The 57,671-nt window shown below is 42.1% G+C and carries 56 protein-coding genes and 2 pseudogenes (1 of these 58 running past the window's edge); 8 read left to right on the top strand and 50 right to left on the bottom strand.

Annotated features, from left to right (window positions below; genetic code table 11):
• From OCV54_RS13315 to OCV54_RS13300, 4 genes are all read right to left on the bottom strand, one after another.
• Nucleotides 1–147 carry the start of an alpha-galactosidase gene (locus OCV54_RS13315; RefSeq protein WP_055224502.1) on the bottom strand. 2,055 nt of this gene lie to the left of the window's left edge, so 147 of the gene's 2,202 nt are visible here — the first part of the coding sequence; the start codon lies at nucleotides 145–147; the stop codon falls past the left edge of the window.
• Between the two features lie 35 nt (nucleotides 148–182).
• Complete coding sequence (locus OCV54_RS13310) at nucleotides 183–986, bottom strand: hypothetical protein (RefSeq protein WP_055224499.1); 804 nt, start codon at nucleotides 984–986, stop codon at nucleotides 183–185.
• 258 nt (nucleotides 987–1,244) lie between these two features.
• Nucleotides 1,245–3,008 carry a phospho-sugar mutase gene (locus OCV54_RS13305; protein ID WP_055224498.1) on the bottom strand — a complete coding sequence of 588 codons (1,764 nt, stop codon included), beginning with the start codon at nucleotides 3,006–3,008 and terminating at the stop codon, nucleotides 1,245–1,247.
• A gap of 110 nt (nucleotides 3,009–3,118) precedes the next feature.
• Nucleotides 3,119–4,843 (bottom strand): phospho-sugar mutase, encoded by a 1,725-nt coding sequence (locus OCV54_RS13300; RefSeq protein WP_055224495.1) that lies wholly within the window; start codon nucleotides 4,841–4,843, stop codon nucleotides 3,119–3,121.
• Nucleotides 4,844–5,083: 240 nt separating this feature from the next.
• Here OCV54_RS13300 and OCV54_RS13295 point away from each other — a divergent pair, with 240 nt between their 5' ends.
• On the top strand, nucleotides 5,084–5,584 hold the full coding sequence (locus tag OCV54_RS13295; protein ID WP_055224493.1) for a sensor histidine kinase: 501 nt from the start codon (nucleotides 5,084–5,086) through the stop codon (nucleotides 5,582–5,584).
• A 71-nt stretch (nucleotides 5,585–5,655) separates the two neighbouring features.
• Here OCV54_RS13295 and OCV54_RS13290 read toward each other — a convergent pair whose 3' ends face one another.
• From OCV54_RS13290 to OCV54_RS13240, 11 genes are all read right to left on the bottom strand, one after another.
• The gene (locus OCV54_RS13290; protein ID WP_022216152.1) at nucleotides 5,656–7,392 is read right to left on the bottom strand and encodes a phospho-sugar mutase; all 1,737 of its coding nucleotides are present in this window, start codon (nucleotides 7,390–7,392) and stop codon (nucleotides 5,656–5,658) included.
• Between the two features lie 84 nt (nucleotides 7,393–7,476).
• Entirely contained in the window at nucleotides 7,477–8,088 is a 612-nt protein-coding gene (locus tag OCV54_RS13285) for an NUDIX hydrolase (protein ID WP_055145352.1), read from the bottom strand.
• 448 nt (nucleotides 8,089–8,536) lie between these two features.
• Entirely contained in the window at nucleotides 8,537–9,280 is a 744-nt protein-coding gene (locus OCV54_RS13280) for a hypothetical protein (protein WP_156327935.1), read from the bottom strand.
• Nucleotides 9,281–9,290: 10 nt separating this feature from the next.
• Entirely contained in the window at nucleotides 9,291–10,103 is an 813-nt protein-coding gene (locus OCV54_RS13275; RefSeq protein ID WP_055224537.1) for a metal ABC transporter permease, read from the bottom strand.
• Nucleotides 10,104–10,119: 16 nt separating this feature from the next.
• Nucleotides 10,120–10,845, bottom strand: a complete 726-nt coding sequence (locus tag OCV54_RS13270) for a metal ABC transporter ATP-binding protein (RefSeq protein ID WP_055224489.1) — start codon at nucleotides 10,843–10,845, stop codon at nucleotides 10,120–10,122.
• 43 nt (nucleotides 10,846–10,888) lie between these two features.
• A complete protein-coding gene (locus OCV54_RS13265; RefSeq protein ID WP_055224487.1) occupies nucleotides 10,889–11,905 on the bottom strand; it encodes a metal ABC transporter substrate-binding protein in 1,017 nt (338 codons plus the stop codon).
• 174 nt (nucleotides 11,906–12,079) lie between these two features.
• The gene (locus OCV54_RS13260) at nucleotides 12,080–12,373 is read right to left on the bottom strand and encodes a hypothetical protein (protein ID WP_015534692.1); all 294 of its coding nucleotides are present in this window, start codon (nucleotides 12,371–12,373) and stop codon (nucleotides 12,080–12,082) included.
• 96 nt (nucleotides 12,374–12,469) lie between these two features.
• Nucleotides 12,470–12,895 (bottom strand): Fur family transcriptional regulator, encoded by a 426-nt coding sequence (locus OCV54_RS13255; RefSeq protein ID WP_015534691.1) that lies wholly within the window; start codon nucleotides 12,893–12,895, stop codon nucleotides 12,470–12,472.
• Nucleotides 12,896–12,979: 84 nt separating this feature from the next.
• Complete coding sequence (locus tag OCV54_RS13250; protein WP_055224485.1) at nucleotides 12,980–13,801, bottom strand: class I SAM-dependent methyltransferase; 822 nt, start codon at nucleotides 13,799–13,801, stop codon at nucleotides 12,980–12,982.
• Nucleotides 13,802–14,157: 356 nt separating this feature from the next.
• Complete coding sequence (locus tag OCV54_RS13245) at nucleotides 14,158–14,757, bottom strand: TetR/AcrR family transcriptional regulator (protein WP_055224484.1); 600 nt, start codon at nucleotides 14,755–14,757, stop codon at nucleotides 14,158–14,160.
• A 121-nt stretch (nucleotides 14,758–14,878) separates the two neighbouring features.
• Entirely contained in the window at nucleotides 14,879–15,436 is a 558-nt protein-coding gene (locus OCV54_RS13240; protein WP_015534688.1) for an NUDIX hydrolase, read from the bottom strand.
• Between the two features lie 445 nt (nucleotides 15,437–15,881).
• Between OCV54_RS13240 and OCV54_RS13235 the strand changes: the two genes are divergently transcribed.
• On the top strand, nucleotides 15,882–16,427 hold the full coding sequence (locus tag OCV54_RS13235) for a type III toxin-antitoxin system ToxN/AbiQ family toxin (protein WP_055224482.1): 546 nt from the start codon (nucleotides 15,882–15,884) through the stop codon (nucleotides 16,425–16,427).
• 5 nt (nucleotides 16,428–16,432) lie between these two features.
• Here the strand turns inward: OCV54_RS13235 and OCV54_RS13230 are convergent, their stop codons facing one another.
• Both OCV54_RS13230 and OCV54_RS13225 read right to left on the bottom strand, forming a co-directional pair.
• A complete protein-coding gene (locus OCV54_RS13230) occupies nucleotides 16,433–19,204 on the bottom strand; it encodes an AAA family ATPase (protein WP_055224480.1) in 2,772 nt (923 codons plus the stop codon).
• Between the two features lie 87 nt (nucleotides 19,205–19,291).
• Entirely contained in the window at nucleotides 19,292–20,464 is a 1,173-nt protein-coding gene (locus tag OCV54_RS13225; protein ID WP_022216820.1) for an exonuclease SbcCD subunit D, read from the bottom strand.
• Between the two features lie 171 nt (nucleotides 20,465–20,635).
• Between OCV54_RS13225 and OCV54_RS13220 the strand changes: the two genes are divergently transcribed.
• Nucleotides 20,636–21,154, top strand: coding sequence for a DUF6512 family protein (locus tag OCV54_RS13220; RefSeq protein ID WP_022216821.1), 519 nt, complete (start codon nucleotides 20,636–20,638; stop codon nucleotides 21,152–21,154).
• On the opposite strand, the gene OCV54_RS13215 is transcribed toward OCV54_RS13220, so the two are convergent.
• The 18 genes from OCV54_RS13215 to OCV54_RS13130 all read right to left on the bottom strand — a co-directional run bounded on the left by OCV54_RS13215 (nucleotide 21,141) and on the right by OCV54_RS13130 (nucleotide 38,991).
• Nucleotides 21,141–21,719 carry a DUF1294 domain-containing protein gene (locus tag OCV54_RS13215; protein WP_022216822.1) on the bottom strand — a complete coding sequence of 193 codons (579 nt, stop codon included), beginning with the start codon at nucleotides 21,717–21,719 and terminating at the stop codon, nucleotides 21,141–21,143. The genes OCV54_RS13220 and OCV54_RS13215 overlap by 14 nt on opposite strands.
• Nucleotides 21,720–21,778: 59 nt before the next feature.
• Nucleotides 21,779–24,235, bottom strand: a complete 2,457-nt coding sequence (locus OCV54_RS13210) for an ABC transporter permease (RefSeq protein WP_022216823.1) — start codon at nucleotides 24,233–24,235, stop codon at nucleotides 21,779–21,781.
• 11 nt (nucleotides 24,236–24,246) lie between these two features.
• Entirely contained in the window at nucleotides 24,247–25,008 is a 762-nt protein-coding gene (locus tag OCV54_RS13205; RefSeq protein WP_015534679.1) for an ABC transporter ATP-binding protein, read from the bottom strand.
• 107 nt (nucleotides 25,009–25,115) lie between these two features.
• On the bottom strand, nucleotides 25,116–26,333 hold the full coding sequence (locus tag OCV54_RS13200; RefSeq protein WP_022216824.1) for a sensor histidine kinase: 1,218 nt from the start codon (nucleotides 26,331–26,333) through the stop codon (nucleotides 25,116–25,118).
• 67 nt (nucleotides 26,334–26,400) lie between these two features.
• Nucleotides 26,401–27,120: a response regulator transcription factor gene (locus OCV54_RS13195; RefSeq protein ID WP_015534677.1), complete on the bottom strand. Its 720-nt coding sequence runs from the start codon at nucleotides 27,118–27,120 to the stop codon at nucleotides 26,401–26,403.
• Nucleotides 27,121–27,223: 103 nt separating this feature from the next.
• Nucleotides 27,224–28,990 (bottom strand): MutS-related protein, encoded by a 1,767-nt coding sequence (locus OCV54_RS13190; RefSeq protein WP_015534676.1) that lies wholly within the window; start codon nucleotides 28,988–28,990, stop codon nucleotides 27,224–27,226.
• Nucleotides 28,991–29,063: 73 nt separating this feature from the next.
• Nucleotides 29,064–29,633 (bottom strand): cytidylate kinase-like family protein, encoded by a 570-nt coding sequence (locus tag OCV54_RS13185; protein WP_022216825.1) that lies wholly within the window; start codon nucleotides 29,631–29,633, stop codon nucleotides 29,064–29,066.
• A gap of 129 nt (nucleotides 29,634–29,762) precedes the next feature.
• The gene (locus OCV54_RS13180) at nucleotides 29,763–30,242 is read right to left on the bottom strand and encodes a GNAT family N-acetyltransferase (protein WP_004851846.1); all 480 of its coding nucleotides are present in this window, start codon (nucleotides 30,240–30,242) and stop codon (nucleotides 29,763–29,765) included.
• Nucleotides 30,243–30,268: 26 nt separating this feature from the next.
• Nucleotides 30,269–30,703, bottom strand: coding sequence for a hypothetical protein (locus OCV54_RS13175; RefSeq protein ID WP_133300880.1), 435 nt, complete (start codon nucleotides 30,701–30,703; stop codon nucleotides 30,269–30,271).
• A 98-nt stretch (nucleotides 30,704–30,801) separates the two neighbouring features.
• Nucleotides 30,802–32,838, bottom strand: a complete 2,037-nt coding sequence (locus OCV54_RS13170) for a RecQ family ATP-dependent DNA helicase (RefSeq protein ID WP_022216826.1) — start codon at nucleotides 32,836–32,838, stop codon at nucleotides 30,802–30,804.
• Nucleotides 32,839–32,980: 142 nt separating this feature from the next.
• Complete coding sequence (locus tag OCV54_RS13165) at nucleotides 32,981–33,844, bottom strand: helix-turn-helix domain-containing protein (RefSeq protein ID WP_022216827.1); 864 nt, start codon at nucleotides 33,842–33,844, stop codon at nucleotides 32,981–32,983.
• A 177-nt stretch (nucleotides 33,845–34,021) separates the two neighbouring features.
• Nucleotides 34,022–34,717 carry a metallophosphoesterase gene (locus OCV54_RS13160; protein WP_022216828.1) on the bottom strand — a complete coding sequence of 232 codons (696 nt, stop codon included), beginning with the start codon at nucleotides 34,715–34,717 and terminating at the stop codon, nucleotides 34,022–34,024.
• A 27-nt stretch (nucleotides 34,718–34,744) separates the two neighbouring features.
• Entirely contained in the window at nucleotides 34,745–35,455 is a 711-nt protein-coding gene (locus tag OCV54_RS13155; protein ID WP_022216829.1) for a metallophosphoesterase family protein, read from the bottom strand.
• A gap of 28 nt (nucleotides 35,456–35,483) precedes the next feature.
• Nucleotides 35,484–35,948 (bottom strand): DUF4253 domain-containing protein, encoded by a 465-nt coding sequence (locus tag OCV54_RS13150; RefSeq protein WP_022216830.1) that lies wholly within the window; start codon nucleotides 35,946–35,948, stop codon nucleotides 35,484–35,486.
• Nucleotides 35,949–35,989: 41 nt separating this feature from the next.
• Nucleotides 35,990–36,703, bottom strand: coding sequence for a metallophosphoesterase (locus tag OCV54_RS13145; RefSeq protein WP_022216831.1), 714 nt, complete (start codon nucleotides 36,701–36,703; stop codon nucleotides 35,990–35,992).
• A gap of 68 nt (nucleotides 36,704–36,771) precedes the next feature.
• On the bottom strand, nucleotides 36,772–37,779 hold the full coding sequence (locus OCV54_RS13140) for a hypothetical protein (protein ID WP_242849676.1): 1,008 nt from the start codon (nucleotides 37,777–37,779) through the stop codon (nucleotides 36,772–36,774).
• Between the two features lie 63 nt (nucleotides 37,780–37,842).
• Entirely contained in the window at nucleotides 37,843–38,340 is a 498-nt protein-coding gene (locus OCV54_RS13135) for a hypothetical protein (protein ID WP_022216833.1), read from the bottom strand.
• Nucleotides 38,341–38,421: 81 nt separating this feature from the next.
• Nucleotides 38,422–38,991 (bottom strand): hypothetical protein, encoded by a 570-nt coding sequence (locus OCV54_RS13130; protein ID WP_055224472.1) that lies wholly within the window; start codon nucleotides 38,989–38,991, stop codon nucleotides 38,422–38,424.
• A 220-nt stretch (nucleotides 38,992–39,211) separates the two neighbouring features.
• On the opposite strand from OCV54_RS13130, the gene OCV54_RS13125 reads away from it, so the two are divergent.
• The gene (locus tag OCV54_RS13125; protein ID WP_004851876.1) at nucleotides 39,212–40,036 is read left to right on the top strand and encodes a helix-turn-helix domain-containing protein; all 825 of its coding nucleotides are present in this window, start codon (nucleotides 39,212–39,214) and stop codon (nucleotides 40,034–40,036) included.
• 20 nt (nucleotides 40,037–40,056) lie between these two features.
• On the opposite strand, the gene OCV54_RS13120 is transcribed toward OCV54_RS13125, so the two are convergent.
• Nucleotides 40,057–40,527: an HAD domain-containing protein gene (locus tag OCV54_RS13120; protein WP_022216835.1), complete on the bottom strand. Its 471-nt coding sequence runs from the start codon at nucleotides 40,525–40,527 to the stop codon at nucleotides 40,057–40,059.
• Nucleotides 40,528–40,712: 185 nt separating this feature from the next.
• Here OCV54_RS13120 and OCV54_RS13115 point away from each other — a divergent pair.
• Nucleotides 40,713–40,814, top strand: a pseudogene (locus tag OCV54_RS13115) (IS481 family transposase); the annotation flags it as partial.
• Here OCV54_RS13115 and OCV54_RS13110 read toward each other — a convergent pair.
• The 3 genes from OCV54_RS13110 to OCV54_RS13100 form a co-directional block, all read right to left on the bottom strand.
• Nucleotides 40,814–41,098 (bottom strand): hypothetical protein, encoded by a 285-nt coding sequence (locus OCV54_RS13110; protein ID WP_022216836.1) that lies wholly within the window; start codon nucleotides 41,096–41,098, stop codon nucleotides 40,814–40,816. The pseudogene OCV54_RS13115 and the gene OCV54_RS13110 sit on opposite strands and share 1 nt — an antisense overlap.
• Before the next feature lie 97 nt (nucleotides 41,099–41,195).
• A complete protein-coding gene (locus OCV54_RS13105; protein ID WP_022216837.1) occupies nucleotides 41,196–41,624 on the bottom strand; it encodes a hypothetical protein in 429 nt (142 codons plus the stop codon).
• Between the two features lie 199 nt (nucleotides 41,625–41,823).
• A complete protein-coding gene (locus tag OCV54_RS13100; RefSeq protein WP_022216838.1) occupies nucleotides 41,824–42,210 on the bottom strand; it encodes a hypothetical protein in 387 nt (128 codons plus the stop codon).
• A gap of 263 nt (nucleotides 42,211–42,473) precedes the next feature.
• Between OCV54_RS13100 and OCV54_RS13095 the strand changes: the two genes are divergently transcribed.
• Nucleotides 42,474–42,893, top strand: a complete 420-nt coding sequence (locus OCV54_RS13095; RefSeq protein WP_022216839.1) for an Rrf2 family transcriptional regulator — start codon at nucleotides 42,474–42,476, stop codon at nucleotides 42,891–42,893.
• 139 nt (nucleotides 42,894–43,032) lie between these two features.
• Nucleotides 43,033–43,983, top strand: coding sequence for a hypothetical protein (locus OCV54_RS13090; RefSeq protein WP_022216840.1), 951 nt, complete (start codon nucleotides 43,033–43,035; stop codon nucleotides 43,981–43,983).
• A gap of 91 nt (nucleotides 43,984–44,074) precedes the next feature.
• On the opposite strand, the gene OCV54_RS13085 is transcribed toward OCV54_RS13090, so the two are convergent.
• The 7 genes from OCV54_RS13085 to OCV54_RS13055 all read right to left on the bottom strand — a co-directional run bounded on the left by OCV54_RS13085 (nucleotide 44,075) and on the right by OCV54_RS13055 (nucleotide 53,412).
• A complete protein-coding gene (locus tag OCV54_RS13085) occupies nucleotides 44,075–46,552 on the bottom strand; it encodes a beta-mannosidase (protein WP_055224470.1) in 2,478 nt (825 codons plus the stop codon).
• Nucleotides 46,553–46,576: 24 nt separating this feature from the next.
• Nucleotides 46,577–46,927: an arsenate reductase family protein gene (locus OCV54_RS13080; RefSeq protein WP_055224468.1), complete on the bottom strand. Its 351-nt coding sequence runs from the start codon at nucleotides 46,925–46,927 to the stop codon at nucleotides 46,577–46,579.
• Between the two features lie 368 nt (nucleotides 46,928–47,295).
• On the bottom strand, nucleotides 47,296–47,550 hold the full coding sequence (locus tag OCV54_RS13075; RefSeq protein WP_055224466.1) for a hypothetical protein: 255 nt from the start codon (nucleotides 47,548–47,550) through the stop codon (nucleotides 47,296–47,298).
• Between the two features lie 11 nt (nucleotides 47,551–47,561).
• Complete coding sequence (locus OCV54_RS13070; protein ID WP_055224464.1) at nucleotides 47,562–48,212, bottom strand: hypothetical protein; 651 nt, start codon at nucleotides 48,210–48,212, stop codon at nucleotides 47,562–47,564.
• A gap of 219 nt (nucleotides 48,213–48,431) precedes the next feature.
• A complete protein-coding gene (locus tag OCV54_RS13065) occupies nucleotides 48,432–49,478 on the bottom strand; it encodes a virulence RhuM family protein (protein ID WP_055224462.1) in 1,047 nt (348 codons plus the stop codon).
• Between the two features lie 1,131 nt (nucleotides 49,479–50,609).
• Nucleotides 50,610–52,754: an ATP-binding protein gene (locus OCV54_RS13060; RefSeq protein ID WP_055224535.1), complete on the bottom strand. Its 2,145-nt coding sequence runs from the start codon at nucleotides 52,752–52,754 to the stop codon at nucleotides 50,610–50,612.
• Nucleotides 52,755–52,899: 145 nt separating this feature from the next.
• A complete protein-coding gene (locus OCV54_RS13055) occupies nucleotides 52,900–53,412 on the bottom strand; it encodes a hypothetical protein (protein ID WP_055224460.1) in 513 nt (170 codons plus the stop codon).
• Between the two features lie 303 nt (nucleotides 53,413–53,715).
• Here OCV54_RS13055 and OCV54_RS13050 point away from each other — a divergent pair, with 303 nt between their 5' ends.
• Nucleotides 53,716–53,895, top strand: coding sequence for a hypothetical protein (locus tag OCV54_RS13050; protein ID WP_262563512.1), 180 nt, complete (start codon nucleotides 53,716–53,718; stop codon nucleotides 53,893–53,895).
• An 81-nt stretch (nucleotides 53,896–53,976) separates the two neighbouring features.
• On the opposite strand, the gene OCV54_RS13045 is transcribed toward OCV54_RS13050, so the two are convergent.
• The 4 genes and pseudogenes from OCV54_RS13045 to OCV54_RS13030 form a co-directional block, all read right to left on the bottom strand.
• Nucleotides 53,977–55,026 (bottom strand): FUSC family protein, encoded by a 1,050-nt coding sequence (locus OCV54_RS13045; RefSeq protein WP_055224456.1) that lies wholly within the window; start codon nucleotides 55,024–55,026, stop codon nucleotides 53,977–53,979.
• Nucleotides 55,027–55,059: 33 nt separating this feature from the next.
• Nucleotides 55,060–56,103: a HAMP domain-containing sensor histidine kinase gene (locus OCV54_RS13040; protein WP_005347239.1), complete on the bottom strand. Its 1,044-nt coding sequence runs from the start codon at nucleotides 56,101–56,103 to the stop codon at nucleotides 55,060–55,062.
• Nucleotides 56,103–56,774 carry a response regulator transcription factor gene (locus tag OCV54_RS13035; protein ID WP_004851516.1) on the bottom strand — a complete coding sequence of 224 codons (672 nt, stop codon included), beginning with the start codon at nucleotides 56,772–56,774 and terminating at the stop codon, nucleotides 56,103–56,105. Before OCV54_RS13035 ends, OCV54_RS13040 begins: the two co-directional genes overlap by 1 nt.
• Before the next feature lie 24 nt (nucleotides 56,775–56,798).
• Nucleotides 56,799–57,110, bottom strand: a pseudogene (locus OCV54_RS13030) (phospholipase D-like domain-containing protein); the annotation flags it as partial.
• Nucleotides 57,111–57,671: the final 561 nt, after the last annotated feature.

The following is a 57,671-nucleotide window of genomic DNA, read 5'->3' as shown; positions in this document are numbered from 1 at the left end:
AAACTGATCACATTTCTGCGGACGGATCTTCTGTCCATAATATATATGTCCGACAAACCCCTCTTCATCGGCGATTCCGATACGATAACTCGTGTTTCTCGTATCAAGTTCAAATATTCTGTTTGCCTCATCATATCTTATGCTCATATGTATCTATAGTCTCCTCGTTTTATTTATGGGTATCACTCTCTGCTTATGTATTCAAGAAATTCAAGTGCAAGATCCATATTCTTGGCATTCTCGCCAAATCCCACTGCAGCATCCATTTCATACCAGCCGGTATCCTTCACCCAGGAATTATCACCGATCTTTATTCCGACAGGTATCTTCTCACCCGTTTCAATAACCGTTGCATACACAAACGAATCTTTATACTTTTCTTTCAGTTCATCAGTCAGTACCTTATCAAGATCCTGCATATATCCGAACTCTCCAAAACTCATGACAAGGTCTGTGTCGGCAAAGAACACGTCCACCGCATTCGCCATAAATTTGTTCTGTATAAGCTGTAGACTATCCTGACTCATGGCATCATTCGGATCAGTTGACACGCCGATCCCTGTACTTATACTGACATATTCCTTCTCCGCATCAAGACCATTTTCACTTAGGAATTCCTCATAATACGCCTTGTCGTTCGCCGCGGATTCCTGTTGTGTAGTGTTGACCGCAAGGATGTTGAGTGCCGCAGATTCCGCCGTAAAATGTTTTACGACAAGGAATACAACTATGCCCACAACAACAAGTGCAAATAGAGCCTTCGGAGCATAATACTCCAGTATGTATTCCTTTTTCTGCTGTTTGTTCATAAGGCTGAGTTTCTGTTTCTCAGACATATGCTCATCCACATCCAAGACGCTCTCCGGCTCTCGTTTCTCTTTTTCATCGGTTTTCTCATCGATGATATGTCCAGCGATACTTTTTATATTTTTCTTTTCTATTTCTCTCTCTTTTTTTATTTCTTTTTCTATTTCTTTTTCTGGCATATAATCTCCTATACTACTCCTATCCGCGTTTGCCACACACTGCAGTTACTTTATACATTGTAGCATTTTTTAGTTAATTTTTAAACAGATTTTTAGCATTTTTAACTATATTTTACTTTTACAAAAGGGACCTCAGCCTCAAAGCCGAGATCCCTCTTGTTCAGCGCATTGGCTGGAAAGTGCATTTACATGTTAAATTTTGTAGTATATGGAAGGAATGTTTTTTTAGCAGTAAATTCTGCCATATTTTGTGATTGTTTATTTAACAAGCTCCTGCACACATGCTTTCATCTCGTCTATCTTTGACATGGCATTTTTTAGGCTGTTTTCATTCACGCCAAAGTAGAATTTGATCTTTGGTTCATTTCCAGAAGGCCTAACCGCGAACCAGGCATTATTTTCCAGCTCATAGTACAGCACGTTCGACTTTGGAAGGCCCATATTCTCCTCCTCGCCATCAAGCGGCTTGCGGATTCCGCTCACATAGTCCCTCATGCCGATAACCTTGATACCTGCAAAGGTCGTAAGTGGATGGTTTCTGAAGTTCTCCATCATCTCCTTAATCTGTGCTGCACCATCTACACCCTTTAGAGTTATCCCAAACGCACCTTCAAAGTAATAGCCATATTTGCGGTAAACCTCTTCCATGGCATTACAGATGGTTTCTCCCTGCAGCTTATAAAATGCTGCTATTTCACATAAAATGACAACGGCTGCGCAAGCGTCCTTGTCACGAGTGTAGTCTCCTACTAAACATCCAAAGCTCTCCTCCATTCCGAAGATGAACTTGTATGTGTTGTTCTTCTCAAAGAGAAGTATCTGCTCACCTATGTACTTAAATCCGGTGAGTGTCTCTATATATTTCAGGTTGTAATTCTCTGCTATAGCCTTTGTAAGATTGGTGCTGACAACCGTGTTACAGATAGCTCCGTTTGCCGGCAGCTTACCGACTGCCTTCTGCTCACGACATACATACTCTGCTATCAGGGCACCTGTCATATTGGCATTGAAGCGGACATATGGATATGCCGGATCATCTGCAAATTCCGTGTCCTTCCAGATTCCCGTGCTGTCCTTGACGTATATTCCAAGTCTGTCTGCATCAGGATCTGTGGCCATGATAACGTCCGCATCCACCTTCTTCGCCAGGTCTATTCCCATGGCAAATGCTGATGGTTCCTCTGGATTTGGTGACTTGACTGTGCTGAAGTCTCCGTCAGGAACAGTCTGCTCCTCTACAACATATACGTGCTTGAAGCCAAGTCTCTTTAGCACTTCCCTTACAGGTACATTTCCTGTTCCATGAAGTGGTGTGTATACTATCTTGATATCGTCTGCAACCTTCGGAATTATGTCGCCGTGGATGGTCTGCTTTATGAGCGCCTGATAATAGTTCTCATCAACACTTGCAGGAACCATACAGAACAGACCGTCTGCAACCGCCTTGTCCTTGTCCATGGTCTTGACATCCTCATATCTCTCAACATCCGCCACATGCTTCAGGATATCCTGATCCTGAGGGGATACGATCTGGCTGCCGTCCTCCCAGTACACCTTGTAGCCGTTGTACTCAGGTGGATTGTGGCTTGCTGTTACCACGATTCCGGCTATACATCCAAGCTCTCTCACTGCAAATGAAAGCTCCGGTGTAGGGCGGAGTGCATCAAACACATAAGTCTTTATGCCATTTGCATTGAGGCACAGAGCTGATGCCTCTGTGAACTCTGCTGACATATTTCGGCAGTCATGTGCAATTACTACACCTCTCTTAGCAGCCTCAGGGCCAACCTCAAGTATGTATTCTGCAAGGCCCTGTGTAGCCTTTGTAACTGTATATATATTCATTCTGTTGGTTCCAGCACCCATGATTCCGCGCATTCCGCCGGTTCCAAATTTCAGATTCTTGTAGAATCTGTCCTGGATCTCTTTGTCATCATCTGCGATACTTCTAAGCTCTTCCTTGGTCTTCTCATCAAAGCAGTCTGACTCAAGCCAGAACTTGTATTCGTCCATGTAACCCATCTTTTTTACCTCCATCTTGTAATTATTTTTAGTCGCGACCGCGATCTTCGAACCTATTTTCTGCTGACATTTATTTGCCAGCCATTTCGTTTCTTACCAATCATCCCGTTTTACGAAAACATCGCCTTCACATTTACCGCAAGCTCGTCAAGCTGCTCTGCCGCATCCTCCTGAGAACTTCCCTTTACCCCGAGGTAGAACTTGATCTTCGGTTCTGTGCCTGAAGGTCTCACAAGGAACCATGCGCCATCCGCAAGCTGATAATATATCATGTTGGACTTTGGGAGAACTGCCGCTTCGGATTTGCCTGTTGCGGCGTCTGTCTCTGTTCCAAGCTTGTAGTCGTAGATCTTCTCCACGCTGTAAGCGCCGACCTTCTGCACCGGATTATCTCTCAGCGTCTGTATCATAGACTGTATCTTTGCAGCACCCTCGCGTCCGTCAAACTTCATGGTCTGAACCTTCTCTTTGTAGTAACCATATTCCTGCCACAATTCAACCATTCTGTCCCACAGAGTCATGCCACGGTTCTTGTAGTATGCCGCAGCCTCACAGAGAAGCATCAACGTTCCAACCGAGTCCTTGTCCCTTGCATATGTACCAGGCAGACATCCAAATGTATCTTCAAGCCCGAACACATAATTGTGTTCACCTGTCTGCTCATAAGCCCTCATTCTCGATGCTATATTCTTAAATCCGATCAGGTTGTTGCAGTCACAGAAAGTGTCGTACTTCTTACATATCTCCTTGACCATATTGGTGATAACAACCGTAGTTACAATCGCCGGATTCTCAGGCAGTCTTCCGCTCTGGGATCTCTGCATCAGCACGTAATCACAGAGGATCGCACCGAACATATTGCCCGTAAATTCTTTATACTCATTATTCTTGCTGTCATATCCATACATTCCAAGCCTATCCGCATCAGGATCTGTGACAAGAATCAGCTCTCCGCCGACCTTCTTCGCCAGCTCAAGACTCAGGGCATACGCCTCTGCGCCCTCAGGATTTGGGGACTTTACAGTTGGGAAATTACCATCTTGAACAGCCTGTTCCTCAACGACATGTACATCCTTGAAACCAAGTTCGCTGAGAACTCTTGTAACAGGCTTAAGGCCTGTTCCGTGAAGCGGAGAATATACGATCTTCAGATCTCCCGCCTTCTGAATCTCCTCCGGATTCATGACAAGCTTGTGAAGCTCTCCTATATATGCGTCATCGATCTCCTGACCGATCACATTCAACAGTCCTGCATCTATTGCAGCGTCCTTGTCCATAGTCTTAACCATGGAGAAATCTTCTATATTGTTGACCTCTGCAATGATCTCCTTATCCTGAGGAGATACGATCTGGGCTCCATCATCCCAGTAAACCTTATATCCGTTGTATTCCTTTGGATTGTGGCTTGCCGTTATATTCACGCCGATATTGCAGTGCAGATGTCTCACTGCAAATGAAAGCTCCGGTGTCGGGCGGAGCGCATCAAACAGATACACCTTCACGCCATTTGCACACAGGCAGAGAGCAGTTTCAAGCGCATACAGCGAAGCATTGTTTCTGTTGTCAAATGCTATAGCTGCCGACGGCTCTGATATTCCAATCTTCGCCAGGTAGTTAGCAATTCCCTGTGTTGCCATGCGAACCGTGTAAATGTTCATGCGGTTCGTTCCCGCTCCCATCACGCCTCGAAGTCCACCTGTTCCAAACTCAAGGTTTGTGTAAAATCTATCTTCAATCTCCGCTTCATTATCCTTTATGTTTACGAGCTCCTGCTTCGTAACATCATCTACCTGATCGCTGCCAAGCCACATCTCGTATCTCTGCTTTGCGTCCATCTTCTACCCCTTTCCTGACCTCACAGGCCACACAGATTTTTCCTTTTTATCTATCCACAATTTATCTTCCGTTCATTTTATTAGGCTATTTTTAGCTAATTTATTGTTATTTGTATAATATATTAAGCAGTTTTTAAATTCAATATTTAATCTTGCAATTTATATCACTTTGTTGCGCAGATGTATATTGCAGCCGTTTTATTATGGCGGTATTAACTAAAAGAATTATATTTTCTGCAATTGACTTGTAATATAACCGACCTTTTTTATTACTTTACAGAGGCCATTTGTGATCTGCTCAAGATCAACCTGAGCGTTGTAGCCGGATTTGTGTACAGCAAGATCACGGAGGCACAGAAGGATCAGAAGGAGCTCGTAGTCCAGGTGGCATCCAGGGATCTGAAGAGCCGAATGCCGGAGTATGAACTGATCAGGATCATCGGTATACTGATCGATAATGCGCTTGAATCGACCGCCCCATTTGGCACTGCATATTTGTACCTGGACAGCAGGCAGAACCAGATAGAAATAAAAACAAGAAACAAGGGTTCCGTCAAAACCAACGAATTCCGCCAGAATATGTTCTCACCGGGATATACCACCAAAACCGGAGACAGACATGGCCATGGTTACGGTCTCTACAACCTGAAAAAACTGACCGACAAATACAATGGTAAAATATATCTCGACACGGTAAATACCGACCAGGGAGACTACATACAGTTCGACGTAATCGTATAATGACAGCAAAGCGCCGTCCGGTCACCAGACCAGACGGCGCTTTTTTGTATTTGCTATATATTATACTTATGCTACTCTGCCAGCTTGTTGAGCTTCTCAACAAGTGCTGTCTGGAGAGCTTCAAGCTTTGCATCTGCATCATCAAGGCTTGTTCCCTTGATTCCGTAGTACAGCTTGATCTTTGGCTCTGTTCCTGATGGACGTACACATGCCCATGCGCCATCCTCAAGGTCGTAGTAGAGAACGTTGGACTGTGGAAGTCCTGACTCTGTGACCTCTCCGGTGGCAAGATCTGTGATCGTGTTCTTCTCGTAATCACGAACCTTGAGAACCTTGAGTGTATCGATCTGAGTAAGTGACTCAGCTCTGAGTGAGGACATGATCTTGCGGATCTTCTCTGCTCCTGTAACACCCTTGAGCGTTATTGTGTAGAGGCCTTCCTTGTAATATCCGTACTTCTCATAGAGATCAAGCATGTGATCCCACAGAGTGATTCCCTGGCTTTTGCAGTATGCTGCAGCCTCGCAGAGACACATAACTGCAACCGGAGCATCCTTGTCTCTTGCGTATGTTCCAACGAGACATCCGTAGCTCTCCTCCATACCCATTACGAAATTGTATGAATTATTCTGCTCGAAGAACTTGATCTGCTCACCGATGAACTTGAAGCCTGTTAGAACCTCGATGAGGTTGACATTGTAATCTGCAGCCAGTGGATCAGCCATATTTGTGGTTACAATAGTCTTGACCATGGCCGGATTCTTTGGCATGAGACCGCATTTTGTTCTCTCTCTGAACTGGTATTCAGCGATTATAAGTCCTGACATATTTCCTGTAAATGGCATATACTTGCCTGTCTTTGTATCGAGTGCGTATATTCCAAGACGGTCTGCATCAGGATCTGTAGCGAGAACTATGTCCGCATTCTTCTCCTTTGCCAGCTTGAGGGCAAGCTCAAATGCCTTTGGATCCTCTGGGTTTGGATACTCAAGCGTTGTGAACTCAGGGTCTGGAAGCTCCTGCTCAGGAACAATGTATACGTTTTTGAAACCAAGCTCGGACAGAACTCTCTTTACAGGTACAAGACCGGTTCCGTGGAACGGTGTGTATACGATCTTGATGTTCTCTGACTGCTCCTTGATGATCTCGGGATGAATGATCTGCTTCTTGAGTTCCTCCATATACGCGTCATCTATCTCGGCACCTATGATAGTGAGAAGGCCCTTGTCAAGTGCCTCCTGCTTATCCATGGTCTTTACTGTATGGAAATCTGTTACAGCCTTAACCTCTGCGATGATCTCTCTGTCCTTTGGAGCTGTGATCTGCGCGCCATCCTCCCAGTATACCTTGTAACCGTTGTACTCTGGTGGATTGTGGCTGGCTGTTATAACTATACCTGCTGTACATCCAAGCTTTCTGACTGCATATGAAAGCTCAGGTGTAGGTCTGAGTGACTCAAAGAGATATGACTTGATTCCATTTGCACACAGGCAGAGAGCTGCTTCTGCTGCAAACTCTGGAGAATACTTTCTTGAATCGTATGCTATTGCCACGCCCTTGTCCTGCGCATTCTGCTTCACAATGAAGTTTGCAAGACCCTGTGTAGCCTTTCGGACGGTGTAGAAGTTCATTCTGTTGGTTCCCGCGCCTATCACACCTCTGAGTCCACCAGTTCCAAATACAAGATCACGATAGAATCTGTCCTCGATCTCAGCCTCATCATCAGCTATGGCTGCAAGCTCCTTCTTGGTATCCTCATCGAAATAATCATCTGTCATCCAAAAATCATATGTGTCTCTGTAACTCATCTTTCTACTTCTCCTTCTTTTTTCTCATTTAGTATGCCCTTTTATGAACGTTCTGCTGTTTGAGCAATCACTGCTCAGCGCTTCCTATTTTCTCAGGAATTCTAGTGGATCTCCCTCAGCCAGAAAATGTGTCATGAGGTATGCTCCTCTGAGCGACACCTGTTCCTCTGACAGGATTCTTCTGACCTCACCTCGGTCTGCGAGTATGACCTGTATATCCTCTGTGCTCTCCTTGCTGTCGAGATTTGGTGTTCCTGTAACTGTTCCAAATACAGCACTGCTCATCTCATCCGTAAATCCCGGGCCCATATAGAATGGCCTTCTGTAGAGTTTTTCTCCGCCCTCATATACATCAAGGGTAAGCCCTGTCTCTTCCTTCATCTCCCTGACTGCTGCCTGCGCCGGAGTCTCATCTCCGTCCACCAGTCCTGCAGGAAGTTCATATATATACGCATCGAGTGGGTATCTGTACTGCCTTATGAGCACCAGCTTCGGCTCATCTTCCAGCTTAACTCCATATATAACTATTCCTTCCGGTTTTATATCGTGGGTCTTTATCTTGATGTCGTTCTCTTTATTCCTTGAAGCAAAGTAATAATTGAAGTCTTTTCCAGCCGTGTCAACCGCATCTATATGATAGAGGTTGAGGAACGGATTGTCTGTGAGTTTTTGTACGCCTTTGTATTTCTCTTTCACTTCATCACATCCCTTCTGTGTATTTTAATGTATTCAGCCGACCATACATTCGCAAAACCGCACGGTTCCCGTGTTCTTTCGCTGCTGCGCAGCTATTTTGCTCATTGTATGGGGCGGTGACTCTATTCGAGTCACCACAGGATAAGAACACCTGATTCTTACATGCAAGCATGTCGAATCCGCTGTTCTTATCCTGCACGGCTGAATATTTACCTTTATTCAAAATTAGCATAGTTTTTACAATATATCAAATTCTTTTTTAAGTAATTTTATCATTTTTTAGCTATTTTTAATGCTTTTTAGTATATTTGCGTCATTTTGCCATATTTTTCTATGTGATTCCTGGTTTTGATGCAACTATGTTCCTCCTGATTCTGAATATTTTTTACTCAAAAAATCCGGGCACTTTGATCTGCCCGGATTCCAAAAATGTTATGCAATTTATACTCTACTGATTCTCTGTCGATACCAGTTGATATTCTGCATCTCTCAACCTGCAGTAATAAAATGTCTGTCCAGCCTCCTCTGTGTAGGTTTCAAATACTCCCGTAACGATCACCTCACTCTGGTCCGCCGGGTAATCGCCTGGATATACTGCACCTCCACCAAGTTCAAATTCAAGCCCCTGACTGCAGCATGCCAGAGCGTCAGCTATGAGACAATAATTATAATATTTGTCGGTTATTGGATAATAGGATGCATAATACTTTCCTTCTATCCTTATCGTCTTGCCCTCATATTCCTCAGGTTTTGACATCATCTGATATACCGTCGCATATACAAGATCGCTTCCCATAAGTGTGAGATCCACATCCACACCCTCAGACTTGTATTGCGCTATAACTGAGCTGTCTCCATTCACGACCTGCCCATATGTTGGTTCTGATGTCGCCTCAGTTACAGATGCGGATTCTGTCTCTATCGTGGTTTGCATCTCTGTTGTGATCGTCGTCTCTGTTGTGGTCGTCGTCTCTGTTGTGGCTCCCACTGACGACTTACTTTCCACATCACCATCGCCTGTTTTCTGATTAAGCACCCTATCCACTGCATTCTGTGTGTTCAAGCGACTGCCCGCAGTCTGAGATGCTCCACCACAGCCTGTGACAGTCAGCAACATACTAAGCACCAATATTGACATAATCAATCGCTTAAATCTGTGTCTGCATCCATGCATTCTTCTATTTCTATTCATATACATATTCTTATCTCCTCATCACTTTCCCTGCTATACTGTTAAAAGCAAATATAACCATATCACACGCAACTATCGTAGAACCCACCGGTGTTGAAAATAGTATGGATACCAACATTCCAGCCAAAGTTCCCACAACCGAGAGAACAGCTGAATATAATACCACCGACCTGAAGCTATACATAACTCGCATTGCCGAAAGTGCAGGGAATACCAGAAGTGCCGTGATGAGCAGGGAGCCCACCAGGTTCATCGCAAGCACTATTATCACAGCGATTATCACAGCTAGAGCCAGATTATATGCCCCTGCATTTTTCCCGATTGCCCTGGTAAAACTCTCGTCAAATGTGACTGCAAATATCCTGTTGTAGAACAAACAGAAAAACGCTATTACACATATTGACATCACTATACACAGCCACACTTCTCCCATTGTCAATGTAAGTATTGAGGTTGAACCAAACAACGTAGAGCACACATCCCCCGATACATTTGCTGACGTGGAAAATACATTCATTATCAGATAACCTACGGCTAAAGCACCGACAGACATCATAGCTATCGCGGCATCTCCCTTAAGCTTCGCATTTTGTCCCGACATAAGTATGAGAATTGCAGCAGCCACAGTCACCGGCATCACTATGATCGTGTTGTTTGTCAGTTTCAGAACAGATCCTACCGCCATTGCTCCAAATGCAACATGCGAAAGTCCATCGCCGATAAATGAAAATCTTTTCAAAACCAATGTTGCACCGAAAAGTGACGAACACAATGCTATAAGAATACCAACCACAAGAGCATACTTAACAAATGGATACTGCATATAGTAAATTAACTTATCAACAAGCTGCACTCTGTCCACCACCTTTCTCGTATTCTACCGAAATGATGTTCCAATATCTGCTGTTCTTATATTCCTCTCTGCTGCCCCAGAACGAGCCCCCATGATTCATATGAAGCACATGTCTGGCGCAATCTATTGCCCTCAGATCATGTGATATCATGATCACTGCCACACCATTTTCATTTAACTGCTGTATCATCTGATAGAACTGGGCCGTTGCGACAGGATCAAGGCCAGTTACCGGTTCATCAAGCAGAAGAAGGTTCTCAGTTGCACACAGGGCTCTCGCCAGAAGGACGCGCTGCTGCTGTCCTCCCGACAAATGCCTGTAACATTTCCTGCGTATATCCCACATTCCAAGTCGTTCAAGTTGAGATTGTGCAAGCTGCTTTTCCTTTCTGCCATAAAAAGGACGTGCTCCGCACTTAGGCAGCGTTCCCGACAAAGCCACCTCCCATACAGTCGCAGGGAAATCCTTCTGCACAGGTGTCTGCTGCGGCAGATAGCCTATATCACGCGATGTCAAACCATCGCCAAACTTTATCTCTCCTGAAACCGGTTTCAACAGGCCAAGCAGAGTTTTTACCAAGGTACTCTTTCCCGCTCCGTTCTCTCCAACTATACAGAGATAGTCTCCCTTGTCTATACTGAAATTAAGGCCTGACGCAACTGCACGTCCATCATATCCCACTGCCAGGTCTTTGCACGTTATATATGACATTTGTTTTCTCCTATAAATCTAAATTTGTTTTATTGTTCAGCAATTAATTCAATGCCTGAGAAAGTACGTTCAAGTTATCTTCCATTACGTTCAGATACGTCTCACCATCAGCTACAGCCTTTGCAGTCACAGACTGCATCGAATTCATCGTCAGGATCTCCTGATTTTTCGAATCTGTTGTCTTCTTTATCGACTCTGCTATACTGTGATCTGCGCCCTCTATCGTCAGAATAACCGGAAGCTTTAACTCATCCACCTTCTGCGCAAGGAATGTTATCGTCTCAAAACCTGCCTCCGACTCAGCACTGCATCCCACAAATGCAGCATAGTAGGTAAGCCCATAATCATCCGCCATATATCGGAAAGGGAATCTGTCGCCAAACAGAATTGCCTGACGTTTTCCCTTAGAAACTGTTAGTTCGTACCTTCCATCAAGATCATTGAGTTCATCAACGTACTTGCCTGCATTCTCCATGTAATCAGATTTATTATCTGGATCAAGTGCCTGGATATTATCCGCCAACACATTCGTCAACGCCACTGCGTTCTTGAGTGAAAGCCATACATGTTCATCATACTCCGGGCCTTCCTCTCCTCCCTCTTCTTCCTCTGCCTGCATGCCTGGAACTACCTCTTCCTCTTTGACTGCAGTTCCCAAAGCGTCAAGCATATTTACAACCTTCATATCCTTATTAGTCGCTTCTTTCAGGGCACTATCCACCCAGCCATCAGACTCACCGCCAACATACACAAACATATCTGCGTCAGCTATCTTTGCTATATCCTCTGCAGTTGGCTGATAACTGTGAAGATCCATCCCCTGATCGAGCAGCATAGTAAGCTGAAACTTGTCGGAATCACCGCCTATAATATTGCGGATCCAGTCATACTGAGGAAAAGTCGTACATACAATGCTGTACGCCGCAGCATTTGCCGCATTTTCAGGCACACTGCCCCCTTTCTGATCAGAATCTGCTGCCGTCATTGATGCTCCGCAGCCACAAAATGCTGAAACAGTAAGTACCGATGCCATAACAAGGCCAAATATTCTATTTTTCATAATGATCAATAAACCTCCGAATTGATTGATAAAATTGACAGGCATATTTTGATGCCTATAATTGGGTAAATTTAATAAACTGCCTCTAGATCAAAAAACACCAATAATAAGTATTCGCCCTTATCTTTAGATGTATTTCCAGACGCAATTCTCAGTCAATATCCGTACTTTAAATCAATTCAGCAATTCCACCTTCAGGGAAACGAGCGTATCGGTACAATACTCGTGGGTATACACCAATACAACTCCAAGTGTGAACACACTTAAGAACGCCAGGAACACTGGCGTAGTTGACATTGTCTTTATATTTGAAAGGAACTGTGCAGCCTGCTGCAAATGCATACATATAGGACATTCCTGCCCCGTACAGTCATGCTCCACATTGCGCGCAATATAGCCGTAAGAGAAAAGTACTCCCGATACAAAGAACACTATAAGAATCCATGACATTATTCTCTTTTTACTCATTCTGCACACCTCCTTTTCATGTTTAGAAATTGGGGGATATATAGTTTTCGTTGTGACCGTAACGATACAATCCCATCTGTAACAATCACGTTTAGTTTAGACTACAGCGACTCCACAACGCCTCTGACAATCTTTGCAAATACCACATATCGACGATCTGTCACAGTCAATCATAAATCCATACCTCTCCTGAACTCCTTTAGCTATGTGATTCATGGTATCGCGGTCAATATGTATAACTCTTCCGCACTTAACACACTGCATATGAAGGTGTTCGTGACAACTATGATCAGCCTTTTCCATTCTATACATACTTGAACCACCATCAGCACTCTGATACTTTATCAATTTGTCCTGGGTAACCATGCGGTCAAGATTGCGATATACAGTTGTTGTATTCGCATCTATGCCATTCTCATCCAAATACACACTTACATCAGCCGCGCAAAACCCTCTGTCCTGCCTCTCTGCAGCAAATGCCTCTATAGCCTGACTTATTCTCGTTTTATACTCCCTCGCCATAGTATTCCTCTTTTTTGAATTTGCAAGTCATTTGCATTTTACTGCATCATAAACGGCTTTTAACTTTATGTCAACACTTTTTTATCACTTTTCCATCACTACTATCTTGTTTGATATATTGCTGACAAATGGTATTTTGCCAATGACTTTATATACCGGTATGAACTCAGCCATTCCTTCTACAAGACTGTGCTGTTCTATGTATCTGTATTTCGGTATGATCTCCGCCAGCTTCTTTCCATTTGACACACCCCAGGAAAACCTGGCATGGCTTCCATGGATGGATTTCTCCTTGATATGCTTTGCCATGAACGGAGCCATAGTCTCTACAAGCACCGTAGCATGAGTAAATTTCCTGTCTATTATGTCGAATATTTTCTTCACATCAGCTTCTGTGAGATACATCGTAAGCCCCTCTATGATGACCAGCACAGGTTCACCGGCATACTCTACCATGTCAGCCCATTTGCCGTCCATGGCGGATTCCGCTATCTGGTACACCGGTCCATCCTCCTGCAGGAACTTTGCCCTTACAGTCATGGTCTCCGGGAGATCAATGTTGTACCAACCTTTATATTTACCCTCATTTCTATAGCAACGGGTATCAAGACCACTGGCGATATTCACAACCACAGCACCCTTATGCTTTTTCAGGTATTCTGATACAAGCTTATCAAGAACTATAGTTCGCGCTATAACTCCGCTTCCCATTGCCAGATCCTTGTCCGCCAGTGAAAAGTCATAATCCAGGCTGTCAACTATCTCTATGGCCTTGCCATCGTATATGACATGATCCGGCTTTCTTGATTCTTTCGCCCTGGCATAGAGTGTCTGGAGCATCGTCTCCGGGACTCCCGTTATGTCTACCTTTGATCTGCTTACTGTATTGTTCTGTGTGCTAACCATTTTCTCATTTCCTCCTGCTTTTTAATTGTGCAAACGCATGAGAGGCGCTGCGCGCGGCGTTTACGTGCCTCACAACATGTCGTCAAGCGCAGCTTGATGACCTGCGCGCACATCAGTGCGCTTCCTCTGTCGGAATCCTCCCACTTACGTGGGCCCCTCCTTATAATGGAGCAAACGCATGAGAGGCGCTGCGCGCGGCGTTTGCGTGCTTCACAACATGTCGTCAAGCGCAGCTTGATGACCTGCGCGCACATCAGTGCGCTTCCTCTGCCGGAATCCTCCCACTTACGTGGGCCCCTCCTTATGAAATATAACATTTGTCATGTTTTGTTATGTTCGTAAAAATAAGAGGTTCATCATCGATGAACCTCTTTCTTTAAACTCTCTATCAACTTTTCTGTACCGCCTGTGGCATGAATGCCAATCTTTTCTGTCAGATACATTTTCTTCTCCACATCTACATCCTCGTTCAGTATCGCCATGGCTCCTTCAAGCCGCATCTTAGCCAGCACGCGAACCAAAGTCTCATCCGGCTCGCATCCAAGCTGTGACCTGTAATATGCCGCAAATGAATGTCTCATGAACTCCTCAACCCTCTGGTGATAATTCTCATAGCAACTGCCGTCAGCGCCATGCATGATGATCATTACCTCTTCCCTGTGTGCCAGAAGGAATTGCATCATGATCTTATCTGCATCTACGCCCGTGGCGGGGTTCTCAATCTCCCCCTTCATAAGTTCTCCAAGCATGGCTTCATATTGGTTCACAAGCGGTTCAAGTATCGCCTTGAACAATGTCTCCTTACTCTCAAATGAAAAGTAGAAGGCTCCGGTGGTAACTCCCGCACTATTGCATATCATTCTAAGACTTGCCCTCTGGTAACCATTTTTAAGGAATTCCTCTTTACCTGCTTTTTTCAGTTTTTCTATCGTTTCACTGCGCTTGTCGTTTTCCATAACATATGTTATGTTAGCACAAACTAACTAGTCTGGCAACATATTTTTTATATGTAATGCCTTTCTTTACGCCCTGGCATTTTTCCTACTATCCACTACACACAACATTCTTTCAGTAACTTTAACGTATTCTTTCTTTCAGGTATTTCCTTACCGTCTCAAGCCCTCCAATCGGCACGCAAAACTTCTGGTCATGATTCTTACATGCCTCATAAGTGTCCTCAAGATCAAACCAGCACACGCCGTCAAGCTCTTCCTTCTGTATTGTCAGATCTGCTATGTCCACCTGTTTCTGATACACGAACACAAATGCCACCTCGTTGTCCCTGAACATTTTGCCATGAAATTCCTTCTCATACTGTATTCTAAATGTTCCCGCAAAATCGAGGTCTTCATTTTGGGCATTTATGCCCAGCTCCTCACCCAGTTCTCTGAGTGCCGACTCCATCGGTTCATCGCCCGCCTGTATATGTCCGGCAGAGGAAGTGTCATACCTTCCAGGAAAAGAATCCTTATCCATCGACCTCTTCTGCAGAAGAACCTTATACCTTCCATTCTCTTGCTTCGCTATCCAGATATGGGCAGTCCTGTGACATATGCCTTTTGCATGTGCCTCGCTCCTCTCCACTGTGTCTCCGGTAGGGTTGCCCTGTTCGTCGCATATATCAAAAAGTTCCATTATAGTGTACCGTCCTTATTCATTCATACATGAACCATTATTGTTTATCAACTCCGATTTGTAAAGCAAACAGCTAACATTTTTCTACTATTCTACACTTTGTATACTTTTATAAACGTTTTATAAAATATCAGTAATTGCACTTGATATTGATCACTTTTTAGGATATTCTCAGATCACTATAAGTTACTAAATAAGTCAGCTCTAATTGACACTAACATTATTGAATGTTAGAATTCTTGTATGATATGATTATGGTAACCTTACCATGCGAAATGGGAACTTTAAGAGATGGGCGTTCTACCATATAAAACAAATGAACAATTTTAATATGGATGTTCTACCATACAAAATGGAACAATTTTATGGGAGCCCTACCATGCAAAAAGGTTTTTAAGAGCTGTGCATTTTAGCACAGCTCTTTTATATTCTCAGAAAGGCGATAATGGATATCCTAAATTTTTACTATATTGATTTAAACTACATAAGAAATCTGTCTCGTGCAGATGACAACGTAATGTCAGTCTCCCCTCAGGTAGGTAAGGAGAATCGACCATTTCTTGGAATAATCATTCTTATAGGTGGTCAGAAATATTGCATCCCCCTTACCTCACCAAAAAAGAAATTTGAAAATATGAAAAGCCAGATTGATTTCATCAAAATATTTGACCACAACAGCAGGCATCCTGAGTATTCTTCTAAAATCATAGGAATTCTCAATCTAAACAATATGATTCCAGTTAACAACTCAGTTATATCTAAGGTCAATCTGAAATTAAACCCTCACGATACCCCAGATAAAACAAAACGAAAGATTCTTATGCAGAAGCAATTATCCTGGTGTCGGAATCATTCCGATACCATAATCAACAGAGCCAATAAAGTCCACTCTCTCATAACTGATTTTCCCGACAAAAATCGTAACCTTACCAAAAGATGTGTAGACTTTAATAAACTTGAGCACATTTTAGCCCAATACTCGGATGACTAAAATTCCTACACCACCAGCCGGGCCTTCGCCCTGCCGGTTCTGTCCTTTTCCACCACGATCTGCTTGTCAATCTTCTCCTTGAGTTCAGTCACGTGCGATATTATTCCCACCAGCTTGCGTCCCTCGGTCACGCTGACCAGCGCTTTGTATGCCTGTGGCAGAGTCTTTTCTGTGTCCAGTGAGCCAAAGCCCTCATCCACAAACATCGTATCTATCTGTATGCCGCCAGCCGAAGCCTGCACCTCATCGGAGAGTCCAAGTGCAAGGGAGAGTGATGCCATGAATGACTCGCCCCCAGAAAGAGACTTAACGTCTCGTCTGCTGCCGTTGTAATGATCCACAACACAGAGGTCAAGGCCGATCTGGCTTCTCTTGTCACTGCTGTCCGTCACACGCCCCAGCTCATACTGACCATCTGACATCTTCAGGAATCTCAGATTTGCACGCTGAATTATCCTGTCAAAATACGACATCTGTATATACGCCTCAAGGTTTATCTTGTTCTTGCCGGATACATTTCCTGAGGCAGTGTCATAGAGCGACTTCACGCTTACATATTTCTTTTCTTTTGCCAAAAGCTCATCTGACTTTCTGCTTATATTCGCCATAGCCGTTTCATTTGCACGGATGCGGCTGTTTCCATCCTGCATGAGAAGTCTGATCCTTCCCAGCTCATCTCTCACTGCGGTTTTATCTTCCTCAAGCTTAGCAAGTTCGAGCTTCTCTGCTGATTCCAGCGTGTCTGTCAGAGCCTTTATCTGCCCCTCCAGTGTCTTAATATCCTGGATCACAGCATTATATCTCTTCTCAGCGGTGTCAAATGAATCCTGCAGTTTCTTTGCTCTGCCAAGAATCTCGTTCATCTTCGTTTCCGCCTCACTCCGATTCCTGAATCTGAGCCCCGCGGCCAGTTCTGTCGCCTGTTCTCTGTCTGAGACAACCTTTGCCGTGAGCGCCGATATATTTCTCTCAAGCTCCGCCAGCTTAACCTGCATCCCGGCAAATGTTTCTTCTTCCTGAGGAAGTTTTGCAGCAAGCTCATCCCTTCTGCTGACCCTTTTGCGTTCAGCCTCGATCTGTCTGTCAGCCTCCGCAATCTTCTCATTATAGTATCCAATATTCTTCTCAACCTTTTCCGGCAGAACATCTATATCCTCCGGATCGTCAAATTTCCTTCCAGCCTGCTCAATAATGCTGTTTCTGATCTCCATGACGCTGGCAAGCTTTACCTTTGCATCCGTAGCACTGGCATTTGCCCTGTCGCGGGCTTTGTCAGCATCCTTCTTCGCATCATCTAACTGTGCATCTGTCGGAGCCTCCTTTGGCAGCGATGCAAGGAGTTTGTGCTCCGTCGCACCGCACACAGGGCACGCCTGTCCCTCCTTCAGATCCTTTGCTAGGATTCCCGCCTGGGCATTCCTGTAGAGCGTGCTCATATGCTCATACATATCCTGCTTTCTGGTATACATATCATTATCAAACAGATACTGCTTCTGTGCTTTGTCCACCGCCTGTTTTCTTCTGCTGTATTCCATGAGCAGTCTACTTATGTCATTCAGATAGTCAACAGCGTCAGCCATCTTCTCCCTCGATGCCGTGATTGCAACTATTTTCTCCCCCGCATCCGCAAGCTGTGTCTGCTCCTGCCTCAGCTTTTCTATGCTCTTCTGTTTGTCTGTCACAAGCATTCTGCCCTTCTCTGCCTGTTCATTTTGCCTTTGCAGGAGCTGTTCCTCGTCTGCAATATTTTTTCGCTTCTCGTCCAGTTTCTCATAGTTTGGAAGCTCGTTATTTATAACTGCTGCCTGCCTTTGGAGCTCTTCCGTCTCTGGGAGCGCTTCCTTTGTCCTGTTTAACTCTGCCTCAGCAGTAGTTCTGTCATTCTGTACATTGGCAAGCTCCAAATGTGTCTTTTCAAGCTGCACTCTGGCTTTCTCTGTCTGCTGTGCCTTGCCTATCAGCGTGTCAAGTTCCCCGACCCGGGTCTCAAGTGTACCGATCTGCTTCTCATATAAATCCGTTCTTGCCTTCTCCGTTACAATAATCTTTCCGATGAGTGTGATCACCTCATCAATTGGCATCTGGCCGTCCTTTGCCTTCTGGACACTGAGTCCAAGAGGGTCATCCTCTCCGCAGACTATCCCGGATATATACTGCTCTATACTCTTCTTCATATCGTCCCGTTCACTCTGAAGCCTTCTCGTCTCATCCTGAAGACGCTTCTGCAGAACAAAATACCTTGATGTGTGAAAAAGCTTGCTGAATATCTTCTGTCTGTCCCCGGACTCTGCCACCAACAGTTCCTTGAACTCACCCTGAGCAAGCATGGATATCTGCGAAAACTGCTCTCTGTCCACGCCCAACAATTCCTGAAGATATGAATTTACCTTCGTTCTGTTGGCGATGACCGAGTCATCCGGCAGATACAGTTCTGCAGCCGCATCCTGCATGGTAGTTCCCTCACCTTTTTTCTTACGTCTCTCATAGGAAGGATTTCTTTTAACTCTGTAAGTCTTCCCCATATGATCAAATGTCAGCTCAACGTAGGTATCTGTGTTCACATCGGCATACGTTGATCTCATCATCCTCGCATCACGGCTCGCCCCGCTCGGCTCATCATACAGCGCATAACAGATGGCATCGAATATCGTGGTCTTTCCCGCACCTGTATCCCCAGTCACAAGATACAAGCCTTCAGCCCCAAGCTGGGCCATGTCAAGCATCTGGACTCCCGCATATGGTCCAAATGCCGACATCGTAAGATTTATGGGTCTCATCACCAGGCCTCCTTTCACAATGTATCGCCCCTCTCGCCTCCGCGAGCGGGGCAGGTCGTCGGAGCGCATTTGAGTTATTCGCTTCGCTCATAAGCGCTCCTCCTTCCATATAGAGTCTATAATATCCTGAACAAAACTCCTCTGTTCATCGCTCATTTCCTTGTTGTTCTGCTTCTCATACAACTCTCCAAACAAATCTATAGGCTTTTTCCCTTCAAGCACAGCGCCATCGTCTATCGTCTGTGTCACACGGGTTCTGGTGTTGTCGTATCCAAGCTTCATCACATTTGGATAGACCGTTCTGAGTTTTCCCAAAGCATCCGGCACGTCATCCTCGTCCGTGAGAACCACATACAGATAATCATCCACAGCCGTCCCCTCATAGTTTCGCCTGTCCATCAGCTCGTCAAATGTTCCCTTTACCTCGCGCAGCTCATGCATCGGAACAAGCGGAACAGTCCTTATCTCTATTTTCTTGTTCTCAGGGATGTCAACAACCGTCACCGATTTGGTGTGGTTAGCCTCCGAAAGTGAATACTTAAGCGGTGTTCCACAGTATCTGACAGTCTCCCTGCCCACCTTCTGCGGCCCATGTATATGCCCCAGCGCCACATAGTCAAATGAGTCAAATACCGACACATCCACATTGTCCAGACCGCCCACATTCTCCTCCGACTCCGAGCGCACAGCCCCGGTCACGAACTGGTGGGCCACAAGGATATTTGTAACCTTCTCATCAACATCCATGTGCTCCACCGCCACATGGCAGGCATCCGTGTAATCCTTTATATCATCCGCCTCATCAGGGAATACCGCTCTGACCATTGCCGGCTTCACAAATGGCAGCATGTATATGTTCGCCACCTGTCCTTTTCCATCCTCCAGCTTATATGGTCTGACCAGCCCATCTCCCATCGTGGCTATCTGTGCCGAATCATATACCGGCGATATATGGATTCCACTGAGATCAATCAGACTTGATGCAAATGCCAGCTTGGCCGCCGAATCATGGTTGCCGCTGATGATATATACTTGCAGCTTTCTCTTTGCAAGCGAAGTCAGGAAGCTGTCCAGCAGCTTCACCGCCTCCTCGCTCGGCACAGACTTATCATATACATCCCCGGCTATGATGACTCCATCCGGCTGCTCATCATCGATGATGCCCAGTATTTCTTTTAATATATACTCCTGATCCTCCAACATAGAAAATTCATTTACACGCTTTCCTATGTGAAGATCAGATAAATGGATGAAACGCATATACACTTCCCCTTTAAACAAAACATTCGTTGAAATAATTATAACATCACCGACAATATATCCCAATTATGTTTATCTTAATTTCGTTGATTTCGGTTTCTCCGCTACATGAAATACCATATTCGTCATATACTATGTAATATAGCACTAGTTTTCATCGGAGAACGCTCTATGGCAACTACTAACAAACTCAATTTTTTTCGTTTTTTCTTCATATCGATCCTCGGAGTGCTGCTGCATTTCACATACGAGTGGTCAAATGACAATCCCGCTGTCGGACTATTCTCGGCAGTGAACGAGTCAACCTGGGAACACCTGAAACTTATATTCTTTCCAATGCTCCTGCTGACAATGATTGAATTTCTCTGGGCTCATATAAAAGATAAGCCCCTGCCGGAACATTATCTTCCGGCAAGGACTGTCGGTATCCTGTCAGGTATGGCTTTCATTGTGGTCGGTTTCTACACTCTAAATGGTGTACTGGGCAGGAATTATGAGTTTCTGAATATCGCACTTTATTTCGCCGGTGTTATGTATGCATTGAGGGCTGAGAACAGATTAGAATCTAAGCAAATGTGCATAAATGACTACGTTGCCATGACCATCCTGGCTATTCTCGCGGTTGCATTCTTTGCATTTACCAACTATCCGCCTGAACTTGGGATATTTTCGGATCCTACAGCAGATTAACCACACACATCAAAAGCACCACCTGCATTACAAGTATAAGTGGCACTCCAACCGAGAAATAATTCTTTCTTATCTTATGCCTGAACACCACCATTCCAAGCAGAGCACCGATACTTCCACCGGCAAATGCCATTCCGAGCAAGACAGCTATAGGTATCCTGTATCCGCCCTTGATCGCTCTGTATTTGTCAATTCCGAACATGACAAATGTTACAACACTCACTGCCGCAACGAACCAAAGTGTCCATCTGTATTCCACAAACACATCCCAGAATGCAAAGTTCCATTTGCCCGCCGGTCTGAGCTTCCAAGTCATGAACACCGCAAGTTCTATCACACACACGCACACAGTGAACACTCTCAGCATCATATTCGTCTTGGAGGCCGTTCTGTCACACAGTGCAAACGCTATTATCATACCCGGGCCACCTCCGGCAATGGCTATGATCCCCAGCAGAACACTGAGCGCCTTATGGCTTGTTCTCCTGCGTCTCGCGGCCGTAACTCCGTCAAGGACGGCTCCCAGTATATTTATACATATCAGATATATGATCAACTTATCCATTATATATACCCACCTTGTCTACTGACATTGTATACATAGTTCCACTCTCCTATATACTTCTACTGATCTGCGATGAGCACCTGCGGCTGAACCTTTCTGATGTTCCCCGCTCTGATAAATGCTACCACAGAGAATAACACGCTCATAAATACCAATGGTATAACCAGTGATATCACGCTTGTACTTAAATTAAAACTGTATATTCCAAATGATTCAAATCCTGCCTTGAAGAATGGCTTGCTGACGATAAGTGCCAGAACTATACCAAGCAGCGAACCCACAACTGCCGTCACGATAAAGCGGACCGCAAGCTGGCATCTGAGTCTGAAGGATGTAAATCCAAGTGCCTTGTATATTCCGATATCCTTCTGCTCACGCATGAGAACCTTGCCACACACGATTATGACCGTGACTATCACGAATACAGCCCCCAACATATATGTGAGCAATGTGAGTCCCTGTATTGCAATGTTGACTGTACCCGCCACTTCTTCAAAATCATCCTTTGCTGAATGTATTGAATACGTGATGCCCTGATTATCGCCATATCTCTTATCTATCTCCTGGATTATCGCATCACATTCATCAGTATTGTCAAGATCATAACATATTCCTTTGCCGCTCCATTCCTCTTCATCTGAACTGCTTTTGGCAGCTCCACTGACACCAGACTCACTTACGGTCTCTTCGCTGGCAAACTTACTATATGCAGCCTTACTAATTGCAAAGTTCTTGCCCATATCATTTGCCGAATCGTATATGCCGGAGATCACCATCTTCCTTGCCACGCCGCCGCGCTTGACTGTGACTGTGTCACCTACGTTCATGTGAAATCCATCAGCCACATACTGGGTTATCAGCACTTCATTGTCATATGTGCAGGTTCTTCCCTTTCTTATCGTGTTGATCATATCAGGGTCCTCCACTATATAACAATACATCTGCACATCATCGAACAGAAGGTACTCGCTGGACATTTGATATTTTCTATACGCTGTGTGTTCTGATATAACATTCTCTATATCCTTCTGCGTATCCTCATCGACAAACGAAGCAGTCAGGTCATACTTCGTGACTGAAAACATATCCACCAGCATATTCTGTGAATTAAACCAGCGCATCATATCGTTCATAAGTATCATGAACATGGCAAGTATAGCAGTCACTATGATGGCTGCGGCATACTGTTTCTTCTCAGATATAAACTGTCTGTATGCAAGACTCACACCAAGTTTCTTGCCTGAGACCGGAAGTTTCAGAACGCTTGAGAAATGCACACTGTCCCGTCCACCTCTTATTGCCTTTATAGGTGTGGCCTCGGATATTCTCCTTGTCTTCAACATGATAAATGCTGCTACTAGAAGCAGTATCGCCAATATGACACACAGCACAAGTCCTACATTAATATCAGACGGAACTTCAAGTCCTGAAGAAGATCTTGTGGCACTATTTATAATTTTTAGTATCGGAATGGCCAGTGGTATTCCAGCAAACAGTCCAGCCGCCACAGTGCACATATACCCGGCAAGCAACGCCAGCTTCACCGATGCATTTGTCATTCCGACCGCTTTGAGTATTCCTATGTTAACAAAATCCATGTCTATGCTGCTGCCGATGTTGTGTCCTAGAACTATCATAGCCGCCACCAGAAGCAGCACAACAAATATAAGCAGCACCGCGGAGAATACCTTTGTCATAAGAAGCATGTAATTTCCCGCCTGCTCCTTTGATAAAGTTATCCAGCAATATGACGCGAAATCACTCACATTATTCAGTTCTCTCTCAAACTCCATCTCCGTGAGGTCCAGGCCCGGCTTTTTATCTATTATGATAAGCTTTGACAATTCAAAGGATCTCTTGTCATCTTCCAGTCCGCTTCTATTATCTTCCGCAGCCTTTGCCTTGAGATCCGCAAAATCCTCATCTGAGATCAATATCGTCTTTATTCCCATGACCGAAGATCCCATATATGGATCCTCGAAAAATGACGCAACTTTGAAGGTATAAGAACCGTTATCATTGCCCAGCTCGACTGTATCACCAATCTTGCAGTCATACATACCTATGAAACTGAACGGCACACTTACCTCACCTTTTTCAAGCCGGCGATCTGTCATTTTGTTATCCACATCATACTGATCATATGTGAGCACGCTGTCTGTATCATTCAAAACGAAGCTGCTGTTTCCGCCTTTTCCATTGCAGTCCTTAAGCAGCAGATATACAACATCAGTTGCTTTCACTTCCTGCACTGCATCACATTTGCCAATATTCTTTATTATCTTGTCTGCACTTGTTCCATAGGCATCCAGCCTGTTCTCCCCGTAAAGTGCGGCAAGCATACCTCCATAACCAACCTCTTCCATAGCTTCCGAATCATGCCTTATGGAATTCGTGTAGTAAGAAAGCACTGAACAGAATGCCAGAGAAATGATAAGCATGAGCACGAACACACTTATATGCACGCCCTTGTTTCTTCTCATATTTCCTCGAAGCACCATCATGATATATCTCATCCCGGCACCTCCTACCACTGCATGGAACCAAGCCATGCATCTATCTGGCTCTCACGGCTCTTGCGATCTTCTTCAATATATTGTGACAGCTTCAGCTCACCTATGATCCTTCCGTCCTCTATGTAGATGATCCTGTTCGCCCTGATAGCAGCCCTCACATCGTGGGTAACCATGAGTATGCTCTGTCCCTCCACGTTGAGCTCGGTGAGAAGGTCCAGCACATCCTGGGTATTCCTGCGGTTTAATGCGCCTGTCGGCTCATCCGCGAAAAGGATACCCGGACTGTTGATGACCGCTCTGGCAATAGCGCCCCTCTGTGCCTCTCCGCCGGACACCTGTGCCGGAAGTCGGTCAGCAGCACTTTCTATATTCATCTTTTTTATGAGTTCATCAGCCCTGTTTTCAGTCTCTTTTGTTCTCGTATCCTTATTCATATAACCCGGCACAAGTATGTTCTCTCTAATGCTGAGGTTACTAACAAGATGTATCTGCTGAAACACAAATCCAAACTCATACACCCTGAGTTCTGCCATGCGCTTCTCATTGTATTCTGTTATATCCTCGCCATCATATATGACCTTTCCCGAAGTCGGTCTGTCCATCCCGGACAGACTGTAAAGCAGTGTGGATTTTCCCGAGCCTGACGCTCCCATGATGACTGTAAAATCTCCCTTATAGATATCCAGATCCATGTTGTTGAGCACATGATTCTGCACGCCCTCACTGGAAAAGCTTTTGCAAAGATCTCTTGCCTGAAGTATTATATCTGCCATTTTTCTCTCCTTTTTATAGTTGTAGCACGGGGGCATTCAGACATCCTCTACAGATCTTCACCTCGCCACCGTGCTACAACCATATCACCCTATTTATTAACAAGTCCTTAACAAACCTTTCTTGCTGCAAAATATAACACTGCCTCCAGGCCATCAGCATGATTTACAAGTTCCACATCTCCGCCCATTCTGTCCATGAGATAATGGACAATAAATAGTCCAAGGCCCGCTCCAGGTTCATCACCGGAGTTTTCCCCTCGATAAAACTTCTCATATATGAACGGCATATCCTTATCCGGAATTCCTGTTCCATGATCCTTTATGGACAGCCTGTATACCATATCAGCGCCGCTCACATGGACATTCCTTGGAAGTTTTTCGGGCGATATACATTCCGTAACAATACTTATCTCTGTGTCTCTGGCATACTTAGCGGCATTTGACAGTATATTTTCTATCACCTGAACCACTCTTCCCGAATCTGAATGCTCAAGCACTGCCTCGGTTATATCTCCATTCACCACGATATCCATTCCGAGACCTATATCTGACAGGACCTGTTCCAGCAGAGGTTTTATCTCAACCTTATCACTCTTCACCACCAGTCTGTCCAGATCATGCAAGGAATGAATAAACATGTCATTCGTTATGGACGTAACCTCATCACATTTCTTCATGATGACCGACGCATACCTCTCCCTGCGCTCCTGGGTGGCATCCATATTCATGACCAATGCCTCCGCATATCCTCTTATAGATGCGATCGGAGTCTTTATATCATGTGACAGCGTGGCTATAACTGTCTTGTTGTTCTCTATCGCTTCCTGCTCTCTACGCCTTGCATGCACTATCTCCGTTCTCATATGGTCAAATGCCCACGTGAAGCTTCCGAACATATTTACCCGTCTGTACTTAAGTTCGGTGTCCATATCCCCTGTTGCCAGATGTGATGCATAATCCTCCAGCTCGTCAAATGGCCTGAGAACACACACGTATATGTACAGGAATAATACAATCACAACACACAAGACAACGATATACATGATCACTATATTCCTAAGTCCTGACTTGCCGGTATCTATCTTTTGTTCCCTGAGTTCATTCATTACAGCGTCAAGCTTTTCGTCAGCATCTGTGGATCCCGAATCATACAGTTGTTTCACTTCATTCAGTTCCACTATATACTGCCCATATTCATCATCTTTTATCCGCCGTGTCTCGTCCTGCTTCTCCCTGTAGAACAGCCAACCAAAAACTATGGTTATAGCGCACATGAACACGATCAGCATTTTTATTATATTGCTTCTTACTGAATGTCGCTTCATATAAACTCCCTATAGCTGCCAAGTGGACATCCACCTTACAAGCTCATATTATCCTCACCGTCTTTGTCTATTCACTATCTCCCAGCACATATCCCGTTCCCCATACCGTACGGATAAGCTGCGGATGTGAAGGATCTGTCTCAAGCTTTTCCCTGAGCCACCTTACATGCACCGCAACCGTGGATGGCTCCACATCGCTGTACAGCCCCCACACGGCACTCATGATCTGTTCCTTGGTCAATACCCTGCCTCTGTTCTCCGCCATGTATACAAGCAGGTCAAATTCCTTCGGCTTCATATCCACATTACTTTTGTTTCTGTTCACAGTCCGTGCGTGCCTGTTGATCTCTATCTCGTTCCCGTCTGTGTTCAGGGTCAACATCTCAGACTTATTGTCATCAACACCATAAGTTCTCCTGAGTATCGAACGGATACGAGACATAAGCTCTTTCAGTGAATACGGCTTTGCGATATAGTCATCTCCACCCATATCAAGGCCATTCACCTTGTCATCCTCACTCGTCCTTGCACTTGCAAATATGATTGGCACCTGCGAAGTATGCCTGAGTTCTTTACAGAACGAGAAACCTGTACCATCGGGAAGATTGATATCCAGAAGTATAAGATCACATTTGTTATCTGTCAGCACTTCATATGCATCGTCTATGCTGGCTGCGTACAGAAAAGCATAGCCGTTGTCCTCCAGCATATCCTGTATCAGCATAGACAGATCAGCGTCATCATCCACTATAAGTATTGTTCTCTTGTCTGTATGCTTTTCTGTCATCCTATACCCTCCAATATCTTCACTATAGACAATTCATATTATATGACTCTAAACTGCCCACATATCGTCTGTAATATCATCCACAAGCAGTGCATACAGCCAACTATTTTTCTTTATTCACCAGCATGTCATATGTAACACCATATTTCTCCGCTATGTCACTGGCATATGATTTACCAGCAGGTGGCGCTATCTCTATCTTGTATGATCTTTGTGAGCCCTCGTTGTGTACGATCAGCGAATATACCTTGCCCTCTGTACGCCCTTCATTCATCTCATCCACATCAAAGCCCAGCTTATGCATATGGGTGTTGTATATCGTTCTCGTTCCCTTTGTCAGAATCGCTCTCACGGAATCCCTGGCTATATAATAGCCCTCCTCAAATGACGTAGTTGAAAACGTCTCATTGAGAAGTATGAGACTGCGATCATTCGCACCGTCAAATATCTCCCTGAATCTCTTGCACTCCTCACCAAGTCTTCCAAGATCCAGGGTCTTGTCTTCGTCAGCAGGGAAATGTGTAAATACGCAGTCCACTGGAGCAAATTCAAATTCATCACCTGGGATATATATACCACCCTGAGCCAGTACAAAAAGCTGACCTATCGTCTGGGTTATGGTCGTCTTTCCACCCCTATTTGCTCCTGTCAGAATATACACTCTGTGCTCGCTGTCAAAGTCCAGATCATTGGTCACTATGTGCTCCGACTCCTCCGTGTCAAATGCCGCAAGCTTGATATTGTATATGCCACGAGCCTTCATATAATATCTGCTCTTTGAATCGTCCTCCTCGGAAATATCTGCGTTCGGCTGATATGCAGAGTTCACAACCTTTGCCTTGGAAAATGCTGCGCCGCGTTTCTGCAGTTTTTCTATGTACTCAGCCCATCTTATATAGTAAGTGAGCTCAGGTATGAGATCCGTCATATCAGTTATAGTAATCGACACATACTTATTTAACGTCTCCCTCATCCTCTTGACAATTCTTGTTATGAGCTTGGTGACTACCCTGTCTGTATACCGCGTAATATCTTTGGATTTGTCAGAATCAGGAATACCAACCATTCCTGCCGCCAAGTTATTTGCACCTCCAGTTACCACTCTTCCCTGAAGTTCCTGCTGAAATTTGGATAATGCTTCATTTACCGCATCTAACGGCTGAAATCTGAAGTCACTCTTAGCGTCGAGGTTGTCACTTATCTTATCTCTGGACATCAAATGACCGTAGAAATTGCTCAGCACACCGCCCCTCGTAAATTGCTTACTATTTACAGATATCAAGCCAACGCCATCAGCCTCATATCTGCTGTTCAGATTAATTCCTATAGTTATACTTCGAACCTCACCACTCACCTTTTTCAGCTCTGATATGTCCTTCTTCAACTCACTGAAACCGTTGTCCTCATATATATTCTGAACATACTCCTTAAGACCTGTAAATCCCTCGGAATGCAAGTTTTTATCCTTCAGGCAGGAATATAACGAATCTACGCATTCTATGTAATCGTCTATCTCATCAAGTCTGTGCATAAGATCCCATATACCTGAATTCTCATCATAATCGCGTTTAAAGCTGCCGTAATCCTTGAGAAAGCTTATCTTCCCAAGAATCTCCATCATGTCGTCTCTGAGTTTTTTATTTCCAATTATGTCGTCAAACACACCACCTCTGTACTTTGTAACAGATGGATCTGCATATATCCGTGACATAACTCCCATTATATAATTCTGTTCAGACTCATTTGCCGACAGTTGTCTGCATATCATATCAAGCCCAAGGTCATGCATGACCACAGGGCTCAGTACCCTAAATGAATACTCACCATCCGGTACCAGAAGACTGTATTTTCCTGTTGTATTTTTCCCCATATCTACACCTTTCAAGTAATGCCTAAAGCCTGTCAATCCAGCTCATACCATATATCTTCCGCCAAGCTCAATTCTAATTTCTGCCTATCACCTTCATATACGCTGAAACCATCTCCACGACACCGTCCACGCCGAGCTTCGCCTCATCAAGGCACAGGTCATAATGTCCTGAATATCCCCAGTTCTCTCCTGAGTAATAGTCATGATAGCTTCTTCGCTTGGCATCAGTCTCCTCCACAATACTCTTTGCCTTTGATTCTGATATGCCATGCTTGTCCATTATCCTCTTTATTCTGCTGTCTTTATCTCCGCACAGGAATATTCTCACTGCATCGTTCCTGTTCTTGAATGCAAAGTCCGAGGCTCTTCCCACTACAACGCCATCCTGTCCGTCAAGCAATCTCTCAAGTACCTCCTCCGGGGTCTTTCTTCTCTTCACGACAAAGTCATCTGACACCGACTGCATCATAGAATCTATAGCCTTCTCTCCAAAGAAAAACGGATATTTGTCATACACACCCTTCTCCTTTGCCAGCCTTATTATCTCTTTCTTTGTGTAACAGGCTATACCATATTTTGAGGCAAGTCTTGCCGCCACCTCATCGCCGTCACATCCACACTCTCTGCCTATTGTAATTATCATTCTGTGCGCCTCCACTCGTCATTCTTATATAATAGAAATGTCTCATCTCTATAACTCATCAAACAATACACCCCCATTATATTACAATATAGCTGCAGCTGCATCCTATAACTTGCAATATCTACCTCTTTAGAATCCCCGTTCCATACATACGAAATGCTTATCAAAAAGATCACACTCTCCAACCGTTTCAAAACCAATCTTGGCGTATGTCGAAAGCGCCACCACATGTCCTTCTCTGACAAGTATATGAACGCCCTTCATGCCTCTGCTTTTCAGGACATCACAGGCATAGTTCATCATAGTCTTCGCAATTCCCTGTCCCTGCATATCCTTCCTGACGCACAGCCTTGAAAGTTCTCCCGATGGAGCCAGATCTGCTCTCCAGCACGTAAGTGCCTCAACAGCATCGTCGTGATCTATGGATATTGTGGCTACAATCTCTTCTTTGTCATTCTTCATAACAAACAGATCCTCATTCTTCAGGTCAAATGCTATGGTATTCTCGTCAGGATAATTCTCGCTCCACTCACACGGTCCGCCTATCATGGCGTGATAGAGCGAGAGCAGTTCTTCTTTGTCTTTTGGTGTTGCATTTATTATCTTCATATGTCTGATCCTCTTTCTAAAAATGATTACAACAAATCAAGCAGTTCTTTATTGTATATACTATCATCCAGTTCTGGTTCATTCCAATCTGACGCACACATCTCTGAGAATCTTAGAACTGCATTAGCTATCTTAAAATCATCCTCATCTGTACTAAGCAATAGTTTTAACATCGTATATATTTTATTACAAACATCAATATTAATTGCTTTCATACAACTATCCGGTATACCTCTAAAATAGTCTTCCCCTTCGCATTCCCCCGCATGTACATCCTCTATCTTTCCATTTCTGTATACAGCCACACTTAATGCTTTTGCCAACCTTTTCAACACAATATCTCGTATAATTCCTTTTCTTTCAATAAATTTTATTTCTTCATCCGTTTTTAATTTCTTAATCTCGTTTACTACTTCTTTTTCATACAAACTGTATATAGTTTCAAATACCATTATCTTCATACCTCATTATTGTCAATCTATTGTTAATCATAAAGTAATCTATCACTTTCTTTTTAAACGTATCGATTTCGGTCCCTTTAAGATGAATAATATTTTTCTCACTCCACTATTCCCTCACCGTATCCTGTGAAAAAATACTCCTTAAGCAGAGTTATTATCACCTTCTGGCTCTCCCTGCTATGTGTGATTGCATAGTATCTTCTGCCAAACTTCGCTTTCCGCTCTTCCTCACGAATTCCAATCTCCGCCCCTTTTGAGGTAACCCGCTTCGTCTTGCTGCCATCATCCATGTCCAGTTCTTCAATGTAGCCATTTTGCTGTAGCAGACCATTGATAAATGCCGCTGTCAGCTTTTTCATGCCTGTGATTCCCTGTTTCTGATTCAGTTCATTTATACGATTCGCCAGCTCAGAAACAATACATTCATCGACGATCTCCACATCATCAAGCATGTTCGGATCAATATAGAACTCTTTCTTCCTGACTGTTTTCTCTTTTCTGCGCTGCTTTTCCGATTCCACACCTTGTGTCCCTAAGTCACCAGGATTGTCAGAATCCAAAGCTTCCGCTTTCATGCTCTCCACATATTCCGTATGTGCAAGGCAGAATTCGTCTATAATCTCTGCAAATGTCTCTCCATAACTCTCCGTCTTCTGCACTCCCATACCATATACGTTCTTCATATCCTCACTGTTTCTCGGCAACTTAATGCACATATCCTTGAGAGTCTTATCCGAACAAATGATAAATGGCGGCACATTCTGCTTCCTTGCGAGCTCCAGGCGTCCAGCCCGGAGAAGTTCAAACAGTTCCATTCCCTCATCTGTCAGATCAGCCATCACCGCCATCTTTTTCACAGCGCGTTTGTCTGTTATGTATGACTGCTCAGTCTCTTCCTCCGTCACAACACAATTACTGCATTTGTCACATGTGCAAGGGCTTTCATCTCCAAAATACCTCAGTATATACTGTCTCAGGCACTGATCCGTTTCACAATAACGTATCATTTGATTCAGCTTCCGCTGGTCATTTGCCCGCAGTTCATCATCGTCTATGCCTGCATTTGCAGAACTGACCTTATGTTCCAGCAAACGCTTGTTTATCATGATATCCTGCTTTGAGAAGAACAGTACGCACTCCGCTTCCTCACCATCACGTCCGGCTCTTCCAGCCTCCTGATAGTAATACTCAAGGCTCTGCGGCATATTATAATGAAGCACATACCTCACATTTGACTTATCAATACCCATGCCAAATGCATTTGTCGCCACCATCACACTGAGCCTGTCATATGTAAAATCCTCCTGACTCCTCTTGCGCTCCTCCATCGATAATCCGGCATGATACCGACCGGCAGATATTCCATGTGCCACCAGCAATTCGTGTACCTTCTCCACATTCTTCTTGGTAGCACAATATATGATCCCGCTCTCTCCCTCATGTCTCTTGACATAGTTCAATACACTGTTGTCCGTCTCACGTCCGCCTTTCCTGTTCACAACCTTGAAGAACAGATTCGGTCTGTCAAATCCTGTGACAATCGTGACAGGAGATTCAAGTCTAAGATTCTGGACGATATCCCGCCTTACTATATCTGTTGCTGTAGCGGTAAACGCACTCACAACAGGGCGCACTGGCAGCTTATCTATAAAATCCGCTATTTCCAGATAGCTTGGTCTGAAATCCTGTCCCCACTGGGATATGCAATGAGCCTCATCAACTGTCACCATTGCAAGACTTGCCTTGCCGGCAAAATCCAGAAACTGCGCAGTGCCAAGTCTCTCCGGGGTAACATACATGAGTGTATATCTGCCCTGTCCGGCATATTCCAAAGCTTTTCTGATCTGTCCTTCTGTCAATGTACTATTGATATACGCAGCGTGAACTCCCGCCTGGTTCAGTGCCTTAACCTGATCCACCATGAGTGATATGAGCGGTGAGATAACTATTGTCACTCCCCTACCGGCAGCTCCCATCAACAAAGCCGGCAACTGATAACAAAGCGACTTACCGGCTCCGGTTGGCATAATTCCAAGCACATCCCTTCCTGCAAGTATTCCATCTATAAGCTCCTGCTGTCCTGATCTCAGACTGTCATATCCAAAATAGTGTTTTAATGTCTCCTGTAAATTCAATCTATATCCTTTCCAGCCTCTTCAAGCTAAAATAAATAATATTTACAAATCCGAAACCTCCGCCTCAAATGTCTGTTGACTTTTTCTTTAGCATGATTTATTCTTTCCTTATTAAGAAATGGGTTTTCTACTGGGTAGGGTTTTACACCTGACAAGGCTTGCTCGTTTCTTTTTTTATTTCTAAAACATCGTACAGATACATTTTCCCAGAAGCGGCATGTCTGATCAATAATCTTGCACTAAACACATTGTATCGCTCAACCTCACCACTTTCATCGTAAACCGGTAACGCAAATCTGGTATCATATCTATACCATCCATTTTTAGCATTACGGCTATGTTTCTCTTTTTTATTTTCTTCCACTGTTTTGGATGTTGCTATTTCAATGATCTCCGGAATTGCCTGAGCCGCATTTGCCTTTGCTTTTGCCACTGTCCCTTTAATATGTTTTGTGTAATTAGATCCTGTATACTCATCTGGCAGATCCGTACCAATATAAACTATATCTCCAGTCTCTGCTATAGAATAAAACTCTCCCACATACCGGCGCAGATATTTCTCAACATCAGACCATGTTATGGATCGTTTTCCTTTAAAAATAATATCATTGATAACTACAATATTATTCCCATCCACATCCTGTATAACGGCAACATTCCTCTGTGGTGTCTTCATCTCATTTGGCTCAACATTGTCAATGAGCTCCATATATCTAAGCATATGTTTTCTCACCTGGTCATCCGACCTGCGATAACACTCGATCAGATATCTCTCCTCGGCACTATAATCAACACTGCTGTTCTCCGTCTCATCATCGCCAAGCAGCTCTGCCAGCGACATATCAAATGCCCTACAGATAGCAACCAGCTTATCCGCCTGTGGATTGATCTTCTTCTTTTTCCAGTCATTTATCGTGCTGGTGGAAATCCCCGTTCTTCTCGAAAGCTCTGATTGGCTCATATTCAGTTCGTCAAGCCTTGCAAATATCTTCTCATATACCTTCACAATGTACCCCCGTTTCACTTCCGACTTTTCGGATATTGTAGCACATATCCACCTTTACTGCAATATCTTAGATTCGATTTTCACTCCCGCCGTGCTATATTGTTCTCAGCAAATGAATGTACAAAGGCGCACAAGCTCCCAACGGAACTGTGCGCCTTTGTATTTTAAGGGAAAGGACTAAGTAGTAAATGGTTGTACAAGCCATTCACCAGACTCTGTGACTTTGTAATATTTGTCCTCATCAGTATCAACTAGAAGGACCGGAATAATGCCGCTGTCCAGCACCGTTCCATCAATGTAATAGTGCGATTCACCGTCGTAATAAACATCGTGAAATCTTGGATCCCCGGAGATCTCTGCTGTGCCAACGTGACCGGCTACAACCTTCATATCAAGTCCTTCTATCTTCCCGGTCTCCGCCGGATACTTGTTGACATAAGTGTCCTCGCTGGTCATCCATTCCCACATGTCACCGGCTTCCTCATCAATGCCAGCATGGACAAATATCGTGTTGCCCTCTGTAAAATACCTCGGAAGATTCTCGATCCATCTTATATATCTGTCATCATCACATTCCCGGACGTCATCTGCATCGTCATCAAAGACTCCGATCAGCCGGTTTATACTCGAGTCTCCCAGAAGAACAAATTCCTCATGGTTACCCATAAGAGCAACTACCTTATCAGGACCATATTTCTTCTGCAGATTCATTATCTTATCCAGGACTGCATAACCATCTGCACCTCCATGAATATAGTCCCCAAGCAGGCAAAGCATAGTATCAGGCTCATCCAGGTGATCCCACACCAAAGCTAAAGCATCCACGAATTCAGCTATGCAGCCATGAATATCACTCATACAATATATCCTCATAAGCACTCCTCCCTGTTCTCTTGAACATCAGTCTCCTGTGTAAAATTCTTTGCCGTCATCAAGCCTTATCGCCGCAAGCCGCCCGCTTCTTCTCACCGCACCGCAGTCGATGGCGATATGATTATTCTGTCTGTATATGTATCCAGGTCTGGGATTACCCGGTATGCCTTGTGTCGGGGTATGGCCTGTCACTACATAAGTGTCGTCAAAATACTGAATATCATACTCCGCGCTTGCCCAGATAAGTTCCTCAATCGTGTAACTCTCGATCGGTTTACCAGGATAAAAATCCCCTAGCCCGCCGTGCACAAGTAGATATTTCTGTCCAGCTACCGATATCTCCTCTATCTCTGGCATATCCTCTATGAAGTCAATGACCTCTTGCTGCTTCGCTCTGTCCAGTGCCCGAAACCCGTCTATGGTCGTCTTGCTGCCATTGTACTGCCATGTTACCAGGTTCTCCAGCATCTCTTCAGACACCTCAGACAACGACTGTTCCGTTATCTCAGTAGTCAAAAACTTCAGGCAATCAAGTGCCATGTCCTCATGATTGCCAAGCATGCAGATCACATTTGACATGCTCATTATCTTGAGCAATGTTTTGATCGGATCTGGTCCCCTGTCCAGAACATCGCCCAGAATGTAAAGGGTATCCGTCTCTTTCAATTTAATCTTGTTCAAAAGCTCAATGAATTTGTTATACATTCCGTGAATATCTGAAATAACATATGTAGCCACTTAAATCGTCCCCCCAATATTTATAATATTAATCCCACCATATATGAAGCTCGCCTTTTTCTCTTATTATTTTTCGCATTTCTTCATATCCGCCGCTACAAGCCACATCTGCATGAAGATCCTCACATTCTTTGATCAAATCCTCTATTTCTATATCAGATAGCTTTCGGTTCAATACAAAATCAACGCTGTTATATGATAATCCAACTATCTCCGTGCCAAATCGCTCTTCCCATTCCTTAGCTCTATTATACATCTCTGCTGCTGTCGGCGTAGAGTTCCATCCTCCCCAATAATTTCCAAGTACTGCAAATACTTCATAAGTGTGATCAATATTTTTAAAATCAACAACTACTCCCGGATTAGGGTTACTGATATCAACAACCCTGTTATCACAATAAAATTCGTTCTTGTCTGTCTGGTGTATATACTTTTTAAAGAACTGGAACATACAAGGTTCATCACTCGCTTCAATATTTATCTTTTTTCCCATATGTATTTCCTCATTTATTATTAACCTCTTGACTGCCCAATTCATGCATAGAATCTCTCACCTGTTTCCAAACATATGCAGGCCAGCCTCCCATTTGGCAAGCCACATCCGCAATCCAGCATGTACACATTTTCCAAATCATTCGTCCAAATTGAATGTTGTCCATCAAGATATCTACCATGTGAATTGTTATACTGATAGCTTGAATCTGTATGGCCTACAAGTGATACATACCCTTTCACGCCCTGGCGCCAATACTCTTCCATGTCATAAAGACCTTCCAGATACAACGTATCATCCTGTTCTACAAGTGCTGGATCAAATGTCATGGCATGCGCAAGAAGATATTTCTTTGATCCAATATTGATCTCTATCTGCAGGGGCAGCCCCATTATCAAATCAGCCAAATTCAATAGGTCAACCTGAGTAAGTCTATCCTTCATCATATCAAATGAATTATATATATATGGTTGTATACTACGCCTCTCTTTCTCACACGCCCCATGATATGAGTAGATATACTCTGCTAAAAACTGGTCGTGGTTTCCTCGAATCCACCTCAAGCTAGCCTGCATACCCAGCCTGCAAATTCTAAAGTAAACACCAACTGGATCAGGAGCGTCGCCTCCTCTATCAAAAGCATCCCCAAGCAGGACGATTTCATCCTGTCTTGAGGGGGCTATCTGGTCTATTATACTATTAAACTCTTTTATCGAATTATGTATATCGCCAATAATATAATGTCGACAATGCATATATATGTCCCCTTACCACTATAATAATCTTCCAGCAATTTTTCCTTCATATCATCATACCAGGCTCTCTATGTAGATTGGGAGCAGTATAGTTCGTCTCTGCCATTTTTACGTAGTTCTTCGTTGGTCATAGGTCTGTGATGTGATTGTACAAATGCCACTGCCCTCTTTATTTCTTTCACCATTTTGATTTCCTGTTCTGAATATTCATCATATTCCGTCACGATATCTACATGTTCCGGATCTTGCAAAACCATAGCTAACACGCTATCGAATCCATGGACGTGATCCATCTCGCCATTATACATCAAATGATATATTAACCCCATTCCAGAGAACTCCGTTGCAATATAATTTACATCTCCACTTTCAAAACCATATCCCATCTGCACACACCATTTACCAGTAGCCTCATCTTGAACCGGGATATAATTGCCAAGATATCTTTGCTCTAATAAATCATCAGAACCACCCGCATATTCAGGCTTACTATTATCGTTTTCACCCATAGCATCCTTTTTGCTATATAAATTCGTAAGATAATTGAGATATGCCCTTCTTTCATCTTTTTCATTTAAAGTTATACGCTCAATGTATATTGGATTAATGTGCTCGTGTTCAAACTCTCCCTGATAAGCTGCTCCGTCAAACTTAATATCTACACAAACCTGAACATCTGAATAATCCCCTTTAACATTTTTATAGAACTCATATTCTTTATCAGAATAATTGAGAATTATTCCTACTTTTTCACAAAACTCAGTTGTATTCCAGTCACCATAGAGGCATCTTACAATATCCCCATGTCGAAAGTCATGTGGAATAAATACAAAGTCAAAAAAAGATTCATTATAAGATAAATTCTCTAATGCCTTTGATATTCTATCTTTTAACGCGTCATCAGATATTTGGTGCATAAAATTATTTAGCCATTTTACTTTTTCTTCATATGAAATCATAATATGGTTTGCAACAATCGTTGCCTTCTCCAAATCCGTGAATTCATAATGAATGCTATGCAGGTAAGCTCTTGTATCTTTTGACGGTATAAATTCATCGATAAAATCTTTCCCCATTCTCTTATTCTCCTTTCGCACGTACAATATAAAAGTTCCTCCCTCTATTACTTGTGTGTCCAATTACAGCCAGCAGTATCCCATTATTTCTAGAAAAAGTCTCCCAGCCTTAATGTAATCTTCCTCGACTTCATGCTCCTTTTCTTCAGACCAATCATAATCCTCTAAATATTCTCTGATAGATGGATTTAACCTGCAAAGCATTTTCCCTTTAAACGGATGTCTGGTTACATAGTCAAAATGTGTATCCAAATAGTACTTATACCGCAAATATTCACCGGTCTTTTGTATGATCCAATCTATAGCTTCCCCGATAGAAAATTCATTTCCCTCAAATATAACAGTATGCAATTCTTCATCATGAATACTATTCTCTCTGTACATGCGCATATGTGAATAGAGCCACTCAGCAAAAGATGCATCTATGTTAAAAATATCTCGGTAATCAAATCCATATTTATATCGTTGATACATTCTATATCTTTTTTTCTCAGTAACAAAATTCCCAGCATATATCGCTCTTGAAATGCCTAATTCAGAAAGATATAAATTTTTTCTCATCTAACGCTTCCTTTCATCTTTTTCTCTCTTTAGTCTACAGAAAAAACCCTTTACTCGTATATCAACTATTAAATCTGTCAATCACTCCATACCGAATTTCTCCCGGACAAGCTGCATTGCGGTCTCAACGTCTATCTTGCCCAGCACCAAAAGAAATATAGGAGCACTAAGCTCATTCAATATCTGTGGCATTGACACCGTAACCGCATCCATAACCTCCAGCGGCGCCATATCGCATATATTATAATCGATCATCGTTGTCGCAGTTATATCATAGCTGTCATCCTCAGTAACATAAATACGTGGACATATCAGGCAATTTGCACTATATAATGTTCCATCTGCTCCATCGTGGCTCTGAGGCCAGACTCTGGCATTGATAAAGTTCATAAGTCTGTAGAGGGCATCCTTATTAGTTGATTCCTCCACCCAGGAAGCTGCGTTCTGAGTATAGAACACCCTTGCCTCAATGCATGAATCATAAAAAGACAGCTCCGCCTCTAGCCTTTTGTCCGGACAATCATAGCAATGTGGCAGTGCCACTACTATACCCGTACTGCCATTATCTGTATCTAAGCACTCATGAAATTCCAGTGTGTGCTGTTTAAGATAATCCACACACATCTTCTTCGCCTTTAATTTATTCATCATCAAATTATCAAATTCCTCCTTTTCAAATGTATCACTCAATGCTTATTCTAGCTTACAGCAATTTTATGTATTTGTATGTACGCATTTTTTAACACATTTTCATCATTTTTCTCATTATTAATGTATCATATTTGTGTCACTAGTGATATAATCTATAAAAAGCTAATTTAAATGCATCGATATTACGCCAATAATATGCAAAATCAACGGAGAAAATTATATGGGAAAGCACAGTCTGAGTGACACACATACCAACAATTTTATTGAGTTTAAGAATCGTTTAAGTAAAGCAAGAAAGGGTATAGGTATGACGCAAGCGAAGGTATGTGAATCCATAAACCTCAGCAATCGTTCCACCCTGTCCAATTTTGAAAGTAAAAAGATGGAAAGGCTCCCTTCACTTGATGAATTTGTGGATCTATGTGATCTATACAATGTGGATCCCAACTACCTGCTCGGATTTGATGAGGTAAGAAATTTTACAGTAAAGACCTGTTGCGACGAACTAAAGCTTGATGAGAATGCTGTTATAACTATCATGAAGAACAAGATGGCTCCCATCCTGGTAAACGAGCTTTTTTCTGGTGATTCCTATGCAGAGATAGAACAATATGTAACATGGCTGAATTATTACAACAAACTGAGGGATGTGATCACGACAGCTTTCACCAGCTCTTTTATATCCAGACTGGAGCTGCTTTTCAGCAGATATTACACCTCCACTTTTCCACTGGACTACTCAGAAAATACATTTATCCGTTTTTTGAAATCAGAGGAAATATTTAAGAAATACAAGGATATATACGAATTTATGGACAAATGTTTTCTCACAGAAGCAAGAAATAATCTCACCTTTTCCTATCCAGACTTTGATAATCTGAATGAATCCGAACAACACGATGCAGTACTTTCTATCATTGCATTGCACTCATATGCCTATCTCATGAGCAGGGTTCATTTCGAAGATGTAGAAAAAAGGCTTATGGAGCAACTGACAGGCGTGATCCGCAGAGTCTCGCACGAATACCCTTTCAGGACGGTCTAAGTTTTTTCTTATGTTGCTTTTCAATCCTTAACTGCTTCCAGAAAAAGCATCGCCTCAATCGCCGGTGTCTTTGAAGCATATTCGGCATTCTCTATGCCATTGGTAAGCAACAGCCGTTCCCAAAGCTTAGGATAATTGGAGAAATCAAATGTGTTGTCATCCAGTATCACGTATTCATCTATCCCAGGATGTTCCGCCAGATAGCTCTGGATGCCCTCACCTCTGCCAACCCAGACATCGGTTGTCTTTCCAGACAGGCTTAGTCCAAATTTGCCCAGCATAGATACAAGATATGAGAAGTCGTCCCCGTCTTCTCTCATAAGCTTCCAATCCGAAGTCAGAACGATCTCCGCCTTGCCAAACTGTTTTAACGCCTTTTTCAGCAGCCTCACTCTGGACTCGTCTATCCCTGTTCTCCCACTGGGCGCCCCCACAACTGTCGTCCGGGTATTCAATACACCATCTATGTCCAGAAACAATGCAAAGCTCATATGGCTTCTCCTTTCTTGTGAATGCCAGCACATATATAATGCGCTGGCATTTACCATTTATAAATCTCTCTTATCAAGATCAACTTATATCATATACACTTCTAAGTCTCAGTTTATCCGCACTTCCACTTATAACCTTTACAGTCTTTGAATCTGCATTCAGGTCAAAATAATTGATGAACAGTCATAAACTGATCCGTCCGCGTACACCTCGCCACAATAGCAAGGTAGAACGCAGACATAGAAAAGATCAGGAACGCTTTTATAATCAGGTAAAGCTTATAAGTTAAAAATCGTAGCTATTATCATACACCTCACCTTTATCCTCTTCGTCGTACCCTCCCAGCACCTCATTATAATAATACTCTAACTCCAGAGCCTCCTCTTCCAATTCTAATTCGTCAAGGGCCTCATTTTCGTCAATATACTCTTTATTCTCTTCGCTATACTTCGTTATGAACCCCCTCAACAACACCGCAGGGATTTTCCTCTCTGCTCTACATACCCGCTTGAAGTTCCAGTATTCCTTTTCGTTTACTTTAAAAGTAATTGTGATATTATTATTCTGCATCTTATCTCCTTTATATCATATCTCCGCTCTTGATATAGTTTGTTTTTACATTTTCTTTCGACAAACTTCTCGGTGTCTCTGATGACTGTTGCCTTATTCAACTAAGAATCCGATAGATAGCAGCTCGATTTCCACTAGTTCTTTTGGGCTTACCATTCTGCAGTAATACCTGCTCTACCTTTTGGAATCTTCCAGGTAGCCCAATCTCTCTGGCAAATTTTTTACCAATCCTTGCCTTTACTACTTTAGGCTTTCCTGCATATGTCATATCGATTTGAGTATAGGTTGCAGATGCTGCGTTGATATCAAATTCAGTTCCAGCATTTGCCGAATCAGAAACATATGCGGCAATCTCATTTAGTACATCTTTTTCGATCTGAGCTTCTGTTTTGGAATTAGGGCCAACCAAACCATAAAACTTGTTAAGAACATCAATGACAATAATACTCACATTGACTCCTTGACTTGCAGCCTCGACCTTTAACTTCTCTTCAAGCTCTGGTCCTGGAAAAAACTGGATCCTCATAGACTTCACTCCTTTCTTCTATTATTTGTATATGAGTGGTAGCTACTGCACTCATATCGTATTTTCACTATACCATAAGCTGTTTATGAGTTCAATACCCTACACTCATATTTTTATTCTTTTTTTACTAGTAGTATCTTTTTCTTTATTATTACGTATTTTGACTCACAATATCCGAAGAACTCATCAGTTCCCTCGTCTAAAAATCCCTCCATGACAAGAGCTGTACCATCTTAAAGTCTTTCCGGCTTTGTTGATACCACTCCTGTCTATTCTCATTGCAAGTGTGTGGTATATGTGCATTCACAACTCGGAAATATCCGTAATCAGTATCTATATCTACGTACTCATATAAGATAGAATCCTCTAAGCCATCAAGGATCCTAGTATTATGTTCGTGATAGCCCTCCGCATTGATAAGTAGCACATTTATAGCTGATCTAAAATCATTTCTATAAGCCTTCGGCAATACCATTACATAACCTTGGAACTCGCCTCTTAGTATGTCCAGATATTTATTGTCTTTTCCAGATATCACTTCCGAAAGCCCGAAAAGCCAGGCCTCTGGCGCCTCTTTTTTATGCACTTGCAAGCCCTCTTAAGGCGATCTCCCTAAGCTTTCTTTGGTTGCATTCTAGGTATAGCCTGCTAGATTCCAAGATATAATATACTTCTCTTTGTCCATATGTTTCCTTAATTCTCTTTTTTACTCTTGATTTAACACTCTTATTGTAATATGCTCAGTTTGTTGTGTACTCGCAACAAACTTTTAATCTGTTGTCATTTTGCGACAAATTCTTGGCCAGTTCAAGTATTTTTTCACAATTTTTCGAAAGGAGTTTTACACACATGAGATTTTCAACAAAATACACCTTAGCTTTACAGATCCTCATCATATGCTATTTACACAAAGATGAAAAAATAACAAGCAACTTTATCGCTGCTCACACAGGAGCTGATGCATCTATTATCAGATATACCATGCTGGACCTAAAGAAAAAGGACTTGATCGTTTCTAAGCCCGGTCCAGGTGGGACGAACTTAAACTGTGATCTGTCCAAGCTCACCCTTTATGATGTTTATGAACTGGTAGCAGAGCCTTCTGACAATTTACTGAAATTTTACGATTTTCCTGATACTGCAACTACCATCGATAAACAAATTAAAGAATCCGCAGATGTAATATTTGAAAACATCAAGCACCAAATATTTAATACAATGAAAGAAACCTATGTATCCGATATCTACAAAGATATAAATCTCGATTGATAACCATACCACAGAGATAATAATTAGGAATTCGAACATTATCTCATTTCTATTAAACTACCAGTTGATTGACCAATCCGGGCAAAAGGATAGATAATTAGTATACTATAAAATATAGAGAAGTGAGGTGGCCTCTGGTATGGATAGTTCAATGCTCGAGCAGGAGATAAATGTATATTCAGATAAATATGATATAAAGGGCGTCATAAAGGACTACGGCATGGTGATCAAGCTGGTATTTTCATATAACGGACGCAGGATAGTGATGGGAATGTCCAGACCATTTCCGGGAAGCAGCTATGAGCTTCTAGGACAGCAGATCATCGATTCCTATGTTGACAATTTGGTAAATGATAACGAAAAGCTCATGCTTCACTACTGGTATGTTGAGTCATTTGTATCAGATGGCGAACGATACCAGATGGGACACGGCGTCGTAACCGGACATCAAAGACTCACAGATGGCACATGGATCCATACTTCGGTTGTAAATGATATACATGTAGATACCGAGGCCGAGGAGCTCGTTGTCACAACTATGAACAGCGTGTATCACTGTCCTCTTGCGTACTGCGACTGGGAACATCAGAATGAGTACTCAGATGTTATTCCAGACTATGAAGTCCTGAAGATGAAATATAAAGGAATGGACACGCTGCTCAGACCTGTTATAGAACCGGGAAAAGTTCTTCTTGTACTTGCCAATTTCTGTGAGTATTACTTTCATTCACTGTATTATGTGCCAGAAGATTCTGAAGACAACACTCCCTGCGAATATTCGGCATACCCGCACGTCGGAACATTTCAGGACAGCTTTCTGATAAGTGCATACAATAAAGGGCTGGAATGCAATGAGCTTGTTGACGTGAGATATTTCCCGCATTATCAGAATATCGAGTTCTACTCCGAATATACAGACGAAAAGCCATTATATGTAGAAAATATCGGCTACAGCGTGATCTATGTACAGTCAAGTGCCGGAACGATCAAGCTTGCCCCTGGTGAACGCAAGGAAGTTATACCTGAGAATGCCGAAAAAGAGCCACCTGTTCTTCCGGATGGCGATCTGTATCCTGCGGGGGTATACTAATTTATCTCTCATCTTCGAAACTATGAAAATTGAGAATGCCAGCGCATTTTAAGCGCTGGCATTTACTATCTGTAACTCTATCCTATCAAGGTCAATTTATATCATATACACTTCTAAGCCTCAGCTTATCCACACTTCCACTTATAACCTTTACAGTCTTTGAATCTGCATTCAGGTCAAAATAATTATCCGACAGAATCAGATCCTCATTCTGGTTCAGGATCTCCACACTCTTCGCATACGCATCCGCACTGACTGTGATATAGTCGCCATCCACTGTCGCCTGCAAATGAGGCTCCTCGTAGCAGAAATACTTCGGATATGAGAATATGACAGTCCCCTCTGATATTACCTGTCCTTTCATGCTTGCCTGATAGCTCACATACTGATGGTAAATGTCGATACCAGGAAGTTCAACCTTGTCAAGCCATACGCTCGTCAGCGCTGGCGCAGTGATCTCCTCCTCGTGGGATTCAAGAACACGAGCTGACGCATCCCTCAACTGCCAGGACACAAGTATTTTCTCTGTGTTCATGGTTTCATTTGCCACACAGAGGCGTATGGACTTCGGGAATTCAAATGGGAGTCTCACCAGCTCCTGTCCGCTTCCAAGCATGCCCTCCTCTTCACAGGAGATCATGATCGGAGCAAAGAAACGTCTTGCATAGTAGTGCAGCGCCTTTAAGCGCTGGCAGTAATCCACACTGGACCAGGATGCAACCGGCCAGCAGTCGTTGAACTGCCAGTACACTGCTCCCATGCACCTGTCATCATTTCTGTTTCTTCGAAAATGCTCGACGCCATACCTGATAGCATCCGCCTGCAGAAGTTGCGATGCGTAGATAACCGTCTCGAAATCAGATGGATATCTATATGTCTGTTGCATATAATTCATTATCTTTCCATTTGCCGAGCCATTTCTCTGATGCCGCTCCATAATGTATGAAAAGATATTCATATCACGCTCATCATCCGTAAATGTCTCAACAGTCTTCTTTGAAGGAAATGACTGGAAACCGAATTCGGAAATATATCTGAAGTAAAACTTTCTGTACTCAGAAAATGGCTTATCACCATGCCACACAGCCCAATAATGCACATCACCACGGTTCTCGTCTCTCGGATCATCAAATGAACCACCTGAGGACGGGCTCGCTGGCCAGTAGAATACCTGTGGAGCATACTGCTTCATGATCTTAGGGAGAATTCGCTCGTACATAATAATATAGTCCCGCACCTCGCTGTCCTTGCTCACCCATTTTCTCTCCTTAACAAACTGCTCCATCTCATTATTGCCACACATAAGCCCAAGTGACGCATGATGGCGGATCCTCTTTAAGTTGTCAATAAATTCCGCGGTGATATTTGCCTCAAATTCTGGTGTGAGATCGTAGACAGCACACGCAAACATGAAATCCTGCCACACCACAAGTCCCATCTCATCGCACATATCATAGAACCAGTCGTCAGGATAATATCCACCGCCCCACACACGTATAGAATTGAAATTCGCAAATACCGCCTTCTCAAGCAGAGCTCTTGTGGTCTCAGGTGTCACACGTCCAAGAAGATGGTCCTCCGGAATGTAATCCGCACCCATGGCAAATATATTTACACCGTTTACGCAGGTGGCAAACCTCTCTCCCCATTTGTCCTTTGTACGGTCCATGGTTATTGTCCGCAGGCCGATCTTTCTCGTCCAGTTGTCAACCACCGTACCATCATCTTTCACAAGGTCAACGGAAACATTGTAAAGGTTCTGCTCACCATACCCACGCGGCCACCAGAGCTGTGGGTTGTCTATATGTATATTCTTCGTGTTATCTTCATTCAGTATCTTGTTTATAATTTCGTTTCCAGCCGGATCAATTACTCGCACCCTCACACCCAGCTGTCCCGTCTCTGATCCAGAACCGATATGCTTCCGGGCAAATTCTATCTCCGGCTTTATATCAAGTTCCACTGTGTCCTGACCATGATGCTGCAGGATTTCAACAGAATCTATCCGTGCAGTATCAATTCCAAGCAGGCTGACCGGTCTCCATATTCCTGCATCAGGAAGGTGAGCGCCCCAGTCCCAGCCAAACATGCAGTGAGCCTTTCTGATATGTACAAATCCATTCATGGCATCCTCGATTCCCCGTGTTGGAGCCTTCGCAAATGCATCTGCGATGAACTTTGTCGGCGAATAAAAATATACACTTAATATATTATCCGACTGCTTCAGGATATCCTTTACCGAATACTCCCATGTCCTGTGCATATTGTCGGCGTGTCCAAGCTTCACACCATTGAGCGTGATATCCGCAATGGTGTCCAGCCCTTCAAATCGAAGGATAACTTCATCCGATTCCAGCAGCTCATCATCACACGAAAAGCTGGTGCGGTACTCATAATCGTAATCCATCAGCTTCAGTGATTCTATCTCATTGTCCTTCCAGAATGGATCTTCCATCTTGCCCGCCTGCAGCAGATCCCCATACACCGATCCCGGCACTGTCGCCGTGATCCAATCGTCATCACCTACGCGATGCATTTCCCAACTGTTGTTTACATCAATTTTTTTCATTTTTTCTCCACGGGGACGTTCCTACTACAGCATCATCTCTGTCCACTCTTTCTCTTTAAATCCAGTCAGCACGAAACCTTCAGCAACGACAAGCGGTCTCTTCACCAACATGCCATTTGTCGCAAGAAGCTGCAACTGCTCATCCTCGCTCATGTCCGGAAGCTTGTCCTTCAGTTTCATCTCCTTATACAGCATGCCGCTCGTATTGAAGAATCTCTTGAGCGGAGGTCCACTCTTCTCATACCATTTCTTAAGCTCCTCATATGTAGGATTATCATCCACAATGTGACGCTCCGTGTATTCTATCCTATTCTCGTCAAGCCATTTCTTTGCCTTCTGGCAGGTTGAACACTTTGGGTAACATATAAATTCCATCGTCTTTTCTCCTTTTCTATTTGGCTTATTGCTACAAGCCTCAATTTCATCATATCAAGTTGCTTAATGATTTTCTCTCCAATATTTCTGACAAATGGCGCACATTCCCATGTCATTTACTCTCAGTGGAGAAAAATACTTCTTTATGTTTATTGAAAATACAGTGTTATATTCTCCATTGCCATCTCTCGAAGTAATCTTGTCCGGCATATCCGGGTTATAACCCATTGAGCCACAGCAAATGCAGGTATTCATCCATTTTGCCATCTTGGGGTATTGTTTCAGGTAGTTTAGGGCTTCGGTTTTTCTGTCCAGGGAGTCTCCTTATCTTCTTTATCCTTTTTAGGCAATGCTAAATACTGCATTGGCTATATTACAGCCTCATTTTCTTTATGCTCATTTACAGAAAGATTCTCCATCAAATTTTCACCAATTTTGTAGGTGGGTAACTTATCGATTGCCATTTGAACCTGAAATTCATTTAGTTCGATCTCAACATCATGAATGTTTCCGCTTTTTGGCAGTCTGACATGAATAACTGCAAAATGCTGAAACTCCTCCGTATTATAAATTCCATCCTCATACTTCTTAAGGCGTACTATTTTTCTTGATATTCCTTCCACCAGCCGATAATCTACTGCATATATTTTTTCTCTGTGAATCCATGTAAATGTGTAGTTCCAAATGCTAAAGCATTTGTTTTATAGAAAAGCATTTGACTTTTTAAATATGACGCTTCAAGCTCCTCATAATCAATATCACCCTTCAACCACTTCCGTACCGGCATTCCTATATACAGTGAAAACTCTAGCCAAAACAAAAATCCGAATAGGCAAAATCCTATGATAGCCATATAATAACGCCCTAAAGGAATAAGACACAAGGTACAAAACATTAGGAACAATGGCAATATCATTTTGACAAGATATTCCCGTCTTTGAAATCTTTTTAATAAATCCAGTTTCATGCTTTGATATTTAGGTTTCTCAAATGTGTGCTCATTGAGATAGGCTACATATTTCTCATGCCACTCAGGGCTTTCAAAATAACTGCCATTCATATATTGTGCTTTCATCTCACGAGCTTTCGTATCTGCTTTACTTTCCTTGCAATACGCATAGAGCAAATATGCAATGAGCATCGGACAAACAATGCATGCCGCACATTTTCCAGCCATATCTCCTATGACAAAAAACAGAAATAGTCCCATAAGAACTGTAAAAACAATATACACAACCAATGATTTCTTTGTCATAGCGAATGGAAATTTGTCATTTTTTCTCATATAATTCTATTTTCTCCAACTACGAACTCATTTCACAACAATAGGTACAACTATTCGCGTACACATTATCCGTCAGAACCACCTAAATACCGCATAAACTCAAGGTTTCTTGCTTAGCAAGCAGACGGTCTTCACATGAAAAGACAGCACTCTATGAATTACCGATTTGTGTCTGGAAGTTACTCATCCGAACCCATCCACATCATCACTGGTTTCATGCTACTTCTTCGCATTCTCTTCCAATTCCAACATGTACTTATCAAAATCAGACATGAACAGCCTATCCTGAATAACACGATATTTTTCAAATTCAGTTTCAGCTTTTGCCTTGGCAATCTCAGCAGTGATTTTGCCTGCATCCTGAAGAACATCTCTGTCGTCGGCCATCAAGAATAAATCCAAACGCTTTGCCCAATCCTCCATCGTCATTGGAATATGACGTTCCGCCCGATCCTCTGCCAAATCCAGATAAGCAGATACAATACGCTCTAATGAACGCATTTCCTTCTCTGAAAGATAATTCTTCGCAACACTCACATCACTTTTTACAATCTTGCCTTCCGGCGCTGCTGCCCAAGTAGTTAATCCCATGTGTGGCTTATCTGCATCAGCCCGCTCATAAATCAACTCTGCTGCTGTATGTCCGTGAACTGCATAATGCATCTTGTTTTGAACCTTTGCAAAGAACTGCTTTGTTGTTTTTGCTGTTCGGTCATAATCAAGAGCTGTAGCATAGATGTCCGTTATTTTCTGATAAAATCTCCGCTCAGAGAGACGGATCTCACGAATCTGCTCAAGCAGGCGGTCAAAGTATTCTACTGTAAGCACAGAGCCACCATTTTTCAGACGTTCGTCATCCATGACCCAGCCTTTAATAGTGTAGTCTTTCACGATACCATTGGCCCACTTGCGGAACTGCACCGCTCGCTCATTATTAACCTTGAATCCGACCGCAATAATCATTTGGAGATTATAATGCTTTGTATCACGAGTCACCTGACGGGAACCTTCCGTTTGAACTATCCGGAAATTCCGGATAGTTGAATCTTCCTCAAGCTCTGAGTCGGAATAAATCTTCTTAATATGCTCATTGATTGTACGAACATCCACATCATACAATGTGGCCATCATCTTCTGTGTCAGCCATATATTCTCATCCTCATAGCGCATCTCAATACTGTCCTGCTGACCACCGATAGAGGCAACATAGGTTAAATATTCTGCTGCACTGGAACGGATGGTTATTTCATCCTTTTTCTTTTTCAAATAAGAGGTCTCCTTTTGCAAATACTTATTTATTTCTCCAATATTTCTGACAAATGGCGCACATCCCCATGTCATTTACTCTCAGTGGAGAAAAATACTTCTTTATGTTTCTTGAAAATACAGTATTATATTCCCCATTGCCATCTCTCGAAGTAATCTTGTCTGGCATATCCGGGTTATAACCCATTGAGCCACAGCAAATGCATATATTCATCCATTTCGCCATCTTGGGGTATTGTTTCAGGTAGTTTAGGACTTCGGTTTTTCTGTCCACTTGGTCTCATTAGTAATCTTTCTTCTTATTCTCATCAACTATAATCCAACGTCCGCTTTCCTTCTATTGCTCCATGCCTCGTGGTTGTTGCAATTTTTGCAACAACCACTTTTTCATCTGATTCACCATTGCGTACTGCATGGTAGTGTCAATTTTGGAGTGACCAAGTATTTTCTGCAAGTTCAAAGTATCAGGCGCACATTAACACGGTACTAGATGCACCTACCCCCTTGTGACTTCATCTTTAAAGACATCTTAATTATAGTACATGCGGAAACAATTCTAAGATAGTTCATCCATCATAATTATGTCAACAGTGTTGACACTTTTCATTATCCTTATAATGCTAAATAAGACTACATGCCTTTTTATATCCACTATAGGGTGTTGTCAATACATTCAAACGTAAACAAAAGATGTATTATTATATTTTACTTTATCCCACCATGTTAAACCAATTTACCAAACGTCATTCTCGGAGTATCTTTTCCACATAATTTATTAACACAAAAATTTACAATCCGACTTATCGAAAACAATTTTTAAAACGTTCAAGTATGTTTGTATAATAATCTCTTTCACCTATAAAATGCATATATGGAATTGATTGAATCCATACACTCTATGATTAATAATCTACATATTTAATTTACAGCATCAAAATATCCAATGATTCCTATATATCCGTCTTTCTTCATAGGAGACCACAATGTATGCAGTTTCAGACTATACATCTGGCTACCATTTTCCACCTTCGCTTTTATCTGCACAGAGTATTGATATCCAAAAGTGTTAAATTTTGAATCATCTACAATGAGTATTTTTTGTTTCTTGTCCTTCTTATTTCTCTTTAGTGATTATTGATCAATAAATTGGGCTTCCTCCCTCCCAAGTTTTATATTTCTTATGGTTTTCTTCAGCAACTTCATATCAACTGGTTTTGAAATATGAGCATTCATTCCAGCAGCGAGAGAGTGCTGCATATCCTCTGAAAATGCATTGGCAGTCATGGCAATAATCGGGATCGTCTTTGCCTGTTCATGTGAACTTCTACGGATTGCCTCCGTTGCCTCATAACCATTCATAACAGGCATTTGTACATCCATCAAGATCATATCATACTCACCGGGCACGGACTGTTCAAATGCTTCCAAAATCCTTTTGCCATTTTCACAAATAGTACACTCTGCACCTTCAAGCTTTAATAATTCCATTAGGATTTCTGCATTCAACTCATTATCCTCTGCACAAAGGATGCGCATTCCATCCAGAATATCACTATCTGTCTCATGCATTTCTATCTGCTCTGTCGAAGAAACTACTCTGTTCTCCACAATTTTTAGATTTAAGATTACTTCAAAACTACTTCCGCGATTTGGTTCGCTTTCAACCTCAATCGTTCCCCCCATCGATTCAACCAGATTTTTAGTGATTGCCATTCCCAGACCAGTTCCCTGTATTTTGTTTGTTACGGAACTTTCTGCACGAGTAAACGCGTCAAAGATAGTTTCTTTAAAATCAGCAGACATTCCCATACCATTGTCACTGACTATAAAATGATATTTTCCATATGTAGAAGAGTTTGTCTCACTTTCTTCTGCTATAAACTGGATTATTCCACCTTCCTGTGTGTACTTTATTGCATTAGACAACAGATTACTGAAAATCTGCATCAGATGAACCTTGTCGCCATTTACCCACTCATGTTTAAGGTTTTCTTTTGTGATTATAAAACTCTGATTTTTTTCGTTTGCCTGTGAATGAAATATTGTATTGAGTTCTTCTATAGCATCCAGAATAGAAAAATCAGAATATTTGAAAACTGTTTTTCCAGCTTCAATCTTGCTCATATCCAAAACATCATTAATAATTCCTAATAGATGCTGAGAAGAAATAGCTATTTTATCTGCATACTCTATAACTTTTTCTTTGTCGCCGGCATTATGTCTGATTAATGATATAATACCAATGATTGCGTTCATAGGTGTGCGAATATCATGCGACATATTGGATAAAAAATCTGTTTTTGCCTTATTTGCATTTTCAGCGGTTTGTAGAGCCTCAATAGCAATGTTCTTAGCCTTTTTCAGATTTTTATTAGCTTCTTCCATTTCGCTTATAGCCATTGCCTGAAGCTCATTGTTTCTTTTTTCAAATTTAACTTTTTGATTTGCAATACTGAATCTGGAAATACTGTAGAATAATCCAGCAAAAAGCAAGAGTATAAATCCTGTCATGAGCATTGTAGTAAGCCCAATCGTTTTCTGGTATTCTTTCAACACATTATCTACTGTCGCTTTTTTTACAATACAAATCAACATCGTATTGTTGCTTTCTATCGGACAATATCCCAAATAATAAGGCTCATCTTTCCCCATAAGTTCTACTCCCTTTTTTCCCCCCGCAATCTTTTTATTCAGAGAATCAAACTCTTTTTCTGTTATAGCATGATCACTTTTCAAATGTTTCAGTAATGAATAATTTCGAAAAAAAATGTCATCCTTCTGGTTCGTATAAGTAATATTTCCATCATCATCCAACATGAAGAGATATGCACTTCCATCATATCCTCCAAGATTTAACATGGAGTCTAATTTCGAATGATCATACACTGTTCCAATCGCTGTATAAGTTTCCCCATTAATCGTATATTCCTGACATGGAATTGCTACCAAATAACCGTCTTTTTTCACTTGTTCAAATTCCAAAGCGACCAATTTTCCAATATTAGATCCGTTTCTCAAATCCAGCAAAAGCTTACTAGGCATATCAACTTTCAGTTTTGTTCCATCTGAGGTTATAGCTTTTCCATTTTCCTGTATAAATAAAAGTGTACTCTCAGATTCTTTTTCCCATGCATTAAAAAAGATTCGGTTATTTTCTGTTTCAAGGGATATTTTCTTCTCTTTACACAGATAGCCCTCAACAAAATGTAACTGTCTATAGTATCCACTCACTTGCATATCATAGGTCTGTTGAATCTGTTCGACAACAGCTTCCATACTGATTTCTCCATTTACCTCAATATATGTATTCATCCTATTCAACAGAAACTTTACAAAAACAAAACTTGAAAGAATGAAAATTATGACAAACAATGGCATTATTATTTTTTTTCTCTTAATTATCTCTTGTTCTATTTGCACTTTATTTTTCAACCTCTATATAGTCTTCTGGTGCTGACGGTTGCTGCCCATTTGACATGGCCGCAATCCATGCACTAGATAATGTTGTATCCCCTATTTGCTCAACAGCACATTTTGGATTAATTTTTTTCAAAATAGATTTTGTCGTATCCGTAAGAAGAATGGAATATTCCTTTTCTGTGTCTATTTTTTTATCATTTATTGTTATATCCTTTAATGAGAATCCGTTTTCTTCGTTTTTGACAATTATTTTCATACCAGATGCAATCGGCAACTCACCATGCTCTTTAAAATAGCTATATAAATCAGTGTCATTATTTCCAATAATAAATTCAATATCCTGATCTGGAAACTGCTCATGGATATAAGGAGCAATATTTTTCATTAAACGATTTTCCCACAGATACACGGTAAGGTGATCGTTTTTTTTAGATTGTCCATATCCAGCCAAAATACCAGTTACTAAAAGTACACCAGACACCAATGCGGCCAGATAACATTTTGTTTTTTGCATACGTCAAATTCCTTATTTTTTCGATTAAAACACATTTCAATATTTTCGTTTTACAAGCCCTTTAGCTTTGTGTCACAGATTTTCATCTGCTTTGTCTCAATTCTTTTTATTATAGCATTTTATTTTTTCACGTCCATATTTTTCACGTTAATGTAAAAAAATGAAACACTTACATATATAATATGGAACCCGAGATCCATTTGAGATCATGGATCAGATGAACATTGTTGTCGGGGAAACTTCCAGATATAAGACACTGAAAGGATATTGTTTTATGAGCTGCAAGACGATACACTCTACAATATGACGGATAATACAAAATACCAGGCCAATCTGTTTGCTGCCGATCTGCTGATTGAAGATGAGGAAATCGAAGATATGGTTCAGAACGAGGCCAGGCTTATCATATGCCGATGGAGATTCAGAGCAATTTCCTGGCGAAATAAATTAAATAAAGATCCTGTTCTATATATCATAGTATGAACAGGATCTTTTTATAATGATTTATTTTCTATCTAAAATTTTATTAAACCGACTAAAGACTCCATAGTTTGTGTGTTTGACTTACTGTTTATATCTATCTTTTTTAGACATAAACCAATAAAATATAACACAAAATGCTAAAGCAAACACAACACCAAAAACATTTTGAATCACTCTAAGACTAACCGCTCCTTGTAGTCCATAAGTCTCTGCAGCAATGGCTAAAGCACCAAATGTGTTAAATACTGCCTGCCAGCCATATTGTGCTGAAAATCCTACACCGATTCCACCAAGAATTCCTATATATGCATAGATTGACGAAGGAAGCAGAAAATATAATACTGTAAAACATATAACACCTGCAATATTTCCGACAATCCTTTTACGGACTCTGTAGTGCATATCTTCCATAAACGGCAAAATCACGGACATGGCCGCAATACCAGCCCACATTGCACGTGGCATATTACAAAGTTCTGCAATGCAAATGACAATCGGTACGCATAAAATCTGACATATCTGCCATTTTGTTCTGGAAGAAGTGATATCAAATTCTTGTATCAGATCTTTCAGATTTCTTTTATAATTTCTGTTTTTATGATTTCGATAAAATACGAAGCAGGTAAGTGCTGCACCTAAAGCCATTCCGACTAATCGCATCTGATAACTTTTTCCCGTAACATCATAACCATATAACAGCAGATACCCAAGAACCAATGTAGATTGATTAAACATGAATGGATTATGGCATCCGAACAGAATCAACACAGCCAGTGCCGCAATATTTAACAGCATTCCCAATACCGGTGAAGACTGATTTGCTAAATGCGGACATACAGTCATAATTACAAAGAACAAAGCCAAAAGCACCGTAGATTGTCCGGTGCGGATCCCCAGATCCGCATTTCTAAACACCATGAGACATAATAAGACTACTACACCTACAATGCTGTTCTCATTTCCAAATAGGATGCTGAAAATACTAACAAAGAAAAAACAAAATGCCATTGTAACAGCTATCTTCACCAGATATACCCACATATGATATAATTTTTCTTTTAGTGTTTCACTCTTTTTCAACAGGTTTTTAGAACCTGCCTGATTTAACTGCAACTCCTGATAAAATGTCATATAAATTCTCCCATCTTCTAATTTATCTTAAAACTATATAATCTCATCTTTCTGCTTTGGCAGCTCTATAACAAATCTGCATCCACCATATTCACGGTTTTCTGCTTTGATTGTTCCTCCGGCACTATCTACAATCCGTTTTACAAGTGCAAGACCTAGGCCATTTCCTTCTGCTTTATGAGATCCATCTACCTGATAGAACTTGTCAAATATTCTGGATTTTACATCATCCTCTATTCCTGGTCCTTCATCTTCCAGAATGAACTTAACAGAATCCTGTTCTTGTTTCAGAAACATCGTAATTGTCCCCTTTGAAGGGCTGAACTTAATCGCATTATCCAAAAGATTTATCCAGATATGCATAAAAAGTCCTTCATTCCCAGTATATTTAACTTCCTCCAATTCTACCTGAAAACCAATTTCTTTTTCTGTCCATTTTGTTTCCAATGAAAGAAATGCCTGGCGGATCTGTTCATCCAGACGATATTCTGTTTTTTTCATTGGTATATTCTGATTCTCTAACTTGGATAACAGCAAAATATTACCAACCAATCCGGAAAGTCTTTGGGTGTTAAATAAGATTTTTTCTACATATTCCTCTTGATCCGGAGACAGTTCTTCTCCCTGAAGCAGCATTGTATATCCTTCAATGGCATTAATCGGGGTCTTAAACTCATGAGAAACATTAGATACAAAATCCATCTGCAGCACCTCTGTTGCACGAAGTTCTTTTGTCATAACGTTAAAACTTTGATAAGATTCTCCAACTTCTGCTATACGGCTGTTCGTTTCCAAATGCTGTTCAAAATCTCCCTGAGAAACTTCCTTCATTGCTTTACTAAGTCTGGTAATTGGTTCCAGTAACTTTGCATTAATAAAGGAAGTGATCAGCCCTGCAATCAATGTATTGAAAATCAAAAGCCAGCCAAGCACAGGTATGCTGCCCGGCAGATTAAAAAAATGATTCAAAAAAGCAAATAATAAAGCAGATATGACTGTTGAAAATACAAGTGCCAGCCAGATTGCACCAGTCAGACAGGATCGGATTCGCAATCCTTTTTCTTTCTTTTGTTCCATTATTTTTTCACCACCTTGTATCCAATTCCACGCATTGTTACGATTTCAAAATCAGGGTTATCTTTAAAACGCTCTCTGATTCTTCCTATATGTACCTCTATCGTATGTGGGTCTGCCTCCGTCTCGTATCCCCATACTTCATCCATCAACTGTTGTTTTGTAAATGTTCTGCCTGGCGAAGCTGCAAGCTTATATAAAAGCAGGAATTCTTTTTTAGGCAAAACAAGACTTTCCTTATCAGTTGTAACCGTCATTGCATCATAATCAAACTCTGTTGAACCGATCACAATTTTGTGTTCATTCAGTATCTGTGCACGGCGAAGCAGTGCTCCGACTCTTAAAACCATTTCATTCACATTTACCGGTTTTACCATATAATCGTCACTTCCCGAAAGAAATCCCTGGCGCATATCATCAAAGGAACCTTTCGCAGTGATCATAAGTACCGGTATCTGATATCCTGCTGAACGGAGTTCCGACACCAGTTCATAACCATCCATAACCGGCATCATAATATCGGAAATGATCAGATCAATATACTCTTTATCCAATATTTCTAATGCCAGTGCTCCATCCGATGCACTTTTGACCTGATATCCATTCTTCTCAAGCACTTTTTGGAATAGCTGGCTTAATTCTTTATCATCTTCTACAATTAATATTTGAAACACGATCTTCTTCCTCCTTTATCAGAACAGGATTCTATTTCTGTTTTTCGCATAATCGGCAGACCCAAATGGATTCCTATTATTCGCAACTGAATTTGTCATGATAGAAAAATCTGAAACGTTCTCTGCAATCTCCTCCCATGTATTATACATCATATCATTACAGATAATATATGGCGTGTGGATCTTCACACGATTTTTTGCATTTTTCATCAATTCTCCCAACTGATACCACACTACTGGTTCTTTGGAACCTGTGTGAATAGGATTTGACACTAATGTAATCTTTTCTGTCTCAAAAGTTTCGTCCGTATAATCGGTCTCGCAGATTCTTTCCTTATACAATACAAAGTCAATCTCAATTTAACCTCAACAAAATTTATTTTTCATGCAGTAATCAGATCTACGCTGACAGTCACAATCGCCTTTCCTGTCTGGAACGGCTCCTGCGTCAATTCATCGACAATTGTTCTGTCCTCCCGATATTATTTTCTCTATGCTGCCTGTCCGTGTGGGTGGTCTTACCCACGGAATACCATTTTTGCTATACATCAGGTATCCTCCTTCTTTTTTATTTGAACTTCTGGACAATTTGTCCAAGAGCTGCTTTCTTGTTCTTTGTCCATGAAAGGACAAAAAAAGAGCATTCATGCTTTTACACATAAATGCTCTGACGCTGTTTTATTATAAAATTGTCTTAGCTGTTGTTCCCTACAAACTGGAAGTTATACACATCTACATTCCGTTCGTAATATACATTACTATCTATAATCCTTTGGTATCTGAGCAAATTTTTTCAAAAAGCTTTCTCTGGTATTATCATTTACAAACAATTCTCGCAACTCTTTCTCATTTTCTTCTCCTAAGGACACATATTGTTGCAAAAATATTTTGGTTAAA

It is taken from the genome of Coprococcus aceti, from assembly GCF_025567285.1.
Classification (GTDB): domain Bacteria; phylum Bacillota; class Clostridia; order Lachnospirales; family Lachnospiraceae; genus Coprococcus; species Coprococcus aceti.
This window is presented reverse-complemented; position numbering and strand designations above follow the sequence as displayed.

Excerpts from the sequence above, each read along its gene's own strand:
- OCV54_RS13310 (WP_055224499.1), bottom strand. The coding sequence starts at position 986 with ATGCCAGAAAAAGAAATAGAAAAAGAAATAAAAAAAGAGAGAGAAATA.
- OCV54_RS13305 (WP_055224498.1), bottom strand. The coding sequence starts at position 3,008 with ATGGGTTACATGGACGAATACAAGTTCTGGCTTGAGTCAGACTGCTTT.
- OCV54_RS13300 (WP_055224495.1), bottom strand. The coding sequence starts at position 4,843 with ATGGACGCAAAGCAGAGATACGAGATGTGGCTTGGCAGCGATCAGGTA.
- OCV54_RS13290 (WP_022216152.1), bottom strand. The coding sequence starts at position 7,392 with ATGAGTTACAGAGACACATATGATTTTTGGATGACAGATGATTATTTC.
- OCV54_RS13280 (WP_156327935.1), bottom strand. The coding sequence starts at position 9,280 with ATGAATAGAAATAGAAGAATGCATGGATGCAGACACAGATTTAAGCGA.
- OCV54_RS13275 (WP_055224537.1), bottom strand. The coding sequence starts at position 10,103 with ATGCAGTATCCATTTGTTAAGTATGCTCTTGTGGTTGGTATTCTTATA.
- OCV54_RS13270 (WP_055224489.1), bottom strand. The coding sequence starts at position 10,845 with ATGTCATATATAACGTGCAAAGACCTGGCAGTGGGATATGATGGACGT.
- OCV54_RS13265 (WP_055224487.1), bottom strand. The coding sequence starts at position 11,905 with ATGAAAAATAGAATATTTGGCCTTGTTATGGCATCGGTACTTACTGTT.
- OCV54_RS13260 (WP_015534692.1), bottom strand. The coding sequence starts at position 12,373 with ATGAGTAAAAAGAGAATAATGTCATGGATTCTTATAGTGTTCTTTGTA.
- OCV54_RS13255 (WP_015534691.1), bottom strand. The coding sequence starts at position 12,895 with ATGGCGAGGGAGTATAAAACGAGAATAAGTCAGGCTATAGAGGCATTT.
- OCV54_RS13250 (WP_055224485.1), bottom strand. The coding sequence starts at position 13,801 with ATGGTTAGCACACAGAACAATACAGTAAGCAGATCAAAGGTAGACATA.
- OCV54_RS13245 (WP_055224484.1), bottom strand. The coding sequence starts at position 14,757 with ATGGAAAACGACAAGCGCAGTGAAACGATAGAAAAACTGAAAAAAGCA.
- OCV54_RS13240 (WP_015534688.1), bottom strand. The coding sequence starts at position 15,436 with ATGGAACTTTTTGATATATGCGACGAACAGGGCAACCCTACCGGAGAC.
- OCV54_RS13235 (WP_055224482.1), top strand. The coding sequence starts at position 15,882 with ATGGATATCCTAAATTTTTACTATATTGATTTAAACTACATAAGAAAT.
- OCV54_RS13230 (WP_055224480.1), bottom strand. The coding sequence starts at position 19,204 with ATGAGACCCATAAATCTTACGATGTCGGCATTTGGACCATATGCGGGA.
- OCV54_RS13225 (WP_022216820.1), bottom strand. The coding sequence starts at position 20,464 with ATGCGTTTCATCCATTTATCTGATCTTCACATAGGAAAGCGTGTAAAT.
- OCV54_RS13220 (WP_022216821.1), top strand. The coding sequence starts at position 20,636 with ATGGCAACTACTAACAAACTCAATTTTTTTCGTTTTTTCTTCATATCG.
- OCV54_RS13215 (WP_022216822.1), bottom strand. The coding sequence starts at position 21,719 with ATGGATAAGTTGATCATATATCTGATATGTATAAATATACTGGGAGCC.
- OCV54_RS13210 (WP_022216823.1), bottom strand. The coding sequence starts at position 24,235 with ATGAGATATATCATGATGGTGCTTCGAGGAAATATGAGAAGAAACAAG.
- OCV54_RS13205 (WP_015534679.1), bottom strand. The coding sequence starts at position 25,008 with ATGGCAGATATAATACTTCAGGCAAGAGATCTTTGCAAAAGCTTTTCC.
- OCV54_RS13200 (WP_022216824.1), bottom strand. The coding sequence starts at position 26,333 with ATGAAGCGACATTCAGTAAGAAGCAATATAATAAAAATGCTGATCGTG.
- OCV54_RS13195 (WP_015534677.1), bottom strand. The coding sequence starts at position 27,120 with ATGACAGAAAAGCATACAGACAAGAGAACAATACTTATAGTGGATGAT.
- OCV54_RS13190 (WP_015534676.1), bottom strand. The coding sequence starts at position 28,990 with ATGGGGAAAAATACAACAGGAAAATACAGTCTTCTGGTACCGGATGGT.
- OCV54_RS13185 (WP_022216825.1), bottom strand. The coding sequence starts at position 29,633 with ATGATAATTACAATAGGCAGAGAGTGTGGATGTGACGGCGATGAGGTG.
- OCV54_RS13180 (WP_004851846.1), bottom strand. The coding sequence starts at position 30,242 with ATGAAGATAATAAATGCAACACCAAAAGACAAAGAAGAACTGCTCTCG.
- OCV54_RS13175 (WP_133300880.1), bottom strand. The coding sequence starts at position 30,703 with ATGAAGATAATGGTATTTGAAACTATATACAGTTTGTATGAAAAAGAA.
- OCV54_RS13160 (WP_022216828.1), bottom strand. The coding sequence starts at position 34,717 with ATGAGGATATATTGTATGAGTGATATTCATGGCTGCATAGCTGAATTC.
- OCV54_RS13150 (WP_022216830.1), bottom strand. The coding sequence starts at position 35,948 with ATGGGAAAAAAGATAAATATTGAAGCGAGTGATGAACCTTGTATGTTC.
- OCV54_RS13145 (WP_022216831.1), bottom strand. The coding sequence starts at position 36,703 with ATGCATTGTCGACATTATATTATTGGCGATATACATAATTCGATAAAA.
- OCV54_RS13140 (WP_242849676.1), bottom strand. The coding sequence starts at position 37,779 with ATGGGGAAAGATTTTATCGATGAATTTATACCGTCAAAAGATACAAGA.
- OCV54_RS13135 (WP_022216833.1), bottom strand. The coding sequence starts at position 38,340 with ATGAGAAAAAATTTATATCTTTCTGAATTAGGCATTTCAAGAGCGATA.
- OCV54_RS13130 (WP_055224472.1), bottom strand. The coding sequence starts at position 38,991 with ATGATGAATAAATTAAAGGCGAAGAAGATGTGTGTGGATTATCTTAAA.
- OCV54_RS13125 (WP_004851876.1), top strand. The coding sequence starts at position 39,212 with ATGGGAAAGCACAGTCTGAGTGACACACATACCAACAATTTTATTGAG.
- OCV54_RS13120 (WP_022216835.1), bottom strand. The coding sequence starts at position 40,527 with ATGAGCTTTGCATTGTTTCTGGACATAGATGGTGTATTGAATACCCGG.
- OCV54_RS13110 (WP_022216836.1), bottom strand. The coding sequence starts at position 41,098 with ATGCAGAATAATAATATCACAATTACTTTTAAAGTAAACGAAAAGGAA.
- OCV54_RS13105 (WP_022216837.1), bottom strand. The coding sequence starts at position 41,624 with ATGAGGATCCAGTTTTTTCCAGGACCAGAGCTTGAAGAGAAGTTAAAG.
- OCV54_RS13095 (WP_022216839.1), top strand. The coding sequence starts at position 42,474 with ATGAGATTTTCAACAAAATACACCTTAGCTTTACAGATCCTCATCATA.
- OCV54_RS13090 (WP_022216840.1), top strand. The coding sequence starts at position 43,033 with ATGGATAGTTCAATGCTCGAGCAGGAGATAAATGTATATTCAGATAAA.
- OCV54_RS13085 (WP_055224470.1), bottom strand. The coding sequence starts at position 46,552 with ATGAAAAAAATTGATGTAAACAACAGTTGGGAAATGCATCGCGTAGGT.
- OCV54_RS13080 (WP_055224468.1), bottom strand. The coding sequence starts at position 46,927 with ATGGAATTTATATGTTACCCAAAGTGTTCAACCTGCCAGAAGGCAAAG.
- OCV54_RS13070 (WP_055224464.1), bottom strand. The coding sequence starts at position 48,212 with ATGAGAAAAAATGACAAATTTCCATTCGCTATGACAAAGAAATCATTG.
- OCV54_RS13060 (WP_055224535.1), bottom strand. The coding sequence starts at position 52,754 with ATGGAAGCTGTTGTCGAACAGATTCAACAGACCTATGATATGCAAGTG.
- OCV54_RS13055 (WP_055224460.1), bottom strand. The coding sequence starts at position 53,412 with ATGCAAAAAACAAAATGTTATCTGGCCGCATTGGTGTCTGGTGTACTT.
- OCV54_RS13050 (WP_262563512.1), top strand. The coding sequence starts at position 53,716 with ATGACGGATAATACAAAATACCAGGCCAATCTGTTTGCTGCCGATCTG.
- OCV54_RS13045 (WP_055224456.1), bottom strand. The coding sequence starts at position 55,026 with ATGACATTTTATCAGGAGTTGCAGTTAAATCAGGCAGGTTCTAAAAAC.
- OCV54_RS13040 (WP_005347239.1), bottom strand. The coding sequence starts at position 56,103 with ATGGAACAAAAGAAAGAAAAAGGATTGCGAATCCGATCCTGTCTGACT.